Annotated in this window: 53 protein-coding genes and 6 pseudogenes (1 of these 59 only partly in view); 32 read left to right on the forward strand and 27 right to left on the reverse strand. The window is 57.8% G+C overall.

Translation table 11 applies throughout. The features are described from left to right. From ACFSNN_RS32010 to ACFSNN_RS32030, 5 genes are all read right to left on the reverse strand, one after another. Positions 1-879 carry the 5' portion of a 3'-5' exonuclease gene (locus tag ACFSNN_RS32010; RefSeq protein ID WP_134466156.1) on the reverse strand. Its footprint begins 597 nt before the window's first position, so only the first 879 of its 1,476 coding nucleotides appear in the window; the start codon lies at positions 877-879; its stop codon lies beyond the left edge, outside the window. Positions 880-1,039: 160 nt separating this feature from the next. Continuing rightward, complete coding sequence (locus ACFSNN_RS32015; RefSeq protein ID WP_134466157.1) at positions 1,040-1,507, reverse strand: hypothetical protein; 468 nt, start codon at positions 1,505-1,507, stop codon at positions 1,040-1,042. A gap of 72 nt (positions 1,508-1,579) precedes the next feature. Beyond that, positions 1,580-2,497, reverse strand: coding sequence for a tyrosine-type recombinase/integrase (locus ACFSNN_RS32020; protein WP_134466450.1), 918 nt, complete (start codon positions 2,495-2,497; stop codon positions 1,580-1,582). Between the two features lie 51 nt (positions 2,498-2,548). After that, positions 2,549-3,124 (reverse strand): nucleoside 2-deoxyribosyltransferase, encoded by a 576-nt coding sequence (locus tag ACFSNN_RS32025; RefSeq protein ID WP_134466158.1) that lies wholly within the window; start codon positions 3,122-3,124, stop codon positions 2,549-2,551. Beyond that, on the reverse strand, positions 3,121-3,405 hold the full coding sequence (locus ACFSNN_RS32030; protein WP_134466159.1) for an H-NS histone family protein: 285 nt from the start codon (positions 3,403-3,405) through the stop codon (positions 3,121-3,123). The genes ACFSNN_RS32025 and ACFSNN_RS32030 overlap by 4 nt, the downstream gene beginning before the upstream one ends. Before the next feature lie 115 nt (positions 3,406-3,520). On the opposite strand from ACFSNN_RS32030, the gene ACFSNN_RS32035 reads away from it, so the two are divergent. Beyond that, positions 3,521-3,970: an SET domain-containing protein gene (locus ACFSNN_RS32035; RefSeq protein WP_134466160.1), complete on the forward strand. Its 450-nt coding sequence runs from the start codon at positions 3,521-3,523 to the stop codon at positions 3,968-3,970. 90 nt (positions 3,971-4,060) lie between these two features. Here ACFSNN_RS32035 and ACFSNN_RS32040 read toward each other — a convergent pair. The 3 genes and pseudogenes from ACFSNN_RS32040 to ACFSNN_RS32050 form a co-directional block, all read right to left on the reverse strand. Then, positions 4,061-4,264, reverse strand: a pseudogene (locus tag ACFSNN_RS32040) (HNH endonuclease); the annotation flags it as partial. Between the two features lie 352 nt (positions 4,265-4,616). Then, positions 4,617-4,811 carry a YqaE/Pmp3 family membrane protein gene (locus ACFSNN_RS32045; protein ID WP_027780555.1) on the reverse strand — a complete coding sequence of 65 codons (195 nt, stop codon included), beginning with the start codon at positions 4,809-4,811 and terminating at the stop codon, positions 4,617-4,619. Between the two features lie 90 nt (positions 4,812-4,901). Then, positions 4,902-5,390 carry a hypothetical protein gene (locus ACFSNN_RS32050; protein WP_134466161.1) on the reverse strand — a complete coding sequence of 163 codons (489 nt, stop codon included), beginning with the start codon at positions 5,388-5,390 and terminating at the stop codon, positions 4,902-4,904. A 642-nt stretch (positions 5,391-6,032) separates the two neighbouring features. Here ACFSNN_RS32050 and ACFSNN_RS32055 point away from each other — a divergent pair. The 14 genes and pseudogenes from ACFSNN_RS32055 to ACFSNN_RS32120 all read left to right on the forward strand — a co-directional run bounded on the left by ACFSNN_RS32055 (position 6,033) and on the right by ACFSNN_RS32120 (position 18,439). Then, positions 6,033-6,326, forward strand: a complete 294-nt coding sequence (locus tag ACFSNN_RS32055) for a hypothetical protein (protein ID WP_134466162.1) — start codon at positions 6,033-6,035, stop codon at positions 6,324-6,326. A gap of 35 nt (positions 6,327-6,361) precedes the next feature. Continuing rightward, positions 6,362-7,256: pseudogene (locus ACFSNN_RS32060) on the forward strand (DUF72 domain-containing protein). Positions 7,257-7,766: 510 nt separating this feature from the next. Then, positions 7,767-8,465: a tyrosine-type recombinase/integrase gene (locus ACFSNN_RS32065; protein WP_134466163.1), complete on the forward strand. Its 699-nt coding sequence runs from the start codon at positions 7,767-7,769 to the stop codon at positions 8,463-8,465. Between the two features lie 243 nt (positions 8,466-8,708). After that, positions 8,709-9,605 (forward strand): HNH endonuclease, encoded by an 897-nt coding sequence (locus tag ACFSNN_RS32070; RefSeq protein ID WP_134466164.1) that lies wholly within the window; start codon positions 8,709-8,711, stop codon positions 9,603-9,605. Positions 9,606-9,828: 223 nt separating this feature from the next. Continuing rightward, positions 9,829-10,542 carry a hypothetical protein gene (locus ACFSNN_RS32075; protein WP_134466165.1) on the forward strand — a complete coding sequence of 238 codons (714 nt, stop codon included), beginning with the start codon at positions 9,829-9,831 and terminating at the stop codon, positions 10,540-10,542. Between the two features lie 63 nt (positions 10,543-10,605). Further along, entirely contained in the window at positions 10,606-11,175 is a 570-nt protein-coding gene (locus tag ACFSNN_RS32080) for a hypothetical protein (protein ID WP_134466166.1), read from the forward strand. A 2-nt stretch (positions 11,176-11,177) separates the two neighbouring features. Continuing rightward, on the forward strand, positions 11,178-12,653 hold the full coding sequence (gene gmtY / locus ACFSNN_RS32085) for a gamma-mobile-trio recombinase GmtY (RefSeq protein WP_134466167.1): 1,476 nt from the start codon (positions 11,178-11,180) through the stop codon (positions 12,651-12,653). After that, on the forward strand, positions 12,650-15,691 hold the full coding sequence (gmtZ, locus tag ACFSNN_RS32090; RefSeq protein WP_134466168.1) for a gamma-mobile-trio integrase GmtZ: 3,042 nt from the start codon (positions 12,650-12,652) through the stop codon (positions 15,689-15,691). Before gmtY ends, gmtZ begins: the two co-directional genes overlap by 4 nt. Before the next feature lie 2 nt (positions 15,692-15,693). Beyond that, the gene (gene gmtX / locus ACFSNN_RS32095; RefSeq protein WP_134466169.1) at positions 15,694-16,335 is read left to right on the forward strand and encodes a gamma-mobile-trio protein GmtX; all 642 of its coding nucleotides are present in this window, start codon (positions 15,694-15,696) and stop codon (positions 16,333-16,335) included. 320 nt (positions 16,336-16,655) lie between these two features. Continuing rightward, positions 16,656-16,907, forward strand: a complete 252-nt coding sequence (locus ACFSNN_RS32100; protein ID WP_134466170.1) for an AbrB/MazE/SpoVT family DNA-binding domain-containing protein — start codon at positions 16,656-16,658, stop codon at positions 16,905-16,907. Further along, entirely contained in the window at positions 16,901-17,251 is a 351-nt protein-coding gene (locus ACFSNN_RS32105; RefSeq protein WP_134466171.1) for a type II toxin-antitoxin system ChpB family toxin, read from the forward strand. The genes ACFSNN_RS32100 and ACFSNN_RS32105 overlap by 7 nt, the downstream gene beginning before the upstream one ends. A 39-nt stretch (positions 17,252-17,290) precedes the next feature. Further along, entirely contained in the window at positions 17,291-17,506 is a 216-nt protein-coding gene (locus tag ACFSNN_RS32110; protein ID WP_377689906.1) for a hypothetical protein, read from the forward strand. A gap of 218 nt (positions 17,507-17,724) precedes the next feature. Then, a complete protein-coding gene (locus ACFSNN_RS32115; protein ID WP_134466172.1) occupies positions 17,725-18,192 on the forward strand; it encodes a hypothetical protein in 468 nt (155 codons plus the stop codon). A gap of 31 nt (positions 18,193-18,223) precedes the next feature. Next, a complete protein-coding gene (locus tag ACFSNN_RS32120; RefSeq protein ID WP_134466173.1) occupies positions 18,224-18,439 on the forward strand; it encodes a hypothetical protein in 216 nt (71 codons plus the stop codon). Positions 18,440-18,670: 231 nt separating this feature from the next. Here the strand turns inward: ACFSNN_RS32120 and ACFSNN_RS32125 are convergent. Then, a protein-coding gene (locus ACFSNN_RS32125) for an IS6 family transposase (protein WP_134466174.1) occupies positions 18,671-19,392 on the reverse strand; the annotation gives its coding sequence in 2 pieces (ribosomal slippage) (positions 18,671-19,086 and positions 19,086-19,392; 723 coding nt in all). Positions 19,393-19,452: 60 nt separating this feature from the next. On the opposite strand from ACFSNN_RS32125, the pseudogene ACFSNN_RS32130 reads away from it, so the two are divergent. Both ACFSNN_RS32130 and ACFSNN_RS32135 read left to right on the forward strand, forming a co-directional pair. Further along, positions 19,453-19,950 (forward strand): annotated as a pseudogene (locus ACFSNN_RS32130) (SDR family oxidoreductase); the annotation flags it as partial. Between the two features lie 181 nt (positions 19,951-20,131). Continuing rightward, positions 20,132-20,251: pseudogene (locus tag ACFSNN_RS32135) on the forward strand (ATP-binding cassette domain-containing protein); the annotation flags it as partial. Between the two features lie 316 nt (positions 20,252-20,567). On the opposite strand, the gene ACFSNN_RS32140 reads toward ACFSNN_RS32135, so the two are convergent. Genes ACFSNN_RS32140 through ACFSNN_RS32150 form a run of 3 tightly spaced genes read right to left on the reverse strand, consistent with a single transcriptional unit; the run spans position 20,568 to position 23,003 of the window. Next, complete coding sequence (locus tag ACFSNN_RS32140; RefSeq protein WP_166799472.1) at positions 20,568-21,374, reverse strand: amino acid ABC transporter permease; 807 nt, start codon at positions 21,372-21,374, stop codon at positions 20,568-20,570. A 31-nt stretch (positions 21,375-21,405) separates the two neighbouring features. Continuing rightward, positions 21,406-22,155 (reverse strand): amino acid ABC transporter permease, encoded by a 750-nt coding sequence (locus ACFSNN_RS32145; RefSeq protein ID WP_134466176.1) that lies wholly within the window; start codon positions 22,153-22,155, stop codon positions 21,406-21,408. After that, positions 22,152-23,003 carry a transporter substrate-binding domain-containing protein gene (locus ACFSNN_RS32150; RefSeq protein ID WP_134466177.1) on the reverse strand — a complete coding sequence of 284 codons (852 nt, stop codon included), beginning with the start codon at positions 23,001-23,003 and terminating at the stop codon, positions 22,152-22,154. The genes ACFSNN_RS32145 and ACFSNN_RS32150 overlap by 4 nt, the downstream gene beginning before the upstream one ends. Positions 23,004-23,331: 328 nt before the next feature. Between ACFSNN_RS32150 and ACFSNN_RS32155 the strand changes: the two genes are divergently transcribed. The 6 genes from ACFSNN_RS32155 to ACFSNN_RS32180 all read left to right on the forward strand — a co-directional run bounded on the left by ACFSNN_RS32155 (position 23,332) and on the right by ACFSNN_RS32180 (position 30,169). Then, positions 23,332-24,591: an aminotransferase class I/II-fold pyridoxal phosphate-dependent enzyme gene (locus ACFSNN_RS32155; protein ID WP_134466178.1), complete on the forward strand. Its 1,260-nt coding sequence runs from the start codon at positions 23,332-23,334 to the stop codon at positions 24,589-24,591. Next, a complete protein-coding gene (locus ACFSNN_RS32160; protein ID WP_134466179.1) occupies positions 24,588-25,454 on the forward strand; it encodes an amino acid ABC transporter ATP-binding protein in 867 nt (288 codons plus the stop codon). Before ACFSNN_RS32155 ends, ACFSNN_RS32160 begins: the two co-directional genes overlap by 4 nt. Before the next feature lie 42 nt (positions 25,455-25,496). Then, complete coding sequence (locus ACFSNN_RS32165; RefSeq protein ID WP_134466180.1) at positions 25,497-26,132, forward strand: cysteine dioxygenase family protein; 636 nt, start codon at positions 25,497-25,499, stop codon at positions 26,130-26,132. Continuing rightward, on the forward strand, positions 26,132-27,325 hold the full coding sequence (metC, locus tag ACFSNN_RS32170; RefSeq protein ID WP_134466181.1) for a cystathionine beta-lyase: 1,194 nt from the start codon (positions 26,132-26,134) through the stop codon (positions 27,323-27,325). The genes ACFSNN_RS32165 and metC overlap by 1 nt, the downstream gene beginning before the upstream one ends. Before the next feature lie 84 nt (positions 27,326-27,409). After that, on the forward strand, positions 27,410-29,044 hold the full coding sequence (locus ACFSNN_RS32175; protein WP_134466182.1) for a rhodanese-like domain-containing protein: 1,635 nt from the start codon (positions 27,410-27,412) through the stop codon (positions 29,042-29,044). A 144-nt stretch (positions 29,045-29,188) separates the two neighbouring features. Then, positions 29,189-30,169 (forward strand): transporter substrate-binding domain-containing protein, encoded by a 981-nt coding sequence (locus tag ACFSNN_RS32180; protein ID WP_377765117.1) that lies wholly within the window; start codon positions 29,189-29,191, stop codon positions 30,167-30,169. A 747-nt stretch (positions 30,170-30,916) separates the two neighbouring features. Here ACFSNN_RS32180 and ACFSNN_RS32185 read toward each other — a convergent pair. Together ACFSNN_RS32185 and ACFSNN_RS32190 are read right to left on the reverse strand one after the other, a co-directional pair. Further along, a complete protein-coding gene (locus ACFSNN_RS32185) occupies positions 30,917-31,864 on the reverse strand; it encodes a retron St85 family RNA-directed DNA polymerase (RefSeq protein WP_134466183.1) in 948 nt (315 codons plus the stop codon). Further along, entirely contained in the window at positions 31,861-32,769 is a 909-nt protein-coding gene (locus tag ACFSNN_RS32190; RefSeq protein WP_134466184.1) for a retron St85 family effector protein, read from the reverse strand. The genes ACFSNN_RS32185 and ACFSNN_RS32190 overlap by 4 nt, the downstream gene beginning before the upstream one ends. An 861-nt stretch (positions 32,770-33,630) precedes the next feature. Here ACFSNN_RS32190 and ACFSNN_RS32195 point away from each other — a divergent pair. The 3 genes from ACFSNN_RS32195 (at position 33,631) to ACFSNN_RS32205 (ending at position 35,521) form a co-directional block, all read left to right on the forward strand. Continuing rightward, entirely contained in the window at positions 33,631-33,804 is a 174-nt protein-coding gene (locus ACFSNN_RS32195) for a hypothetical protein (protein WP_166799454.1), read from the forward strand. Then, complete coding sequence (locus tag ACFSNN_RS32200) at positions 33,805-34,386, forward strand: hypothetical protein (RefSeq protein ID WP_134466185.1); 582 nt, start codon at positions 33,805-33,807, stop codon at positions 34,384-34,386. Between the two features lie 346 nt (positions 34,387-34,732). After that, positions 34,733-35,521, forward strand: a complete 789-nt coding sequence (locus tag ACFSNN_RS32205; RefSeq protein ID WP_134466186.1) for a PD-(D/E)XK nuclease domain-containing protein — start codon at positions 34,733-34,735, stop codon at positions 35,519-35,521. A 281-nt stretch (positions 35,522-35,802) separates the two neighbouring features. On the opposite strand, the gene ACFSNN_RS32210 is transcribed toward ACFSNN_RS32205, so the two are convergent. The 12 genes and pseudogenes from ACFSNN_RS32210 to ACFSNN_RS32260 form a co-directional block, all read right to left on the reverse strand. Next, entirely contained in the window at positions 35,803-36,402 is a 600-nt protein-coding gene (locus tag ACFSNN_RS32210; RefSeq protein WP_134466187.1) for a recombinase family protein, read from the reverse strand. Between the two features lie 191 nt (positions 36,403-36,593). Beyond that, on the reverse strand, positions 36,594-38,051 hold the full coding sequence (locus tag ACFSNN_RS32215) for an alpha/beta hydrolase family protein (RefSeq protein WP_134466188.1): 1,458 nt from the start codon (positions 38,049-38,051) through the stop codon (positions 36,594-36,596). Continuing rightward, entirely contained in the window at positions 38,048-39,568 is a 1,521-nt protein-coding gene (locus ACFSNN_RS32220; RefSeq protein WP_244323240.1) for a TolC family protein, read from the reverse strand. The genes ACFSNN_RS32215 and ACFSNN_RS32220 overlap by 4 nt, the downstream gene beginning before the upstream one ends. Next, a complete protein-coding gene (locus ACFSNN_RS32225; protein WP_134466189.1) occupies positions 39,558-40,979 on the reverse strand; it encodes an HlyD family type I secretion periplasmic adaptor subunit in 1,422 nt (473 codons plus the stop codon). The genes ACFSNN_RS32220 and ACFSNN_RS32225 overlap by 11 nt, the downstream gene beginning before the upstream one ends. A gap of 29 nt (positions 40,980-41,008) precedes the next feature. Then, on the reverse strand, positions 41,009-43,138 hold the full coding sequence (locus tag ACFSNN_RS32230; RefSeq protein ID WP_134466190.1) for a type I secretion system permease/ATPase: 2,130 nt from the start codon (positions 43,136-43,138) through the stop codon (positions 41,009-41,011). A gap of 83 nt (positions 43,139-43,221) precedes the next feature. Beyond that, the gene (locus tag ACFSNN_RS32235) at positions 43,222-44,037 is read right to left on the reverse strand and encodes a sulfotransferase family protein (RefSeq protein ID WP_134466191.1); all 816 of its coding nucleotides are present in this window, start codon (positions 44,035-44,037) and stop codon (positions 43,222-43,224) included. Positions 44,038-44,067: 30 nt separating this feature from the next. Next, positions 44,068-48,408 carry a beta strand repeat-containing protein gene (locus ACFSNN_RS32240; RefSeq protein WP_134466192.1) on the reverse strand — a complete coding sequence of 1,447 codons (4,341 nt, stop codon included), beginning with the start codon at positions 48,406-48,408 and terminating at the stop codon, positions 44,068-44,070. Positions 48,409-48,445: 37 nt separating this feature from the next. Further along, positions 48,446-49,144, reverse strand: coding sequence for a hypothetical protein (locus ACFSNN_RS32245; RefSeq protein ID WP_134466193.1), 699 nt, complete (start codon positions 49,142-49,144; stop codon positions 48,446-48,448). Positions 49,145-49,704: 560 nt separating this feature from the next. Then, positions 49,705-49,941, reverse strand: a pseudogene (locus tag ACFSNN_RS32250) (IS256 family transposase); the annotation flags it as partial. Positions 49,942-50,370: 429 nt separating this feature from the next. Beyond that, positions 50,371-50,586: pseudogene (locus ACFSNN_RS41380) on the reverse strand (transposase); the annotation flags it as partial. Between the two features lie 56 nt (positions 50,587-50,642). Continuing rightward, positions 50,643-51,005, reverse strand: coding sequence for a hypothetical protein (locus ACFSNN_RS32255; RefSeq protein ID WP_134466194.1), 363 nt, complete (start codon positions 51,003-51,005; stop codon positions 50,643-50,645). Between the two features lie 55 nt (positions 51,006-51,060). Then, on the reverse strand, positions 51,061-51,756 hold the full coding sequence (locus tag ACFSNN_RS32260) for a hypothetical protein (protein ID WP_134466195.1): 696 nt from the start codon (positions 51,754-51,756) through the stop codon (positions 51,061-51,063). A 249-nt stretch (positions 51,757-52,005) separates the two neighbouring features. Here ACFSNN_RS32260 and ACFSNN_RS32265 point away from each other — a divergent pair, with 249 nt between their 5' ends. Next, positions 52,006-52,398, forward strand: a complete 393-nt coding sequence (locus tag ACFSNN_RS32265) for a helix-turn-helix domain-containing protein (protein ID WP_244323241.1) — start codon at positions 52,006-52,008, stop codon at positions 52,396-52,398. A gap of 49 nt (positions 52,399-52,447) precedes the next feature. Here the strand turns inward: ACFSNN_RS32265 and ACFSNN_RS32270 are convergent, their stop codons facing one another. Continuing rightward, entirely contained in the window at positions 52,448-53,071 is a 624-nt protein-coding gene (locus tag ACFSNN_RS32270; protein ID WP_134466196.1) for a hypothetical protein, read from the reverse strand. Positions 53,072-53,669: 598 nt separating this feature from the next. Here ACFSNN_RS32270 and ACFSNN_RS32275 point away from each other — a divergent pair. From ACFSNN_RS32275 to ACFSNN_RS32295, 5 genes are all read left to right on the forward strand, one after another. Beyond that, on the forward strand, positions 53,670-54,089 hold the full coding sequence (locus tag ACFSNN_RS32275; protein WP_134466198.1) for a hypothetical protein: 420 nt from the start codon (positions 53,670-53,672) through the stop codon (positions 54,087-54,089). Between the two features lie 479 nt (positions 54,090-54,568). Further along, on the forward strand, positions 54,569-54,760 hold the full coding sequence (locus ACFSNN_RS32280) for a hypothetical protein (protein ID WP_134466199.1): 192 nt from the start codon (positions 54,569-54,571) through the stop codon (positions 54,758-54,760). A gap of 113 nt (positions 54,761-54,873) precedes the next feature. Further along, positions 54,874-55,398, forward strand: coding sequence for a P-loop nucleotide/nucleoside kinase family protein (locus ACFSNN_RS32285; protein ID WP_134466200.1), 525 nt, complete (start codon positions 54,874-54,876; stop codon positions 55,396-55,398). Between the two features lie 69 nt (positions 55,399-55,467). Then, on the forward strand, positions 55,468-56,022 hold the full coding sequence (locus ACFSNN_RS32290; RefSeq protein WP_134466201.1) for a hypothetical protein: 555 nt from the start codon (positions 55,468-55,470) through the stop codon (positions 56,020-56,022). Between the two features lie 364 nt (positions 56,023-56,386). Next, on the forward strand, positions 56,387-56,665 hold the full coding sequence (locus ACFSNN_RS32295; protein ID WP_134466202.1) for a hypothetical protein: 279 nt from the start codon (positions 56,387-56,389) through the stop codon (positions 56,663-56,665). Positions 56,666-56,669 lie beyond the last annotated feature (4 nt).

The following is a 56,669-nucleotide window of genomic DNA, read 5'->3' on the forward strand; positions in this document are numbered from 1 at the left end:
GCCGCGAAGCGGTACCCGCTCGCCGAGGAGGTTCAGAACGCGTGAAGCAAGCGCGGCAAAGTGCGGTCCAAAGCGAAACGACTCGGTGAGCGCGCACTCCCTGGCCTTGATCAGATCCATCGCGTTGACCGCGCCGCGCCACTCGTAGATCTGCTGATACGGATCGCCCACGTAGATGACATGCGCGTGCTGCTGGCGACGCAGGACCGACAGCATCAGACCGTCGCTGTCCTGCGCTTCATCGAACAGGATGAAATCGGCGCCGATCTGCGGACGCGACCGCTCCCACGTCTTCAGATACGTGTCCGGGGTGATGGCGGTCTTTCCCTGCGGATCGATGCTCTCGTTCCAGTGTCGTACCACGAAGGGCAAAAGCATCGCGCGCAACTCGTCGGCCGACTGCTCGGTGATCATCTCGTCGACTGGAATGTGCCACGCCTCTGGCTCGTCCTGCGCAGACCGGCAAAAGCGTGCAGCGCCATCTGCAACGAGCCGGCCGACCTGAAAGGCGGATAACTCGACGTTTTTGCCAATAATCGTCGGAACGCGGACGGGGCCGAGCCCGTACCTGGCGGCGAGAAGGTGAGGCGGCTCCTTTGGGAGATTCAGCCGCGCGGTCAACGCCTCGTCGGTGGCCCGGAAGGCGACCGAATGGACTGTCTGGCACATGACGTTGTGCGGAAACTTCCGCTTTGCTTCGGCCGCAATGTCCCTATTGAAGGCGAGGTACTGGCCACGCTTCGTGCTGAACCGTTCGGCGATCATCCCGAGCGTCGAGGTCTTGCCGGCGCCGGCGTACGCTTTGACTTTTACCGTAGCGCCGGAGGCGACCGTCTCGAGCGTGTCGAGCTGTTCGTTCGTCGGCTTGATTGTTTTCATGCGCTCTCGAATGATGTGGGCAGCGAAGGGCTGTGATGCGGGTTGCGGGACACATGTACTCCAGGACATTCTGACCGGTCGCGCAGGTGCGCGCCCGGTCGAAAGACGGCGTAACAGCACCGCCTTTCGGGCTTGTGAACCGGCCGAGCGCGTCACACGCCTAGCGCAGCGCGTTAGCTATGTCGCGCGGCACGGCAACGGGCTCGGCGTGGCTGGTCTGTACGCGGGTTCGTCCGGCGACAGCCGATTCAGACCGGATCGCGACACGTTCCCGGAACAGACCGCGACCCGTTGTGACATGCGTCGCCTCGTATGGATTGCCACGCTTGATGTAGTCCCCAACGTCGAAATCGATTGGAAACAACGACGATTCTTCGCCGCTCTCGACGACGAGCCGGATAGCGTTCAACGGAACACCGCGCAGGTGAGTATCCAGAATGCGATTCAGGATCTGGTCCCGGACGATGGATGACTCCATCGGACCCTGGTACTCGGCCTTCGTCTCAAGCAGATGGACAATCGCCAGACGCTCAATTGTTGCGGTGAGCGCAATGCGGAACTGAATGGTGCAGGGCCTGCCCATTTCATCGGGATAGGCCATGTCCGTGAACGATGTCTTGTATGGCATGTAGCACTCCGAACGAACGTTGTGCCGGCACGGATGAACCGGCAAGACCAGCCTACGGAGTGGGAAGCGAAGTCAAGTCGTCTGGGCGCTGATGGTGTCGCGGATGCGGATAGCGGTGCGATGACTGGCCAGACCCAGCATTGCGCTCGTCTGTTCGTTGGTGCGGCCAGACAGCAGCTGACGACGCGCGAAGGTATTGCGCAACACGCGCGGGCTCATGTCCGGCGCGGCAAAGCCGATTGCGTCCAGTGCGTCACGGACGATCGCGCCCAGGAGTACATCGTTGATCGGCTTGTCGTCTGTGCGCGGCGCGGGGAAAAGAAGCGCGCCGTCGGGCGACGGATGAAGCCGTTGCCATGCCGCAAGCGCGGGCGTCGAGAAAGCGGGAAGGACCACAGTTCTCTCAAGGCGTGCGGCTCGTTTCGGAACGGACACCTGCGGCCTTATCCCCTCGATGACGATGTCGCGCCATCGCGCGCCGCACAGTTCGGCCGCAGTGAGGCCCGCGCCTAGCAGCAGAGCTACGACCGCGCGGTTGCGGCACAGGCGGCCATCGTCGCCGGCGTCGGGTTGGACATAGCTTTGCAGGGCGGTGTCTGCGTCGGTATCGAGAAAGAGCGGTTCGGGCTCGTCCTCGGGCCACGCGGCCGAGAGCGCGAAGGTTGCCGCTGGATTGCTGTGACGCAGGCCGACGTCGACCAGATGGCGACACAGACGGTCGATCAGCTTGACGTAACGCAGCCGGGTGGTCGTCCCTGGTGCACAACGGTTTTCGACGTCGTCAAAGAACGACTCAAGGTGCTCGGGCCCAAAGGTCGCGAGTGCCACGCCGCGGGTGACCAGATGGCGCAGGAACCGGTCGAACATCGCCCTGTGCTGCACGATGGAACGTTGGGAGAACCGACGGCGGTCCGCGCCGGCCGCGTCCGTCGTCTGCCAATGCAGGTAGGCGGTATGCGGCTCCGCTGTCCACAGATGCGATTCGTTCATGGCATTCAGCACCTTATATACTGAAATGGCGTCATCCCTACGGCTGGCGAATCATCCGCCACTCAGCCTGCAGGAGGAGGGGGCTCTTCTCCCACCCTCATAGGTGTCATAGGCGTCGGAGATTGCACGCAGGCACTCGGCAGGACCGCCCTGGACGATCTTTGCCGCGCACGCGAGCATCAGGTTAAGGGGAAGCCCGAAGTCCTCAACCAGATAGCCACGTTCGCAGACATCGCCGAGCTGTGTCGCGCTGCATGGCACGCGCTCGCGCAACGCGGCGAGATCCTCCCGATAAGCCCAGATGGGCTTCCCAAGCGCAGCCGCAAACCCGATTTCGAACGCGGTGCCGCTGTCAGGTTCGCCCGCGCCGCGAAAGTCTGCCACGTTGGCCATGACGATATCCGCGCGTCCGATCGCAGCGAGGTTGGAGCGATAGATCCACGCAGCTTTTTCCTGCGGTGGCAGGTCCTCCGGCGCCAGTGCATCGATCGGGTATTGGCCCTCGAATCCGGCGTCCGCGCACATGCGCTGAAGCGCGCGACCGTAGTCGATTGCATCGACGCGGAAAACGTCGAACCCTGCGAGATAGATTCGGGCCTTTGCAAGGCCGTACTGCGCACCGCTCATTCGGTGATGAGGAAGCGTTCGAGGTCCTGATCCTTGAGCCAGCGCGGTGCGCGGCCGCGCCCGCTCCACGTTTCGCCGGTCTCCGGATGGCGATACTTCGGCGCCACCGGCACGCCGGCGTCTCTGCGACGCTTCCCAAAGATGTCTTCCGGCGTGAAGCCGAACTCCGCGACGGCCTCGCGCACCCGGTCGAGCGCCGCACTGGCCTCTTTCTTATGCGCTTCGGCGATCAGCTTTTCCAACTGCTCCTTCTGCGCAAGCAGGTCCCTATAGCGTTCCATTCGTTGAATTTTCGTTGGTTATGATGGACGATTCTACCAGGCTCCAGCTGCCGTCAAGTTCGCAGCCGGGCCACACCAATGAGCGCACGCTCGACATTCACTGCAACAGGTACTGATGAAAAGAATTGCTGTCCGCCGCTCGGGCGTTCACGGTCGCGGCGTCTTTGCACTATGTCCCATCAGGGAGGGCGAACTCATCCTTGAGTATGCCGGCACCGTCATGAGCTGGAAGCAGGCTATAACCCGCAATCGTCGTTTCGGCATTGAGGGGCACACCTTCCTTTTCGGACTATCCGATGGGCGGGTCATCGACGGTTCACTTGGCGGCAACAGCGCGCGCTGGCTCAACCACGCGTGCGTTGCCAATTGCGAGGCCGTTGAGTCCGATGGAAGAGTACACATCTATGCGATCTCGGATATCAAGCCGGGCGAGGAGCTTTTCATCACCTATGGACTCTCGGTAGAGGGCCGCCTGTCGGCAGCCGTGCGCGCGCAATACGACTGCCGCTGCGGTCACCATCGATGTCGGGGGACGATGCTAGCCTCTACCAGACGCTCGACCTAGCGACGTCGGCGGATCCCACCCGTTGCTTACGTTTCTTCTTTCGCAGGCAACACGGTTCGGTCGTCAAGCGCCGCCACCGCCCATCCGGGCTTACCCGGCGCGGTCTGGTGGCGCCGCGCTTCTCGCGGCACGCAGACGTTCACGAAGCAGGACCTTCTCGACGACCGGCAGATTCGCGGCGAGCTCGTTGCATTTCTTGTGGGCCAGCGCCAGATTGGCGAGCCGCGACGAGCCTCCGTCTTTCTCGGATAGCAGGTGTTCAAGCGTGACGTTTTCATCTTCGAGCGCGGCACCACAGTAAAAGCAGTTACTGCCGTCCCGGGCGCGTAAGCGTCCTTAGACGCGATGACCGCTTCTTCTGACTGGGATTAGGGGCATCTGGTGCTCTTCGTGCAGACGATTGAACTCCGTTTCCCAGTGGCCGCGTGAGCCTGATCGTCATCGGTGTCATGTGGACCAGTTCGGCCGCACCCTTCCCGATTAGAGCCGTTGCACGTTCAAGCGAGCAACTCGACGCCGCCACGCCAGCTTGATCCAATACCGAAACCGTAGACATTCCTGCTTCCGTTTCTATACCAGGCGGGCTACGCCTGCCCATCGAAAATCACCTCGCGACCCGGCGCATGGGGGCCGCGAATGGCATCGGTCATCCGCGACTTCCCAGCGCGCGTTCGATCTTCCGGTCCGTTTTGTATTGGCTTAGCGCATAGACCGACCAGATCGCAGCCGGAATCCAGCCAATCAGTGTGATCTGCAGCAGAAGGCAGATGATTCCCGCAAAGGGGCGGCCGATAGTAAAGAACTGCAGCCACGGGAAAACGAGAGCAAGCAACAAACGCATTTTGATCCTTGCGTGGTTAGGGTAAAAACTTGCCAGCGACTCGCTGGCCATTGGGCGAACGCTCGCCATAAAGCGGACGTGGACCGCACGTCAGTCAGCTGAGCGGGCAGGGTTGTCGCGTATGCAACGGAAATACTGCGGGTCTTCTTCCTCGAGACGCTCCAGTCTTCCGGTGGCGGCAAGCACGGCCTGCAACGGCACCTGATGCAACATCCTGTCATACTCGTTGACGATCGCCGTCAGGGAGTCGCAAAGCGCGGCAGACACTGACCAAGGCTCCGTATCCTTGCCTTCTTCCAGTAAAAGAACAATGCGCCGGCCAGTGTCGCGAATCATGTCCAACGATAAGGCGCCTCGCCCTTCGGCCGTCAGCATCTCAGTGAGCAGGATCGCCGACTGCAGGTTGAGCAGTGCTGTTTCATCGCGGTGGCCTGAGCGGATCGCCTGAAGGCCAACGCGGATATGCAGGACTATGCGGTCTGCCTCGGCGCGTGCAAGCGGTGACTTCAGCAGTCGCTTCTTTGTGGCCTGTTCGGCGCTCGCGTTGGCCAGCTTCCTGCGCTTTTTCGATACGGGCATTGATGTGTTGCGTCTAAGACTTAAATGCTGTTTTCGCACGTGCCTAAGGCGGGCACCGGCGAAGCAAGCGTTGCGATCAGCGTGTAGCCCGGATATTGTCTCCGCGCAGTCCCGGAAAACATCGCCACGGCAGCGTCTCCGTCGGCGGCGGCAACGATGGCGTGGATCGGCTTGATGACGTCCGTCGTTCCGTCCTGTCGCAATACGCCTGAGACTATGAACCGTGCTGGCTGCCGGACATGCCAGCCGATTTGCGCGCCGCGTTCTCCCGCAGAGGCGGGCGCTGAGCCTTGCAGACTGACGACAGACACGAACGAAGAACGGTCAGGGCTTTAACTGCTGCGATTTTCAGATGCTTGCTCATGCTTCGAGATTGATTGCGGTCGTGTCGCATCATAAACTCCTCGATGGGTGTCATTCCATCGTACAGGCGCGAAGGGGTTGTCAGGTTCGCTCCTTCGATCACACCTAGACCGTTATGCGGTGTCAGGGGACGGATGGGGCTCACTGGTTATCGGCGCAACAGCAGAAAACTGAATCCCGTCGAGCGCGGGTGTGCCGGTATGGAAACTGCTGTGACCACAATGGTCGCACCGCAACGCGTGCGGTTCTGCCCGTGAACAGGCGAAGGGGAGGAGCCATATGACTCGTCACGATTTCGTACGCCAGCTTGCAATGATGCTCCGCGATCTGCCACAGGGCACAACTGCAGATCTGAGCGACTGCATGGTCGCGTATTGGAACGGCTATTCGGTGGTCTTCGCCTTCCTGTGTGAGCGGGGTACAGGCGCCGTCGACGAGGAGTTCGACATGGACGATTACGTCTGGGAAGATTGGCGACCGGCCTTTGAACGCTGGGTGGCGGACCCGGTATTCAGCAGCCGTCCGGAAGTGAAGCAGTGGCTGATGGATGCGCCGCCTATGCATAGCCGGTAGCCGAATGATCGCCCCGATTCTCAATGGAGACTGGCATGTCGATTCTGGTGGGCACCGCTTCCTGGACTGACAAGACGCTGATTGAGTCCGGCGCCTTTTACCCTCCCGGCTGCAATAGCGCGGAAGCTCGCCTTCGGTATTACGCAAGCGTGTTCCCCTGGTCGAAGTCGATTCCTCGTACTACGCGATGCCGAGCGCGAGCAACAGCGCCTTATGGGTCGAGCGCACACCGCCAGGGTTCGTCTTTGACGTGAAGGCCTTCCGGCTGTTCACCGGCCACCAGACCGAGCCGCGGTTCTTCCCGAAGGATTTACAGGCCCATCTGCCGGACACTGGCAAGAAGAACCTTTACTACAAGGACATCCCGCCAGCGGTGCTGGATGAATTGTGGACCCGCTTTTTTGAGGCGCTGCAGCCGCTACATACGGCCGGCGAGTTAGGCTCAGTGCTTTTCCAGTTTCCTCACTGGATCACCGCGGCACCGAAGGCGAGGGAGCACGTTGAACACTGTGCCGAGCGGATGCACCCGTTTCTGACGGCGTTTGAGTTCCGCAACGAAAGCGGGCTGGGCGAGAAGCACCGCGAATCGACTATGGCCATGGAGCGGGAGCGAGGCATCGTGCATGTCATCGTCGATGCGCCCGAGGGAGTGACCAAGCGCGCGCAGACGGTATGGGAGACGACCTCGCCTGAGCTGGCGATCATGCGTCTGCATGGCCGCAATGCGTCGACATGGAGTGGCGCCGAGTCCGCTGCCGAGCGGTTCAACTATGAATACAGTGATCAGGAATTGCGCGAGCTTGCGCCACCGATCGCACAGATCGCACGGCGTGCAGCGCGTACGCACGTCCTGTTCAACAACTGCTATCGCGACTCGCGCAGCGCACTGCGGCAACGATGACACGGCTGCTCAACGAGACAGAAGTGTGAGCCGACGGGAACGCTTCGGCTGACCTCGACCTGACATCCGGGCAAGGCTGGACAAAGCGTCAGCGATCCGGGGGCCAACGCTAGCCTTTTCCCGTGGAGACCCCATTGGGTGGTCGGCTGGGCGAGAACCACGAGGACTGGTCTTGCTCATCCCCGCCCCGTCCCGCGTCCGACGTTGTGTTCTGCCTGACGGGCCGCCCCGACGTCTAATCGACAGCCGGGAGCCCCATGCGGCGGTGGCCGCCACCAGTGGTCAGAAAAGACGCCGCTTCGGGGGTCTGATCGACCGTGTGCGGCGCGGCGGGCGCGGCTATCCTGATGCGGTCTCTCAGGTTCTGCCACGGCCCTCGGAATTGGGCAGAATCATTCAGCCGACCCTCTGCCGTCGGCTTTTTTTCGACTGCGAGGTTTTTCCGAGGAATCGAACAAACAAGCCGTGATACGCTTGAAAAAGACCCTCAATAAATCTCTCTCTGAATACGTCACTAACCGATCCCATTCAGAGGCCGCATGGCACAGGCTGCAGCACTTCGACCGGCTCAAATCCGGCATCTACTCGCCGTCACGTCTGCAACATCGCGCCATCCTGAGCGCGATTGTCTCGTTCTCCTGCTAGGCCTTACGTGCGGAATGCGCGTCGGCGAAATTGCTCAAATCGAAGTTCAAGACGTGCTGTTTCCCTCGGGCGCGATCCGTTCAGAGGTGAGTCTTCGGGCGGCGATCACGAAGGGTTGTCGACAGCGATGCGTCTATTTCACGCATCCGAAAACAGTTTCTGCGCTGGAGTGCTATCTGAACCATCGCATCGCACGCGGCATGGGAACCGAACTAAGCGCAGAGCGTTTTCGCGGACTCTCGCCGTCAACGTGCCTGGTCCTTGCTGGCAAGGGCCGCAAGTTTGCGATGAACACCAAGCGGCGCATCAATGAGGCCGGGGAACCGGTTGATTACTCTGCGTGCGACAGCCTTCAATCCCACGTGACAAAGCTCTACAGGGATGCGGGGATACGCGGTGGATCATCCCATTCTGGACGGCGCTCGTTTGCCAGTAACCTAGTTGAGCAAGGGCACGATATCGAGACTGTGCAGCAGCTTCTAGGTCATGCGGAACTTTATGCTAGTGAAGAAGCAATAATATTTGTTGCTGTCTGTGAGGGAATTCTGGGAAGAACTCCTTTTTTTGCGCTAGGCCAATTATGGATATGCTAGTGCATAGTGTAATATCGAATGCATGGTTGAATTGGCCATCTATCTCATTCGTAGGGCAACCGAAGGGCGTCAGTCTGACTTCGGGAACCGATGAGACCGAACCCGCCGTAGTGTGGGCAAACGGTGCAGAAGTGTGGGCAACAGATCTTTGTTGTCCACACGGTCGCTAGGCGATCTGCACGGTTTGTCCATGCGGAGGCGGTGACGCGACGATTGGAACAGGCACAAATGAGGAAAGAGATCATGTCCGACGCGACACAGCTTCCGGCGAACCGCGCCATCGTGCTGCGCAACGCCACATGTGCTTACTGCGGGCGTCTCTTCGGGGTAGACCAAAAAGAGTCGAAGGAACACGTCATCGGTCGACGCTTCGTTCCAAAGGGCACTCTCGCAGGTCAGTGGAATCTGATACTGAACGCTTGCAACGATTGCAATGGCGACAAGTCTGATCTGGAGGACGATATTTCCGTCATTTCCATGATGCCGGATCAGTTCGGGCAGTACGCAATCGATGACCAACGTCTGAAAGACGAGGTGCTTCGTAAGTCCACCAAGTCGCAAAGTCGGCGTACCGGAAAAAAAGTCGCCGATAGTCAAGAGCAGATCACGATTGGGCACGCTTTCGGGTCCGGCACTTTAGCCCTTAACTTTACGGCACCCGTGCAGGTGGAGCAAGCCCGTTTGTATCGACTAGCCCACTACCATTTTCGTGGCTTCTTTTACTGGCTCACGTATCAACGCGAATCCAATGTTGGTGGCTTCATTCGAGGCGGATTCTTCCCATTGAGCGCATGCCGCAGGACCGATTGGGGGGCGCCGCGCCTCCGTTGGTTCATGGATCTCGCTCGGGAATGGGACATCCGCCTGTGTGCGATAGGAGCAGACACCTTCTTCAAGGCTTTAGTCCGCCGTGACCCCAAGGGTACTGAGGTCTGGCTATGGGCGTTTGAGTGGAATCATTCAATACGGGTCGTGGGTTTTGCCGGAAATGAAGGCGCTGTACTATCGTTGCTTGCAAGGGCGCCCGATCAGGCGACTGCCGTGCTGTCCGAAACAGAGAAGGAAATGATTCGTTTTCGCCCCGAAGTATCACTTCCTGAGGATCAAGATGACCTGTTCGCGACGTTTGCTGATTGGTGAGCTTTAACTCATGAGAAAGGCGACGCATGAAAATTCATGCGAGCGTGGATCCGGCAGAACTGGTTCCCCTGATGGCGGTCGCGCAAGCTCTAGATTCCAATGTCACTCTTTGGCTCGCCCCCGATTGAAGTGCACATTGGGCGAAAGCATGGAAATTAGATATTTTGGAAAACTGTTTTTGCAAGGCACCCCCCGCTTGAGATTTGATTAGAGGACTGGATAGATGCGAAAAGGTCGTGAACCGCGAGTTAAGCGATCCAAGGCTGAAACGATTGATGCGCTTCGATCGCAACTCGGATTGTTATCGAAATCGTGCTGTGACTTTGATGAAGGTGATCGGGACGAGATAGTACGTATCGCACAGGCACTCCGCGTTATTCTCAATTCCAGCGGCCGCGATAGCGTATCTCTGGCTGCCCAGGTGGGTGCGACGCAGTGGAGATTTATCGATAGCTCGGCTCCGTTTCCTGAAACAAATCAGGCGACTTATTCTGGGCTGATGTACGTACAGATCGATTTCGGTGCGAAGCCACCGGCAATGCGACCACTCCCTGTGTTTGACAAACAGCCCAGAAGGCTCGTCCGCTTTGCGGACTGGTGGGCTGTTTCGCCCGTCATTTGTGACAATACGAGATCCAAATTTAATCGTCGACAACTAGTTTGCTGGATGGCAAATGAAGACGGTGGAAGCCATGTTGATCCAGGATTAACGGCTGCATATCACCATTTGTCGAGAGGTAACGCGTTAGGGTGGTCTCTTCAGATGCCCGGCGCGGAGCCGATACCGCTTATGGGCTCGATCGACGCGTCGATTCGTCAGATTGCCCATGAAGCTCTGCGAACATTCCAGCGGCGGCATCCTGAGCTCTTGCATGGTGTGCGCTACGAAATGTACAAGGAGACTGCTACGCAGCGGCCGGAGCCACCTGCGCCGTAGTCGTGGACCGCAAGATCAAGGTGTTGCATCTCTACGCTGGCCAAAACATCTCCGGGGGATCGCGTGTCGTACTATCCAACCTATTCTGAGCACCTGGTTGCCCTCGCACGAGCCTATGACCGCGCAGCTTTGGCCGTCCGCGCGTCGAACTGGCATCTCGCCAGTTTGCGTGATGACAGCGAATTCTTCTTCGCGGGCGACGACAGTCTGTCAGACTGGACTCGCGTGCGCATCGAACTGCTCGAAGACCAGTTACCAGCGATGGCGTCAGTCCTCAACTTGATGATCGTCGCTGAGAGTAAGCCGTGGTTCGATATCCCTGCCTCAAGCGCCGCAGAGGTATCCATGCCAGCGGAGATTGAAAAGCTTCTGGAAGACCTCGTGAAGGAGAGGTTTCATTACCAGGAAGACCTCAAGGACGACGCCGTCGCCAGCATGGCCGATTCCATGACCGATAACCATCTGATCCTGTTCGAGGGCGAAGGCTACCTGATTCCGCGCTCAATCCCGACGAGCTTCATCGAGATCTGGTGGCGGCGCTACTGGTACAGGTCCTATCCAGACGGCTATTACGAAATGGCTATGGTCGAAAATCCGGCCTACGGTTGGGATTGCTATGGCCACGAGCGGTAAGCATGGCGTTTCGGCGAGAAACGGCGCGCTTCCACACGGTCGTGCACACGCTCGTGCAGCGTGCCGGGCGACCGGACACCCGAATATATGTCCTGTATCTGCTGACTGGTAAAAGTGGTGCGCCTGAGGCCATGTTGCCTCTGGTCGAATTTGTTATCGAGCACGGCCGCACGCGGTCGCTCGCGTGGCAACGGGAACTGGCGCGAGCCGTCGGGCTACTGGTGGACTTCCTTCACGCAAATGCCGAGCATTTCCGCAACGAGCCTAGCCGGCCGCAAGTTTTGGCGGCATTCGCTGACGCCCTTGTGGGCGGGACGACTGACGCAGCCGGATCGGACCAGTCAGGACTGTATTGGGAGCCGCGATCGGTGTCACGCGCGACGACGCTCCTGAACGCGGTGACGGCCTTCTCTGATTGGCTTGTGAATCGCTACGCGACGACCGCCCTGAATCCGTGGCGTGCAGCGTCGGTCGCCGAACAGATCGCATACTGGCGGCGTTTTGAAAAGCGCCGCGCGCACTCGTTACTGCGCCATACGATGGATCGCGTAGATCATCTCGACGCGGCAAAACGGGCGAGAACGGTACCGATATTGCGCAAAGCAGTGCACGCGCATACTTCGGCACCCAAAGTCTTTCCGGACGCCTCCTTCGTGAACCTCATCACGGAAGGCTTCGCCGTTCCCGGCACAGACAGTGCGTTGCCGTGGTACGAGCGGGTCAACGTTCGCGATGCAATGATCACGATCCTGCTTCACGGAGGTGGTCTTCGGGAGTCAGAGCCGTTCCATTTGTTTGTGAGCGACGTCGCAATCGATCCCCTGTCCCCGAGTCGCGCACTCGTGAAGCTATTCCATCCTGAGCAAGGTGCTGCCCCGGACGATTTCCTTGACCCGATCTCTGGCAAGCGCCTGCAAGGCGATCGCGAAGCATACCTGCGCACGAAGTGGCGACTTGAGCCTCGCAACCTGGTGCATGGCCGGTTTCACGCGGGATGGAAAGATTTGCAGCTGACTGACCAGAGGGAAAAATACGCGTTGGTTCACTGGTTCCCGAGCTTCTGGGGTGAGGTCTTCCTGTTCCTGTTCCGCACCTACATCACCAAATTTCGCTCCCGGCATTACTCACACCCGTACCTGTTCGTCAGTCACAAAGATGCGGTCGCCGGTGATCCGTATACCGTTGACTCGTATCGGCAGGCGCATGCAAGAGCCGTAAATCGGATTGGGCTGCCAGTTGGCAAAGACTTCGGCACCACACCACACGGGCACCGACATGCGTTCGGGCAAAGTCTGGTGGCGGCAGGCGTAGATAAGCAGGTTGTCCAGCACGCACTGCACCACAAGTCCATCGAGTCCCAGGCCACCTACACCGTGTCGACACCTGAGGCCGTTGACAGCGCGCTCCGCGCGGCGGAGACGAAGTTGCGAGGATCTATTGCACTCGAACTAATTTCTTTAGGGCGGAAGGCTGAATGAACTTCAGGTCAACGTTTTGCCAGACCGATGAGTGCGACGACTGCGTGTCGCCGATCACCGGGCGGAAGCTGAAGATAAACCGTTCGACCACAAAGGTCCTTGTTGATCCGGCAAAGGTATCTGAGGTCCCCGCCATAGCGGCAGAGTGGATCGAGGCCGTTCGATCACCTGACGTGAAACTGAAATTCCCCCACAGGGAGATATCAGCGGCCATACGTGCGTTTTCTCGCATCGAGTCCGTGGACGATTTCGCGCAGAAGCTGGATACCCTGATGGACGTTGGGACCGCGTGCGAGAAAAGACCTGGGCAAAAGAATCACATCTATGGATGGCTACTTCGCCTGTGGTCGCATGGCGTTATAGCCATCCCGCGTGATTTCCCGTTCAAGACGAAAACGTCGCTCAACCCGAACGAATTCATGACGCGCGGGTTTCAATGGCTGGGCGACATCCAGAATGCTTACGGAGGGAAGAACCGAGCCTCAGTCGTCGCTACCCTATTTCGGGTGGCTGGCCGCACGCTCGGTGTGGTCGAGCCAGGCGACATTACTCCGGAGACCATTGCCCGGGTGGAAGGTGCCGAAGTGCGGCGAGCCTTGGCCTTCATGGTGTCGCCGCTGTTGCTTGTGCAACGAGACATCTACGGCGCGAAAGTCACACATTCCAGGCTTTCGTGGGGACTTGGCCGTGCCAAACGCAAGACCGGTATCGACCGGACCTTCGCGTGGGCCATACAGGACGATCCAACGCTGTCCGTCTGGCAAGGCACGTTCACTGACTGGCCGGGAGACCAGCGGCAAGGGCTAGCACTGCGCACGCATATGGCCGAACGGGCGTTACAGTACCTGGTCGATAACCCTCATCTTCCCCGGACTGTCGAGGCCTATTGCAGCCGAAAGACCCCGATAAATCCGTGGTGGGCCGAGTGGGCCGACAGCCAGGTCTGGGCGGTCAGCAGTCGCCGCAATTACACGAACTATCTTGCCGATTTTTTTGATTGGTACCTTACTACGGCACTAACCAGTGAGGATGATTTTGGGTGGCCGGTACTGAGCCCGGCGCACTACAACCCTATTACGCGCCTCAGTAGTCGGGCGCAGCAAGCGGAGACCCATCGAGAGGCACTGCCGCTCCGGTATTTGCACGAGCTGATGCGAATCATCGCTGACGATGACTATGCGTGGCCGAAGACGATCAGGGGAGACTACTTCATGTGGAAGGACCCCATGACCGGCGAGTTCTCCAGGCAATGGAATCCTGTGAGAGCGTACGCAATTCTCATCAAGCTCATGTTGCCGCTGCGAACTTATCAGGTTCGCATGCTCGACTCAGGTGAGGCGGATTCCGAGCGACTCACAGGCAAGGTCTGGACCTCGAACGGCGGGCCATTCACGCCCAAACGAGGTCGAAAAACAAGGGTGCGACGTGGATTTCTACGGAAATTCTCCGATTCTGTGATGGGGCGCGAGTTCACAGGATTTTTCATCAACACGAACAAGACTGCCGATGCAGGAAAGGACCAGAACGATCGCGGATACGAGATTCCGTGGCAGCACGACGACGTCATTCGAATTGCCGCGGAGTTGCGAGAGTGGCAAGAGAAGTTCAACCCGCTCATAGGCCCACTGCCGTGGCAGGCCATTCATGACAGGACCGTGCTGCGTTCGTACACGCCAGAGATGCTGAGAATGCGCGAACCGGCATGCTTCCTCTTTCGTGATCCCAGTTCGGTCTATCCGTCGGAGCCGGTTCTGGACTCGCGTCTTCAGGTTTTTTGGGCACAGCTGCTCAGAGAGCTTGAATCGCGGGTCCAGTCACGCGGCGATCGGCTCGCAAATGGCGAAGTTATCCGGTTCGTCACGCCACAGTCAGGGGCGAACTGTCGCGCGAACTACGATTTGCACACGCTCCGAGTCTCGCTCATTACCGCGTACGCTACTGAGGGTGGCGTCCCCATCCAGATTTTGTCCAAGTGTGTGGCTGGGCATGCGACGATCTTGATGACTCTGTATTACAACAAGCCGGGGCCAGCGCACGTCACCGAAGTCCTGGCCGAGGCTCAGCGAAAAATCCAGCAAGACGAGAGCACCAATTTTTTGCGCTTCTTGCAAAACGAAGAGGTGCGAACCGCGAGTCCTTTGGTGATCGCGAACGATGTGGCCGGGAAATCGGCGCTGGAGAGAAGCGCGCCCGGATCGTGGGTCGTTGGGGATATCGGCATTTGCCCGGTAGGCGGAAGTCTTTGCCACCAGGGCCGCCCTCGGAGCCCAAAGGGCGGGGACCGGCAGAATTATTCCCCGGTCCCGGGCGGTTCCAAAAACTGTGCACAGTGCCGATTTTTCATCACCGGCCCTGCGTTCTTGCCCGGACTTGTGGCCCGATTCAATGCGGCCGGAGTGTCGCTGACGACTACGGCAGAGCGATTGCGCCAGCACGAGGACCAGATTGTCCAGCTCGAAAGCGCAACGTTCGATGGACAGTCACAAGAGCATTCTGGGCAAATAGGTCTTGCCTATGAACGTCGCGATCGTGTCCTGGATGAAATCGATGCGATCGCCCATACGTGGCACGCACTCTATCGCTTGGTCGAACGGTGCAAAGCGGCAATGAACGCCGAAAACACGTCAGAGGACGGCAAGCTGGCCTTGGTGCTAAGCGGCGGAATTGCCGACCTCCGCGCAGCACTGGCCGAGTGCACGGAGTTCGAGCTTTACGATGCCGTCTGCCAGCGTGCAAATGTCTACCCGAACGAAAACGTGCTCGTTTCCAACCTTCGGCGAGGCCGCCTGCTCGATGCGCTGCTGTCGCGCAACGCACGGGCGGCGGTTTTCGCATCTTTATCGGAGACAGAGGCGCTGGCCGTGGGAAACCAGTTTGTCGAGTTGCTGATGGCGCGCGTTGGGCGGGCCGACACCAATGCGCTTATCGAAGGGCGTTTGCTGCTCGACGAGTTGGGGATGACTGACGACGTTGACCGGCTACTTCCGAAATCGGCTGCGACGCCAGCCCAGCTCCTCGAACTCAGAAAACGGGCTTAGCAATGGCAAAGACTGATCTGACTCAATTTCTTGAAGCCCTTTGCGAGGGCGTTCATCCCCGCACGGAAGCGTCGCTACGACTGATTTTCGCAATCTGTCGAGAACAGGAAGAGCGCGGCAGCGCCGACTACTCCGTTGCAACTATCGGTCGGCTGTCTGCGGAACGTGGCGGGCCGAGCGCGCCGGCCATCCGCAACAAGACCGGCGAGAAATACCGTGCCCTCATCTCGGCCTATGCCGAACAGGCCGGAGGACAGAAAAAGAAACGGGCTGTATGCAGGCCATCGGTGTCCGAGGAGCTGCTGGAGGGGATTGCCGATCCGGTTCTTCGCACCCGTATTAACCTGCTGCTCGCTGATCTCGAAGCAACGCGTGCGCAGTTGCTTGCGGCTCGGCATATCGCCGCGCAGAAGGCCGTTCTTGTGCTCAGTGATGGGACGCAGCCTCAGGAGCACGTAGCAACGGCGAATGAGCCACCGATTCTGACCACTCAGGAGCGGAAGGCGCTCGCAACCGCGATTTCCGATAAAACCCTAGACCACTGGGGTTGGACGATCGACAAGTCCGCTCGCGTCTTGACCGACAGCGGGCAGGTCCTGTTCGGCGTCGGGTTCGTGTCGGCTATCCGGAAGATCGTCGGATAGGTTTGTCGTCAAATATGAGAATAATATCTGCCGAACCTTGCTACGCTTGAATTGTGATACCGAGTACTTATAAAAACGGAACTGGAGCTTGTTCGGCCGTATCTGGCCGTGTCCGACAAAAAGCTACGACAGATGTTTTGCGAAGTGTTACGAGGGCCATTTGGCGCTTGCGAGGCATTGAGTTTCGGCGCGAAATGCCGTTAAACCGGGTAGCGATTTATGGGGCCGTCCCGCGAGCCGCGTGTAGACTCAATGTAGATACAAAACGCTTGCCTTTTTCATGGCACGTGTCTACAATGGATCTACATTTGGAGCGAGATATGGAACTCAAGATTCAGAAATGGGGCAACAGTGCCGCGGTCCGGCTGCCAACTGTGTTGCTGGAGCAAATTGGCGCGTCGGCGGGTAGCTCGCTGAACGCCGATGTGCGGCCCGATGGCGTGTTGCTTACGCCCGCTCGGCGCAAGTATTCGCTGGATGAACTGGTCGCGCAGTGCGACCAGAAGGCTCCGCAACCGGCTGATCTTGCTGCGTGGGTCGAAGCCAAGCCTGTGGGGCACGAAGCATGGTGAGGCGCGTCAAATTCGAGCGTGGCGATATCGTGCGAGTCAGCCTGAATCCGACGATGGGAAAGGAGCAGCAAGGGGATTTTCGGCCCGCGCTCGTTCTCTCGCCTGCTGCGTTCAACGCGCTCGGCGTGGCGCTCGTTGCGCCAATTACGCAGGGTGGAGAGTTCGCACGATATGCCGGATTTGCCGTGCCGCTCTCGGGTTCGGGCACTGAAACGCAGGGTGTGGCGCTTGTGAACATGGTTCGCACGCTCGATCTTGATGCGCGAGGTGCCCGCAAAGTCGAGCGCGCACCGGTCGAAGTTATCGAAGACGCGCTCGCGCGCCTGCAAACGATTTTGGAATAACGGGAAATTCGCCGCCGCGCGCGGCACTGGAAAACGGATATGGCAACGCCTGACGAAATGCTTTCTAAGCTGGTCGAATCGGTGCGGACCGCGCACGACGCATGGGAAGCCGACGAGGCTCTGAAATTCGCGTCGGGCTACGTGCGCGCTTTGGATGACTTTGCTCTTATCACGGCGGATCAAAGCGCAGCGACGCGGAAGTTGCTTCTCGATACTCGGCAAGCGTGGAGTGGCAAACCGCGTATTCACGCGTAGCGACCGGAAAATCAGGAAAACCATGTTTGCTGTTCTAAAACGGAAGCCAACGGCGCGATTCTGGGTGATCTCAACACTTGTCGTTGTAGGAGCGCTCGGCTGGCTTCTTCCGGCCTCGGCTATGACGAGCAAAGCCATGTTTGCCGTAGGGATCTTGGGCGCTTACCTCGCAGTCGATTCAGCAAAGAGAAGCCCCCAACAGGGAAGCTAGGAAAGCTATGCACGGCAAAAGAGATTTGGTCAGGACGTTCAAGCTACGTGGTTATGAGATTCCGGCCGCAAACGCGCGTGTGTTCCTGCACCTTGCTGGCATTTTGGTGGTTCCTCTTGCTTGGATCGGCGCGGCGTGGCTGTGGTCGCCTGAGAGTCCACATCGGCACCGTCTAGTGTTGTGGGCTTTGTGTTGGGCCTTCGTTTGGATGGTTTTCTTTTATGTACGCAATATCGCTGTGAGAGAGGAGGTACAGCAAGGGCTTCACGACCCGCTGTACGGCCCGCATCTTATGCGGATGCGCCAGAGGGAGTTCGATCAAAGCAAGGCGAGGAAGCAACTTAACGTGTTGTATGTCATAGCCTTCGCCGTCGTTGCGGCGATTGTTGGACTTCAGGCGATCGGGATTGACCCTCTGCCGCATCTTTCTAAACGGCCAGTTATGCGAATGTCACTGGAACACTCCGGCCGCTAGGCCGATGGATAGGAAAATGAGGTAAAAGCGTATGCCCGTCTGGCTTCAGGTGGTGCTCGGCCTTACAGCACCGATGATCGCTGCGGCTGGTGCATTTGTCGCTTTTCAGCAATGGCTCTTGGGTCGGCGCGGGCTGAAGCATGACCTGTTCGATAGGCGCTGGGCAGTATATGCGTCAACGAACGATGTCATCGCAGCACACTTGAGCGGCAAGGCTGACGAAGCCAGCGCTTGCCTGGAGAAATAGCTACGCAGTCGAATGGATGCCGCATTTCGTCTGCCCGAAGACACGAACGCCTTTCTGGCAAACGTTCTCGGAGAGGTCACGAAGTATAGGGACGCGCGCCGTACGCTGTCGAAAGCGACGACGGACGGACCGGACAGGGCTGCTGCTGAGAAAGAAGTTGCACGAGCGGAAGAGGGGTTGTGTCGCGATAAGAGAAGTGAGGCACGCGCGTTCCGGCATGAATAGGAATGCTTACATGATCAGCGAATAGAATTTCTCTGCCGCAATTTTGATATCGCGCTTGTCCTGCATTTGCCCTTTGCGAATCATGTGCATCAGCTCAATGCCAGACAGAATGATGCGAGCACACCGGAAACTCTTGAAGCCCATCATCGGCTTGACGATGCGTTTGACGGCTCGGTGATCCTGCTCGACGATATTGTTCAGATACTTGTTCTGCCGGATCCTGATCGGCGTCTCGCGCTCGGTGTTGAGCGTTTCGAGCGCGGCCAGATTGGCGCCACTCTTGTCCACGGTGACAGTTTCGGGCTCGCCGTTCTGAGCGATTGCCTTCTCGAAATACCGGCGCGCAGCAGCCTTGTCACGATGGGCGCGCAACAGGAAATCGACGGTGTTGCCTTCCTTGTCGACGGCCCGATACAAGTATTCCAGTGGCCTTTGACCTTGACATAGGTCTCGTCCATGCGCCAGCTCCTGCCGACCGGGCGCTTGATTCGGCGAAATGCCTTTTCGAACAAGGGGACGAGCTTGATGACCCACCGGTGAACGCTCGAGTGATCGAGCTCAATTCCCCGCTCGGCCATCATTTCCTCGAGGTTGCGTAGGCTCAATGAGTACGCCACATACCAGCGCACGCAAAGCAGGATCACGTCCAGTGGGTAATGCAACCGCTTCAGTACCTTGCCGACGCCATCAGGCAGCGTCTTGCGCGGTATTTTCTTTGTATCACCCATTGTGGTCGGCATCGGTGTCGGGCCACCGATTTTACTGCAGTAGCTTATTACGACACAGCCCTAGTGAATAACGCCGCGATCATAGCGCGGCAGTCCCGGCTCGAGGATCTCGGCTTCGAGCGAATGCAGCGTATCTTCGCCGTCAACTCGATCGGTCCGATTCTGTGCGCGCAGCAGGCCGTGAAGCGCATGTCCCACCGTCACAATGGGCAGGGCGGCGTGATCATCAACGTATCGTCGGCCTCGGCCCGGCTCGGCAGTCCCAACGAATACGTCGACTACGCGGCGTCGAAGGGCGCGCTGGAAACCTTCACGACCGGTTTCGCCAAGGAAGTCGCGCGCGAGGGAATTCGCGTCAACTGCATTCGCCCCGGGCACATCTACACCGAGATGCATGCGAGCGGCGGCGAGCCGGGACGGGTGGATCGCGTGAGGGACTCGATTCCCATGGGACGAGGCGGTCAGCCTGAAGAGGTTGCGCGAGCGATCCTCTGGCTGGCGAGCGCCGAGGCTTCCTTCATCACAGGTACGTTTCTTGATGTCACCGGCGGGAAGTGAGCGTTCTGCCACACGTAGGCGCTTTGATCGCTCGGTGTTGTCTCGCTTCCCGATAAACGTCGCTAAAGTCATTCCGAACACGGAAAAGTACTCGTTTGCGCTTTGGTATATCCATAGCGCAAACAGTTGGTTCCCCGTATGGCATCCACTCGATAACGTCGGCTGCTTTGTGAAGAGCATCTATCCACATCAGATGTCCGGCGGCCGGTTGCAGCGCGCAATGACCGCAAGGGCGCTGTGTGCGTCGCCACACGTGATCGTGTTCGACGAGCCGACCACCGCGCTCGACGCCGCGACCCGCGATCCTTATACAAAGCGGCTATTGAACGTCTCCATGCTGGCCCGCGAGCCCAACGCCGCGGTGCCTGATGTTCGGCCCGCGTTGGTGGTCGAGGCAACCTCGGCGCGTTATCGTGACGGCGCACAGGTGCTGAGCGATGTTTCGTTCTAAGTGCATGCGGATCGCACGCTCAAGCTCGAGCGCTGCGTTCGGTCCTGCATTACCCGCGTCGAGGTCGACTGAAAGACATGGAAACCAACGTTTCGCAAAAATCGTGAAACGGAGGCACAAATGAATTGGCGGCCTCAAATCTGAAGTGCAACACCACTACACCTCGTCAATGGGCGATCGGCCGCTTCTCCAGCCAACGTGTAATCTGCGAGATCGGATAACAGTAACCAAAGAAAATCACCAGTGTGGCGACATACGTGAGCACGGTAAAACTCGAACGAGCCACCGTGCTGCTCGCAATCTGGGCAGTGTCGATCAGATCGTGAATGCCGACGAGCGAAGACAGCGCCGTGCCCATCGTGATGATCGCGTAGACGTTCATCCACGGCGGCAGCATGCGCCGTACGCATTGCGGCAGCACGATATGCAGCAGGATTTGCGTACGTGAAAAGGCGAGGGACCTCGCGGCCTCCCACTGGGTGGTCGGGATGGAGGCCACCGCGCCGCGAAATACCTCCGCGATGTTCGCGCTCGCCGGCAACGCGAGGGCGAGCGTCACCTTGAGCCAGTCGGGGAATGGCAGGGTCGTGCCGAGTACGGTGAATTCGAATGGAAACACGTACGTGGTGAAGTAGATCAGCACCAGCCACGGCGCGTTGCGAAACGCCTGCACCCACAGTCTCGCGGCGCGCCCAACGAACGAGTGGGACAGCGCGAGTGCACCGATCAGAAGACCAATGATCGAGCCGATTGCAACGGCGCCCAGACTGATCAGCACATTCAATGCAAAGCCGTGCGCGAGAGCGGGCGTCCATTCGACGAACCGTGCAATGGTTTCACTGCGTGAGCCGGATTCGGGTGCGGCAGCCCACAGCAACGCGCCGACGATCAACACGCCAAGCGCTGCGGCTGCGCCCGATGTCAAGCCGCGTGTGAGGGAGTTGCCGCGCGCCGCGTCTTCGCGATTCGCCATGATTTCAGGCAACGTGGACGTGACGATTGTTTTAGGCGCCATAGCCGGGAATCCATAGACGGCGTTCGAGCCAGCGGCCCGCGAGGCTGACCAGCCAGGTCAGCAAGCCAAAGAACAGCAGGATCAGGATCATCAGCGCGAGCACGTTGTCCCGCTGCGTCCAGATCATGATCGACTGATAGGTAATGTCGCCGACCGCAATGGCCGACGCGAGCGCCGAGGCCTTCACCAGTTCGACAAAATTATTCACGAGCGCCGGCAACGCAGTGCGCAACGCAAGCGGAAACTCGATGCGCCAGAAGCGCGTGGCGCGGTCGAAGCCAAGCGATGCGGCCCCTTCGAGCGTTTGCGACGGCAGCGCATCGAAACCGGCCCGCAGCGCTTCCGCATGGAACGCGCCTTTATGCAGCGACAGCACCAGCACGACCCAGAAAAACGGCTTGAACGGATTATCGACATGGCTCTCGCGCAGCCATTGCGTGATCAGCATGTTCAGCACGAGAAACGCGCAGTACAACTGCACGAGCGTCGGCGTGTTGCGCGTGAGTTCGACGAACGCGCGCGCCGCGCCCGCGACCGAGCGGTTGCTGCCGCGCAGGGCGAGCAGCAGAAGAACGCCGGCGAGCGCGCTGCCGAGCATGGTGGATACGACGATCTCGATGCTCACCAGGATGCCCTGCAGAAACGGCACGCGCTCATAAGCGTCGAGCAGGAAGCGGAAGTCGAGCCCGGCATGCGCGGTGACGTCGATCAGCGCGCGAAATGTCGTCGTCACGCTCATTGCTCCGCAGGCAACTGACGATGCCACTCAGCCAGTGCGGGCGAAGCCGGCGTGAGCCCGTTCTTCGCTTCCTCGTCGATCAGCCAGCCGCTCTCGTGCCAGTCACGAACAATCGCATCGAGTTTAGCCGCCGTGTCCTTTTCGCCTTGCCGCACCCAGATCACGGACGGAGCGGGTTCGAGCTCCGGTTGAAGGGTCCGGTAATCGCGCCATTCCGGATCATGCTGCTGTAGCGGATAAAGCAGTGGTGCGGCGTCATGCACTGCCGCGACACAACTGCCGCCGCGTAAAGCGAGCAGCGATTGCGACGCGCCGGGGAAGGCGCGCGGAATCGCGCCGTATTTCTCCACGACCGGCCGGATGTAGCTGCTGCCCTGCGAGATGCACACCGGCTTGCCGCGCAGATCTTCCCATTTTGTAACGCCGCTCGATTTCGGCGTGATCGCCGTGCCGCCCACGCGATAGTAGGGCGTGGGCACGTGCTCGAGAATTTCGCCGCGTTGCGGGTTGTATTCCATGTTGGCGATCAGAATGTCGACCTTGCCCTGCTGCAGGAACTGCACGCGGGTCGAAGGTTGTACCGACACCAACTGGACTTTTACGCCCAGCCGTTTGCCGATGTCGTTCGCGAGATCCACGTTGATGCCGCGCGGCTGCTGGGTTTGCGGATCGAGCGAGCCGAACGGGCTGCCGCCGATCAGCACGCCGACGGCAATTTCGTGCCGGGAGTTGATCTTGTCCAGCGTCTGGTCGGCATGAGCCGCTGAGCTCACGGCTGCCGCGAGGGCGGCAGCGATCAGCGCCGGGCGTGCGAAGCGTTTGAGTCGTGCCGCTTTCAGTAATGTCATGAGCGATCGGATGAATGGTGTGAGGACGGGCGCGTAAGCTACAGCGAAGGCGCCATTGCAGCCGCATACACTAGAGCAAGATTGGCGCAAAACAAACGAAATGAATCTGCTAAGCAAAGCGCGCGGACGCTAAAGCATGGCTACGAGCGCTGCCGCGGGTTTTTTGCTGACATAGCAGACCACTAGATAAGGTTTCGCATATTCGTTGGTTCGCGAATGTCTTTTGTGTTCCTAAAATCATCTGCTGCTGGTTCGGTGGAACTGCGCCGGGATGCCCCGCTTGCACGCCGCCACTAACCACTCGCATTCACGACAGGACACCCAACGAATGACGAAACTGATTCTCTCCGAGCGCGCGGCGCGCATCGGCATCGCGCCCAACGCTGCGGCCAAGGCACGCGCGCAGGCGCTGGCCGCAAGCGGTCGAACGGTCGTCGAGCTGACCTCGGGTGAGCCGGATTTCGACACGCCGGACTGGATCAAGCAGGCCGCCATCGCCGCGCTGGCCGCCGGAGAAACGAAATACACCGCGCAGGCAGGCACGCTGGAGCTGCGCAACGCGATCAGCGACAAGCTGGCGCGCGAAAATGGCCTGACGTACCCCGCCGCGCAGATCATCGCGGGAAATGGCGGCAAGCATGTGATCTACAACGCCTTTGCCGCGACGCTTCGCAGCGGCGACGAAGTGATCGTTCCCGCGCCTTTCTGGCAATCGTTCCCCGCTATGGTCGCGATCAACGACGGCACGCCGGTGCAGATCGCGGGGCTGCGTGAAGACGGTTACAAGCTGACTCCCGCGCGTCTCGAGGCGGCGATCACGCCGCGCACGCGCTGGCTGATTCTGAATTCGCCGTCCAATCCGTCGGGCGCGGTGTATGGCGCGGATGAGTTGACCGGGCTTGCAGCCGTGCTGCGCCGTCATCCGCATGTCTGGATTCTGCTCGACGAAATTTACGAACACATTCGTTTCGACGACGGCTCGCGCGAACATTGGCTGACGCTTGCGCCCGATCTGGCGGATCGCACGCTGATCGTCAACGGCGGCTCCAAACCTTTCGCGATGACAGGCTGGCGTATTGGCTACGGCGCCGGTCCCGTCGAACTGATTCGCGCGATGACGATCGTCCAGTCTCAATCCACCTCGGCGCCTTCGTCGATTGGTCAGGCTGCGCTCGCCGCCGCGTTGCGAGGCGATCAGCGGTTTGTGCGCGAGTCGGTGCAAGCCTATCGCGAGCGGCGCGATCTGCTGCTCGACGCGTTGGCGGACATCAAAGGACTCAGGTGTATCGCGCCGCAAGGGGCATTTTTTGCCTTCGTCGATTGCAGTGCGCTGATCGGCTCGACAACCGCGAATGGCCGCCACATCCTCAGCGATACGGACTTCGTCGAATACCTGTTGTACGACCATGGTCTCGCGGTCGTCGACGGCACGTCGTTCGGCATGCCCGATCACTTCCGGCTTTCGTTTGTCGCTGAGCGCGGCGCTCTCGTGGAAGGCGCACGGCGTCTCGCGACGGCGGTCGTCGGACTCACGCGCCGCAACGCTGTCGCACGCGGTTCCGAAACACTATTCACGGAGGCGGTATGAACCGTATCGCACTGGAAGAACACGCGGTGCTCGCGGCGGTGCCGCCGGCCGCCGCCGATAGCGACGCGCCGCAAGCTGGCCGGCAGGGCGGCGGCGCTTTGCTTGCGCTGCGCGACGTGCATCTCTCCTACGGCAGCACGGCGGTGCTCAAAGGTATCGATCTGTCCGTTCAGCGCGGACAGGCCGTGTCGATCATCGGACCGTCCGGCTCGGGCAAGTCGACGATTCTTCGCTGTATCAACGGACTGATCGCGCCGCAAAGCGGCGACATTCACGTCGACGGAATCGACGTGCGCGCGCAGAAGACCGACGCCCAACGCATTGCGCTGCGCAAGCGCATCGGCTTCGTGTTCCAGCAGTACAACCTGTTTCCGCATCTGAACGTGCTCGAAAACCTGACCATCGCGCCAATGCGCGTGCTCGTGCGCAGCCGTGCCGAAGCCGAAAGCGACGCGCACGCACTGCTCGCCAAGGTGCGTCTCGCGGACAAAGCCCGTGCGTATCCGGGTGCATTGTCCGGCGGCCAGCAGCAACGCGTGGCGATAGCCCGCACGCTGGCAATGCGGCCCGATCTGATCCTGTTCGACGAAGTCACTTCGGCGCTCGATCCGGAAACGGTAGGCGAAGTGCTGAATGTGATCGGCGAACTCGCGGACGAAGGACAAACCTGCGTGCTGGTCACGCATGAAATGCGCTTTGCGGAGGACATTAGCGACGAGGTGTTCTTCACCGAAGGCGGCGTGATTGTCGAGCACGGCAGCGCCGCCGCGATTTTTGGCAACCCCGCCAACAACAGAACGCGGCTCTTCCTGCAACGCGCCCGCGGCGAGGACCGTGAAGTCCGTTCGCGGCGCCGCGTCTGACGACGCTCCATTCCCTGAACAATTCGCCCATTCCTCACGATCATGACAACCGCCACGACTCAAGAAATCCACAGCGACGTCTTCACTCAACGCAACGATGCCGTGCAGGCACTGCTCGCGGACGCCCGCCGCATCATCGGTGAAAAAGGCGTGACGCGCGAAGCGCTCAAGGCGCTGAGCGAGCGGCTGCTCGAACTCGCGACCCAGCGCTCGCTGTTCGATGCCGCCGACTTTCCCCCGCCGCAACCCGGCAGCGGCGACACGTCGACCCGCTACCGGCTCAATCCCGGTGAAGACGGTTTCGCGCTTTACCTGAACTCGCTTCTGCCGGGCAAGACGACGATCCCGCATAACCACGACACGTGGGCCGTGATCGCGGCCATCGACGGCGCGGAACTCAACCGCCTCTACCGGCGTCTCGACGACGGCCGCGACCCGGATCGCGCGCAGCTCGAACTGGCACAGGAGGTGGTGGTGCGCCCGGGCGTGCCGATTGCGTTTCTGCCTGACGACATCCACAGTATTCACGTTGGCGGCGCGGAGCCGACGCTGCATTTCCACTTGTACGGCCGGCCGCTCGAAACCTTGGCGGGGCGGCTTGGCTTCGAAACGGACACGGGTCTGGTGGTGCGTTACAACGCGACGCACATGCAACGCGGCACCCAGGCGGTAGGCTGATGTCGGCGCGCGACAATGACGGACTGCTGACGCGCGTTCTGCACGCGGGTTCGCCGCCGTTCGAAGACGGTGCCGCGCCGGTCAACGTGCCGGTGGTGCGCACCAGCACGGTTCGTTTCGAGCAGAATGCCGATCGGGTTGCGTTGCAGCAGCGCCGCGAAGCGGGTGAGGCCGTCAGCACGTATGGCCGGCATGGTATGGCGACGCATCGCGCGCTCGAAGCGGCGATCGGCGAACTCGAAGGTGCGAGCAGCGTGCTGCTCGCACCTTCGGGACTGTCCGCCGTTTCGCTGGTGTTCATCGCGTTGCTGTCGCCGGGCGATCACGTGCTGGTGCAGGACAGCGTCTACGGTCCGGTGCGCGAGCGCGTCGAACCGCTGCTCACGCGGCTCGGCGTGTCCTTCACCTATTTCAATGCGAGCGACGGCTTGCCCACCGCGTTGTTGCAGCCGACTACCAGGCTCATCTACGCGGAGTCGCCGTCGTCTTTTCTCTACGAGGTGATCGATCTGCCGGCGCTCGCCGCTTTCGCGCATGAGCACGGGGTGCTGCTCGCAGCGGATAACACGTCGGGCGCGGGACTGTTGTATCAGCCGCTGGCGCTGGGCGCCGATATTTCGCTGCAGGCGATCACCAAGTATCTCGGCGGCCATTCGGATCTGATGCAGGGCGCGGTGTCGACCGCCAACCCCGAGATCGGCCGCCGTTTGCTCGACACGCACGACGCGCTCGGTCTGAGCGTCGGCGCCGACGATGCCTATCTCGCGTTACGCGGCATTCGCTCGCTCGCGGTGCGGCTCGCGCAGCATGGCCGCAACGCACTGGAGGTCGCCAGCTATCTGCAAACGGAGAGTGACGTGGTCGCGCGCGTGTTCCATCCTGCGCTGCCCGACGATCCCGGTCACGCGTTGTGGAAGCGCGATTTCAAGGGCGCCAACGGACTCGTGTCTTTTGCGTTCAGGGGTGCACAAGCGGCGCAAGCGTACGCGTTCGTGGATGCGTTGCGGCTCTTCGGGATCGGCGCGTCATGGGGCGGCTATGAAAGCCTCGCGCTGGTCGCGCCGCCCTCGCGGATTCGCGAGCACAGCTATTGGCGCGGTTCCGATCCGATCGTGCGGCTGCATGTCGGCCTCGAAGATCCCGCCGATCTGATCGCCGATCTCGGCCAGGCATTTCGCCGCGTACTCAAGTGATGCACGCCTTCGCGCGATTGGCGCCGCATTTCCGCTTCATTTCCGCTTCATTTCCTCTTCATTCCCGTGGCGCTCTAAACCCTCATGGCAGACAATTTTCCGCTGATCCCCGCGACAACCGTGCGCGAATGGTTGAACGACGGGCACGAAATCGCGCTGTTCGATGTGCGCGAAGCCGGTGAATTCGGCGAAGCACACCCGTTCTTCGCAATCCCGTTGCCCTATAGTCGCCTGGAACTTGATGTCGAACGGCTCGCGTCGCGTCGTGGCGTGCGCATCGTCCTGCTTGACGATGGCGCACAGAATGAGGCGATAGCACGCCGTGCCGCACGTCGGCTCGAAGCGCTGGGCTATACGCGCGTGTCGATCCTCGCAGGCGGTACGCGCGGCTGGGAGGCGGCGGGCTATACACTGTTCAAAGGCGTGAACGTGCCGTCGAAAACGTTCGGCGAACTCGTCGAGCATGCGTATGGCACGCCGCACATCTCGGCAGCGGAACTGGCGAAACGGCAGGCCGAGGGCGCTCCGCTCGTTCTGCTCGACGGACGCACGGTCGAAGAGCATACCAGGATGACGATCCCCGGCGCCCTGGGCTGCCCGAATGGTGAGTTGGCGTACCGCTTCGGCGCGCTCGTGGCCGACTCGCGCACGCCGGTTGTGATTCACTGCGCGGGGCGCACGCGCAGCATCATTGGCGCACAACTGTTGCGCAGTTTTGGTGTGCCGAATCCCGTGGTGGCGCTGGAGAACGGCACGCAAGGCTGGGCGCTTGCCGGTTTGCAGCTCGAGCGCGGCAGTGTGCGCCGCTATCCGGATGAGGTCGACGCAAGCGTGGTCATCGACGCCCGTCGCCGCGCAGCGGAACTCTCCGAGCGCTTTGCGCTGGCGACACTTGATCGCGAGACCGCGCAGTCGTGGCTCGATGCATCGGATCGCACCACCTATCTGCTGGACGTGCGCAGCGCGACGGAATACGAACGCGATGGCGTGCCGGCCGCCGGGCACGCTCCTGGCGGTCAGTTGTTGCAGGCAACGGATCAGAGCATCGGCGTGCGCCGCGCCCGCGTGCTGCTGGTCGATCATGACGAGGTCCGTGCACCGGTGATAGCGAGCTGGCTCAAGCAACTGGGCATTGAAACCGCGCTGGTCGCGTCGCGCGATGCGGTGACTTTGCGACGCGTTGCATCAGAGCGTGCGGCTCCGCAGGCGTCGTCGTCCCGGGCGGCTTTGATCGACACGAATGCTCTGCGCGAACTGAGTGGCGTCACTGCACTGCATCTCATCGATCTGCGTTCCAGCGCCGCTTACCGCAAAGAACACGCGCGAGGCGCGCGTTGGTCGATCCGTCCGCGGCTCTTCGACACGCTTGCTGCGGCCACGCACGCCGACCCGATCGTGCTGTTCGCGGATTCGCCCGCGCTCGCCGCGCTGGCGGCGCTCGATCTGCAGGAGGCGGGTTTCACGTCGGTGTCGATTGCAGCGCGCGGCATTGCAAGCTGGACCGATGCGGGTCTTCCGCTCGACTCGTCGCCGGATAGTCCCGCGGACGGTGAACGCATCGACCATCTTTTCTTCGTGCATGACCGTCATGAAGGCAATCTCGACGCCGCCCGCGCGTATCTCGCGTGGGAAACGGGGCTGATCGCGCAGTGCGCGCCGGATGAACTCGACCACTTCCGCCTCGACGTGCAGACGTCCGACGCGGCCCTCTCTCACTGACAGCGTCCATTTATGTCATTCGGGTTTTTCAAACGAACGCGGCGCATTGGCGTGCTTCTTTCGATCGCGCTAGCCGGCGGTGCCTGGGTGAATGCCGCGTACGCCGACGCCACGCTCGATCGCATCAAAGCGCGTGGCACGCTGGTGGTCGGTGTAGTACTCGACGGCACATATGGCTCGCTCGATTCGGTGACGCGCAAACCAATCGGCTACAACGTTGAACTGGGCGAAAGCCTGGCAAGACACCTCGGTGTGAAGTTCGAGGCTATCGAAGTGACGCCGCCGAATCGCGTGCAATTTCTGCAGCAGGGCAAGGTGGACGCGCTGATCGCCAGCATGCAATACACGAAGGAGCGCGATGAAATTCTCAGCTACGTGCCGACGCCGTTCGAAGAAATCGGCGGCTCCGCGATGGTTCACAAGGGCTCCGGCATTCACGGCTGGAAAGACTTGCGCGACAAACCCGTGTGCGTTTCGCAGGGCAGCAACTACACGAAGCCGCTGATCGAGGAATACGGCGCGCAGGTCAAAGCGTTTAAAGGCATGCCCGAAGCGCTGCTCGCATTGCGCGGCGGCACCTGCGTCGCGTCGGTGCATGTGACGCCCGGCATTCAGGCGCGGCTTGCGAACACGTCGGGCGAATGGAAAGACTACGAGTCGCCGATGCCGACGCAACTGATTCCGTCGCCTTCGGTGATCTGGGTGCGCAAGGGGCAGGCGGAACCGCTTCCGCCAGATATAATCGATAAGCCATTGAATTTAAAAGCACTAAACGGCTTTTTTGTTTCACTCAAAACAAATCAACTATCAAAATATTTTTTGCACTCTGGCGTAACTTCTAGCGCCGCAGCCGTTTTGCGCATGATTCTTGGCTGTTGCTCAAGTGTTTTCACTGCATGTAATTCAGCGTGGCCGCCCCGGATCAAGTTAGCACGAACTGGACGCACCGCCACAGTCAGCGTCGTAGTCTGGTATCACATTACAGCCGGGAGCGAAAACCAGCAGGGGCCAACATTGCCGAATTCGTTAAGGTCAAATCCGAGATATCTGAAGTTCGTCGCGATTCCATCTTCCGCTGGCCGCTCTAGGTCCATGAACTGCAGGAAACCGCCGATATGGGCTTGAGCCAGTTGCACAGTGCCTCCAATGTCAGGCAAGCGCCCTTCCTTGATGACCTCACGGATCACGTCGCGAGGCGCTAGTTGGCGAAACGACGAGTCAGCAGGCCGTTTGGATCGCGTTAATTGAATGCGCTCGAGTATTTCTGCTTTGTGGTTCCCCATGAGGAACACTTGTTCGGGCGTAGTGAAGTCTATTTCATCGAGCGTCACTGATGGCACAGGACCGTCCGGGCTAGGTTCGGTCTCGGGTGAGAGGACGAAAACTCGGCGAGTGAGGTCTGCTCTGCAAAATCCAAAGATAGCAATTTCCACGCGAGCGGTAGCACCAGTTCTTGCCCCGTAAGCACGCGAGAATTCCAGTAGGAAGGTCCTCGCCAATTTTGCCACTTCTCTGATCGACACCTTGTCCCCACGGCTGCCTCTTAGGTTCGCGAGAATCGGAGTAAGGGCCGCGTACAGATTCACCGCAAACAAGCTGCTCCCGGCATAAGCGAGGCCAATCGTGTGCTGAAAAGCAATGGCTTTCGGTACGGCGGTGTGCTCCAAGCAAGTAATCGCGAGCGGAAAAATTTTCGGACTATGGCGAAGAAGCGGAAGCGGCTCGACCTCCGTCGAGCTTTCGCTTTGACTGCCGGAAATTCGAGAGTCCGAGCAGACCCATATCGGGTATGTTGGATAATTTTCCTGATACCAGATGGCGACTGTAGTCATGGCGTTTGTCGAAAGGCGACGAGCAAGATTCTGTCTGTCTTCAATCGCTAGTGGGTTGGCCTATGGAGCCGACACTTGTAAAACCGTGGCGGGCGCACAACGAATCAACAAAAGCGCGATCAATCGAATAGACGAACGCCAATTGTCCGCGCAAGCGAGCGACTTCTTCCCCCGCCAATAAACCTTGGACTAGTCGATGCATCGTGGCACGTAAGCGTCTTTTTTCCTCGCGGCCAATCGAAACAGTACCGTCGTTTGCAAGAACAAGTCCGACCAAAGTCCTTCGGCTCTTCGTAGATACGTTGACCGTCTTGCCTTCGTTCAGCGATAACCCAAGATAGTCGAGTTCTCCGAGCAGCCGACGAATCTCGGCCTCCACCGCGTCGAGCAAATGAGGAAACGAAGTCGACACCGCGATATCGTCTGCGTATCTTGTGTATTCTGCGCCGAGTAGCTCACAGAACTGAGCAAGCTTCTTGTCGAACTCCCACATCAGATAGTTCGATATATGAGGCGAACTAGGAGCGCCAATGGAGAGTTGAAGGTCGGTATGACGTCCAGCTTTTCTAAACAAGATTTGACAGAGCATCCACAGTTCTGGCTCCGTGTAGTTTGCGTCCAGTAAAAGCCGGTGCCGTAAGGCCGTCGCTTTGAGGCTCGGGAAAAAATCACGGAAATCGAGCTTGAGCAGGTACCTCGCGCGAGCATGGGGTAGAGCGTGCTCCTTGATTGAGCGCTGGGAACGGTAAGCGGTTGCAGCGTCATGAATTGGCAGCGATGACATTTCGTGCTTCACGATGAGGCGCTGCAAGAATTTCAGTTCCGCTGTCGGCTGAGAAATCAGTCGCTTCCCCCGGCCGTTTCTCTTCTCGATATAGTGATTCTTATAGCGATGCGGAGCAGTGGCGATGAGTACCCCCAGTTCTCGGGCAGAGAAAGGAGAAAGCGCAAGAAGCCGATCAAAAAGCGGTTCGTTAACAATGCTCATTGACGCCTCTCAAAGATCGAGTTGCGTCGCTGGTCGTGCAGAATAAATTCTTCCGCCGTAATCTTGAAACGGCTGCGATCGAAGTGAGGCTGTCCCACTTTTGCAGTGTACTTAACCCAAGGCGCAGCGCTTTTTTCTCGACGGACAGCGAACGGCTCCCTGCCTCGATGCTCTAGCTTTACCAAGCCCAAAAAATCAAGCAGCCTCATCGCACGCTCGATTTCGGATTCGCCCAGTCTTACACCGAAATGTCCCGCAGCCCGCCGGACGTCGTCGAGTTTGCTGACAAGCAACAAATCAACAAGGTCGGCGAGTAACAAAAGTCGATGCGTTGGGTTGTCTGTTCGGAATGCGGAGGTCCGTGGTTCAGTCGGCAACCAAGATGCTATTGAATCAGTGATACTTTCGAACTCAACTGCAGGCAGTTGTGTAGCGATAGTGCCGCCAATAACGCATCGGCAACCATGCTTTTCGACTCGTTTCAACGGCCCCAAGTTAAGGAATGATTCCCGCTGCGTGTCTACCAAATGATGCGACTGCACGACGACATGCAACCTTGGCAGAATCGACTCGTCAATTGCTAAGGCACCGAGTTCGGCGAGCGAGCCTGGCGACTCGGCGAACAGGATCGTCGCACGGGCCAAATAGCACGCGTCGCGCTCGAATTCCAGCAGATCGTCATAGCCCGAGAAGGCCCACCACCCGTTATGATTTTCTGGTCGATCAAGATCACTCAGCCACGACTGCTGCGCTGTCGATTGCAGAGTTTGCTTCCAGAACGCGTCCCGGAGGGAAGCCGGAGCCTCACCATGGCGTGAACATGGGCCACCAAAGACCCAAATTCGATTGGGGAGATTGATGACGTGACAAGCCCCCGGATCGACGATCTCTACGAAACGATCCAAGGGCTCACCAGACACGCTCAATTACCTTGAAGTTAGGCACGGATTTTGTGGCCGCTCGCCGGACGCGAAATTCGTGCCGTTGATGTCGCCCACCCAAACGCAGTCCTGCGAAACGCCGGACATTGATAGCTCTTAGCTACCCATCGCGTAATTGAGGTATCGATTCTAAATTGCCGAGGAAAATTTTGCCACTTATTAGCGAGCGGCAGCACACCGTACAGCAACTACGCGGACTCCTTCATCGCGCAAGCCTGCTTGACTGTCGCCGCACCTACGCCAAAACACCTCCACTGCGACGCGGATGCTCACGTCCGGTTGCGCTTTGATCGCCGCGCAGTCAGGCAAACGCGCGTGGACCTTTCCCTTGCTTTGGCGATCGTCATTCCACAACGCTGCCTCTCCGCCCGGTTTCGTCAGTCGACTTGGCCTTCCACTGCGGTAAACGCCAAGATCGCGTCTCGCGTCGCTTTCTCGACGGTCTTTTGCTCGCGCTGAACACAATGCCGCTGGGTGCGTAAGCGACGCGTGCGCGGAGTTCCACGAGTCGGCTCGCCATCAGTCGGCGGATTAAGCTTGCTGATGATCGGCAGTAAATCGTCCGGATTTTTAGACGATGGAAATCAACCGTCCGTTTTTCTACCGGGCAAGATCGGTGCTGTCTGGTGGTAATCAAATGCATGTACATGAGATGATTACCTTTCGAATTGACTTCCACGTTTGCTTACCATAAAGGGCGGGCGGGCATGCGGGTGCTTGCAAGAATTCGGTGCGCGCGTTTTCGCGGAAGTTGAGGTCCCCGATCCGCAGCTCCCTGATTTGCCGAAGACGATGGATTTGTGACAGGCCAGCCCCGGTGCGAACTTGTCGGCAATCGGCCGCTCGCTGAACCATAAGTCGATGCAGACGACGGCAATCTATGCGCGGCTTTGGATGGAGCCGGTTCGCAATTCGATGGAGACGGCCGCCACCGCGATGATGCAGGCGGCGGGATTGGCAGCAACCGACGAATCGGAATCTGAGGCCGAGGAGAAGTGAGTGCCGAACTCGACAGAAAAGTACTGGGAGCAGCAGTTTGAATTTTTGCGAGCGGAGGCTGTGGTTTGGGCTCTTGATGCTGATTCCTTGATACGCTCGTTCAACATTGTTGCGCAAGTCGCCGAAAACGATCTGGCCGACAAGGTACGTGGAATGACAGCGAATCCACCGCAGCCCATTACCTATGTTCCGGGGATCGGCCATAACGCACTCATGCTCGGCGCGCTCGCGGTCGAAGTATTGCTAAAAGGCATCGCCCTAACCGATCAAGCCGTGTCGGCGTCGATCAAAGCGAAGGATCGGGCGATCACGAGGCGACTCATGAGCCATAATCTTCGCGATATCGCACAACTAGCAGGCGTTCAGCTCACGGCACCAGAAACAGGGTTGTGCGAGCGACTGGAAACATTTCTCGTCTGGGCCGGGCGGTATTCCACCCCCAAGAGTCATACCGAGATGATGCCTCGACCTTTGGCGACGGGCGGCATTGCTCCTCCCAACATCTATTCAAGTACGGACTTTCAGGCGGTCCGGAATCTAACGAGCAGGCTGCGCTCGTTGTTGCCGTCAATTAGCGCGTGATTGCGCCTTCAACGTCAGTACCATGGTGCCGAGCAAGCAAGTCCGCGCCGATTCCAATACATTGCATTCCGCGAACCTAGTGACGGGACGTTGCACCCGTCCAGACTTGTTTCAGCGGCTTAGGCGGCGATTTGCGCAATTCCAAGCAAGGCACGGTACAACGATGATAGGCGCCCAGTGTCCGTATCCTAGCCCGCTTGCCGCTGGAAGCCGATTTGAAAGCTTTCAGTATTCGCGATAGGGTGTTTTGGGGGCGAAGCCGTTGTTGATGCGTATGCATCTTTGCAGTCGGCCGCCTTTTTACAGCTAAAACTGGAGGTAGGTTGTGGGCAGAGAGGAAATCCTATTGGCAGAATCAATCCGAAGGACGCTTGATGAAGCGCATCAAGCTGTCGTCAAGTTGGACGAGGCGCAGCAAAACGCAACGCTCGATACCATTGACGAAGACCGTGAGCAAGCAGACGCCCAAGAACTCTTATCGTACTACATCGAAAAGGCCTATCGAGACACCGGAATCTTGGGTGAGCGACTTGGACTTTCGCTATACGCCCGGGAGATAAACGCGGAGCGGCGCGCGAACTCAGACAAGTTCGCAGATAACGAGTACACAGATCACGACATTTTGCGGCATGCGCCTCATTTGGCTCGTGTGCGGGCACACTTCGAATCGCTGCGGTCAATGACAGATGCAGTATCGACGACAGCACACGATGTGTTAAAAACGATGCTGCTAAACACGGGAAAATTAATTCATCAACGCGAGCTTAAGCCCGAGTCGGAGACTGCGGTGAGGAACGCAATACTCGAATCCCTGCGACTCGCCTTTGACGACGTAAGAAAAGAGGTGCCAATACATAAGTCAATTAAAACGTACCGGGCTGACATTGGCGTCCCCGCACTACGGGCCTTGGTCGAATACAAGTATGTGACTTCCAAAAATGGGATGAAATCCTGTTTGGACGGCATCTATGCGGATATGAAAGGCTACGGCCAAGACGACGCGTGGCGCAACTTCTACGCGGTGTTCTATATGACCGGTCCCTTCTATCGGCAGGACGAGGTCGAAGAAGAGTTCGCGCTTGTGAATGCGGACGTCAATTGGACGCCGCTCCTTGTACAAGGGCCGGGATCGTGACAGTTGAAAAGCTTGTACGTTGGACCGCCCCGTTTCGTCTCCTGCCCTTGACGGATGGTCAAAAGGAACAGGTCCACGGCAAATCGCCATAAGTCCTTTTTCTTTTTTCCAGTCGCGATACCGGGGCGGCACCGGAAAATATTCCGAACGCTAGAGATTTGCACGGTACGGAACGCGACCCGCTCGCGCGTATGGACGGAAACGGAGATCAGCGCGACTCCGTCGATGATCGGGCGGGCGCTCATGCGCCGCGACTCGACTCAGACGGCAGCGAGCACCGGTTAGGACGGCATGTGCTCTGCACACGCCCGCTTTACCGTTGCCGTTCCCACACCGAACTTGTCAGCGGTCTCCCGTATGCTCGCACCGCTTTCAGCGCGCCATGCCTTGATGGCTGCGTAGTCGTGGGATCGCGCGCGCCCCTTGTATTTCCCTTCTGCCTTGGCGATCGCTACGCCGCGACGTTGCATCTCTGCTCGATTGCGGTAGTCCGCTTCCCCCTGTGCGGCCATGAATGCCAGCACGGCATCTCGGGTCGCTTTCTCGATGGGGTCTTTGGCTTTCCCGTCAAAAGCCATCCCGTTGAGTGTGCATTCGACGCGAACACCGAGGTCCATTAAGCGGCGCATCGTTCGGTGTAGTTCGTCATAGCGGCGGCTAATGCGGTCGAGCCAGCGCACGATGAGAACTCCGCCATGCCGTAGATCGTGCTCCGCTTTGCGCCACTGTTCCCGCTCGTCCGGCGCGACATGATAGCCACTGACACCCTCGTCTATGAAAACGTCCTTGTCCTGCACGCCGTGGGCTTTGGCGTCCTCGTACTGGCTCACGGAGGACTGGCCGTCAGTGGTGGAAATCCGACCGTAGTAGAGCTTGCGCATGATTTTAATGGATCATTAGGATATGTAGATCAATTATAGCATGGCTCAAATTGACGGTTGATCCTGTTGATCCAGGCGCCAGCACCCAAGACACTGGCTCGTTATGGTGTACCGAAATGATCCATGCTCCCAGCGCAAGGGGCCGGAGACAGTCCTAAGCCGGATAGAGAAAGACGAGCGGGTTTTGCCAGTCATTTCCCCGTCGCGTTGCCGCGTGACGCTCCCTGCGTCGCGTGCTCAGTTTCCGGCCAGACAATATCCCCATCAACTGCATATAGTCGGCAATTGCGGTGAACTCTGCTACATGCATTCAGTGCGTAGGCGACTGGATCAGCGCCGAGGGATGCTGCATCCCACCCGCCATCGGCTGCGATGGCAAAGGCCCGTGGTCTACGCATCGCGAGAAATTTCGCGTAGCCATCGCGACCCTGCGCGTTGAGATAGGGGACGGCGCCTTGATCGTCGATACCTGCAAAGTGGGTCGGAGGCGGTTCTGGGGTCGGTCGGACCCATACTACGTCGTTATCCACTGCGTAGAGCTGACAGTTGCGGGTGCGCTGCTCACATGCTTTAAGCGCCCGGGCGCGCGGATCGAATCCGCCCGAATAGGACGACGCGCCGTTCAGTCCTATTGCAAGCGCACGGGGCAACGGTTTCTTAAGAAACTGCTGATAATAAACAGCTCCCTGATCGCCAAGATAGGGCACTGCCGTTGCGTCCTCGATGTTCGCGTAGTGGCTCGGCGGCGGTGCCACGCTGGGCATGTATTCCGGATGAATTGGACGATTCGGCAGCCCGATCCTGCCGAGAAATGCATCCACCTTGGGTACCCAGATCGGCAGCGCCTCACCGGAGCCCAGCATATTGTGCGAATCGTTCCCGAAGCGTCCATAGGCGACCAGTTCCGCCTGACCGCCAGCAGCGGTGTAGTGCTCGTACATGCCGTGCCACGTGGCGGGGGGAAAGATACTGTCGTTATCACCAAAGAACCAGATGGAAGGAATCGCCGTGCGCGCACCGAGGTGTCCCGCTGCGTCAATCAGGCTCAAATCCGGACTGTCACAGTCGGACTCCTTCATGCCACCCGCAAAACTAATCAGCGCCTTGACATCAGGGACATGGAGCGCACCCAGCGCGAGCGTGTTCCACCCGCCGAAGCTTTGTCCAGCCACCACGATGCGCGAGCCGTCGATACCAGGCTGCTGCCTCATGTAATCGATGACGGCGCGGATGTCCCGGGCCGCATCCATGCCGGTCATCTCGTCATCGCAACCATACTTGCTTAGAACGCCTTTTGAGCCAGCATATCCTCGCATCATGGGCATCGCCACGGCGTAGCCTCGCGACAGAAAATAGTATGCTGAGAACGTGAGGTGATAACGCGGTTGCTGTGCGGGCGGTTCGCTCGATGTCGATCCATGATTCATCACGGCAAGTGGAAATGGACCTGGGCCGCTGGGCACGTAGACCGTCACCTGTAAGGTTACAGGCCGCTCGGGATCGCCAGGCACAGATAGCACGCTCTCGTTGAGCGATGCGTCAGGCGCCTTCAATGCATCCGACGCGTCATCCGCTCTCGCAATCCGGACGACGGTCGAAAATAGCAGCGAAAAAACGAGAAACAGGATTCTGTTTTTTATTAACGTCATTTCACTTCCTGTGACGATTCAATGTCCCACATACCAAGCTTGCCAAGTTTTGCCGCCAGTTGGAGACGAGCGGAGCGCCAGTCAGTAAGCCCCTGAATGCGCTGCCGTTTCGCTCCAGCGAGTGATGATTGCGCGTTGAGCAGTTCAAGGATGTTGCCAACGCCGACCTGGTATCGACTTTGAGCCGCAGCGTACGAGCGCCGCGCGACATCCAGCAGCATCGCGTCGTTCGTCAGATTTCGGGTTGCGGTCTGTAGTGCCTGGTAACTGTCCCAGACGTCTAGTCCGACCTGCTGCTGCACTTCATCGAGTGTGTCGCGTTGGAGCTCTGTCTGGGCTTCAGCCTGACGCACCTGGTACGTTCGCCCGAATCCTTCAAAAAACGGAATGGTGAGCTGAAATCCCAGGTACCACTCGTGACCGGTTGCGGGTAGCTGCGGAAATCCGACATCGAGAGTTGTCGGCTGATTGTTCCGGCTGTATTTAGCGACAAAGCTAAGACTAGGTAATCCCTCTGCCCGTGTCTGTTTCACTTTCGCCAGCGCCGCGTCAACCTGTGCCTCCGCAGCGAGTACGCTCGGATGCGATCGTTTTGCTTCCTGAATCAGATCGGCAACCGAGTTGTCGAAATCGCTACCTGGCGTCACACCATCGCCGACATCAGGCAACGTGATCGGCAGACTCGGGTCCAAGTCCATATCGACGGCGAGTGTGCCGAGCGCGGTTTGCCAGTCACCCTGCGCCTTGGTCCGGTTAACGACGGCTTCTGCCCACGACGTCTGTGCCTGCAGCTCGTCGGTGACCGGTGCAATTCCCTTTTCGACGCGCGCCGTTGCAGCCTTGAAACTATCACTTGCTGTGCGCTCAATCTCCTGGGCCGCGACAAAAGCCCCCTGAGTAGCCTGGGCGGCATAGTAATGCTTCGCAACGGTTGCGAAGGCGGTTTCAAGCGCAGCCTGCTGACTGGCCTCTGCCGCAACCAGCAACGCGGTCGCATTCGCCAGCGCTGCCTGACGACCACCGAAATCATAGAGCACCCAGCTCAAGGATACGCTGTCGGTTTTTAGTGCGCCGTTGCGATAGTTTGAGCTGTACTGGGGATACCCAGTTACGTTGGTGGCGGTATCGTCGCGGACGCCTTGCCAGGATGCTGTCACCGTCGGCAGGTAAGCCGCGCGACCTATGCCCACGCCCGCTGCCTGTATCTTGACCTGAGCCCACGCCTCGCGCGTTTTAGGGTTGTTGCACAAAGCACGTTCGACCGCGTCCTGTAGCGGAAGCGGGTCAGGCAGTGTGTCAAAAACACAGATACCCGCATGGCTGTCGTCAAGCATCGCCGAGGCAGCTGTTCGCGGTATCGACTTTCCGGTCAACAACGGGTCCATTCCCCAAGCAGGGCAGCAGCCACCAAACAGCACCCAGATCACCCCTAGGCAGACCATACTCAAGTACGAATATTGGCTCAGGGCAGATGCACGCGCCGTTTCGCGCTCATTCAGGCAATGTTTAACGCTCACGCATGCTCTCCTGGCCCGTTTGAATAACGGGGTCGAAGAAATAGTGCGCAACGCTTCTCTTGCCTGTCTTGATTTCGGCTGTTACGGCCATTCCAGGCGTCAGGTTTACCCACTGGTCGTTCGCGAGAATCCGGTTGGTTGGCAGTCGGATATGCGCGACGAACGTCAGACCGAGTTTCCTGTCCTGTACTGCGTCATTTGACACAGAGATAACTTTGCCGTTCAGATAACCGTAGCGCGTATACGGAAATGCTTCGATTTTGACGGTCGCATCCTGTCCTGCTTTCACAAACCCGATATCCTTGTTTTCGATGTTTGCCTCGACTTCGACCGCGTCGTCGGGCACGATTTCCATTAGCGCCTGTGCTGCTGTCGCGACACCTCCGACCGTATGAATAGCGAGTTGCTGCACGGTACCAGCCACCGGCGCGGTCAAACTCATCAGCTTCTGTCGGGTATCCGCCTTGGTTTCATCGTTGCGGCTCTGCTCAAGCTGCTGGGTTGCCTTGTCGAGCGCGTCCAGCTGGGTGCTGCGAAACTGGGACGTGATTGACGCGGTGTCTGAGCGCTGCTCGTTGACACCCTCAAGCAGTTCATGGGCATGACTCTGCTGGGCAGCGAGTTCATGTTCTTTCTCTAGCGCGGCCTGTTCCTTGTCCAGATACTCGGTCTGGGCCACATACTTGTCGGCGGCCAGTGACCGGTACTGATTCGCCTGTTGGCGGGCGAGCGGCGCTGTGGCTGCGAGCCTTGCGATTTCCTGGCGTGTCTCGTCCAGCTCTGCCTCGCGCTTGAGCAATTCTGCCTGCGCACTGTTCAGCTTGTCCTGATATTCACGATACAACCCATCAGCAAAGTGCTGGGCTTCCTGCTGCAGTGCTGGCGATGCCGCGTCGACAGTTGTCATCACTGGCGGCCGCCCCGTGCTCTGTGCAGTCAGCAATGTGCGCGCACGTTCTGCGGCGAGCGCTGCGTCTATTCGTGACGAACGTGCCTTGTCGGAGTCTGCAGCAGCCTGGGTCGGATCGAGCTCCATCAATAACTGACCAGGGTGTACGCGTTGGCCATCCTGTACGAGAATCCTGAGAACCACGCCGGTAATTGCTGGCTGGATCACCTTTACCCGCTCATCGGGCAGAAGCTTGCCTTTTGCAACCGCCACGATGTCGAGCTGGCCGAAAACTGCAATCAGGACAATCAGGATCGCCAGAATGACAATAATGCGCATTGACCACTGCGGGGCCGGATGCACGGGCGTTTCGACAAGTTCGAGATTGGCGGGCAGGAATGCCCGCTCATGTGAAAGGCGCGGTTGGGTATCAAGTTGATGTCTGACTGACCACGCGGCGTTGAACACAGCGCCGTAGCGTCGCAGCAGGTCACCCAGTGCCTGGGCTCTTATAAAATTCATATGGGGTTCTGCCGTATCGGACTATTGGATCAGCCGTTCTGAAGCGAGACCAGATGCGAGTAATAGCCGCCTAGCTCAAGCAGTTGCTCGTGAGCGCCTCGCTCGACAATCTTCCCCTTGTCCATCGCGACGATATGGTTGGCGTGTCGCACCGACGTGAGCCGGTGCGCGATGATGATCACAGTGCGCCCCTGACACATTGCCCGCATGTTGTTCTGGATGATTCGCTCTGTTTCGAAGTCGAGCGCGCTGGTCGCTTCATCAAAAATGAGAATGCGCGGGTTGGTTACCAATGCGCGCGCAATTGCAATGCGTTGCCGCTGGCCACCCGAGAGATTCGAGCCGTGCTCGCCTACCACCGAGTCGTAGCCTTCCGGCATTTCAGAAATGAAGTCGTGAGCACCCGCGAGTCGTGCCGCGTGGATGACCGCCTCCAGCGAAATCCCTGGATCGGAGACCGCGATGTTCTCGCGAATTGATCGGTTGAATAGCAGGTTCTCCTGCAGCACGACGCCGATCTGCCGCCGGAGCCACGCCGGGTCGGCCAACGCGAGGTCGATACCATCGATGCGTACGCGGCCCTGCTCCGGGATATACAGACGCTGGAGCAGTTTAGTCAGGGTGCTCTTGCCTGATCCGGAGCGGCCGACAATGCCGATGACTTCGCCCGCCCGAATGTCGAGCGAAACGTCATCCAGGATAGTTGGACCGTCAGGCCGGTAGCGGAACCGAATGTTCTGGAAGCGTATATCGCCCTTGACCGTCGGCAATGCCTGGCGACTCTGCGGCAATTCGGTACGGCTGTTGAGAATATCACCGAGCCGTCCCATTGAAATACCGATCTGCTGAAAATCCTGCCAGAGCTGGGCGAGACGCAGAACGGGTGCGGCGACCCGCTGGGACATCATGTTAAATGCGATGAGTTCGCCTACCGACAGCTTGCCGTCGATGACCAGCTTCGCGCCAAAATAGAGTGTGATGAGGGTAACGAGCTTGCCGACTAGCTGGATGAGTTGCTGACCGATGTTGCCCAATTCACTTACGCGAAATCCCGCCGCGACATAGGCAGCAAGCTGGTTGTCCCAGCGGCGGGTAAATTGCGGTTCGACAGCCATCGATTTGACGGTTTCGGCACCGGAGATTGTTTCAACAAGGAAGGACTGGTTGTCGGCACTTCGGGCAAACTTCTCGTTCAGGCGGCGGCGTAGTACCGGATTAAGCGTCATTGAGATGGCTGCATACACCGGCAGGGAAATGACCACGACAAGCGTCAACCAGACGCTGTACACACACATGACGGCCAGAAAGATGAAGGAGAAGAACAGGTCGATGACCGCGGTCAATGCCTGTCCGGTCAGAAAACTGCGGATATTCTCCAGTTCCCGCACACGTGCGACCGTATCGCCGACCCGACGTGCGCCGAAATAGGCAAGCGGCAGTGCAAGAAGGTGCCGGAAGAGCCGAGCTCCCAGTTCGACGTCAATGCGGTTTGCCGTGTGCGAGAAGATATAGTTGCGTAACCCGGTCAGCAATATCTCGAATATCGAACTGACTAAAAGCGCGATACACACAACGTTCAGCGTATTGAATGCCCGATTGACAAGGACCTTGTCCATGACCACCTGAAACATCAGCGGCGACACCAGACCGAATAGCTGCAGCACGGCGGAAACAAGCAGGACTTCGAGCAGCAACCGTCGATATTTGATGACTGCCGGGATGAACCAGGAAAAGTCGAACCGGGCGAGTTCGCCAGCGAGCGATGCACGGGAAGCGAAAAGCAGCATCTGGCCGCCACAACGAGCTATCGCTTCGTCGGGTGAACTCGTAGTTGTTGTACTTGCACCCGGGTGAAGTATCAGGGCCCGCTCTGAATTGCAGCCAGCTACGATAAAGTGCTGACCATCCAGATCGAGTGCCATTGCGGGAAACGGTGTGCGGGGCAGACGGTCTGCAGTTACCCGCACTTTGCGGGCCTTGATTCCCAGCAAACGCGCGGAAAGAGTGAGTTCTCTGTCAGTGAATGCAGCTGACTTTATACCGGCGGCGTGACGCAATTGCCCTGCGTCTGCCGCGATGCCGTGAAAGCGCGCGATTAGTACGAGTGCGGCGAGCCCCGGATCACTGTCCGGGATAGTTGGTTGTTCTGGATCAGACATACAAAAGTATATATTCCGTCAGGCCGTAATAAAGCGCAAAAGGATCAAACGCCGTGAGATGCGGGATTGCTGGTGGCGGCCCTTCAGACGATCCTGACGCCGCGCGTATTTAGTTCCGGTTTCGCCCAGAAGTTCGTTCCAGCGAATTTTGCAAAGATGTCCGGCGGAATACAGGGCTTGCGCTCCTGATATTCGACTTTGCTCCTGACCTTGTGTAACCCGGGCATGCCAAGCAGCGCGTCGTAGTCAGGCTGATCGTAGACTGCGTCATTGAAATCGTGAAGAAACCAAGGTTCGCCGAGCTGTTCGTAGAGCGTGCGCAGCGTCTTCTCCGGATCGCGGACAAGATGGTCGTAGGGCACCACGATCAGACGCTTCGCCTCATCACTGAACCACGCTTCGCGCAGAGTGCTCCACGGCAGCCCGATCAATCCGTTTTCCGAGTTCATCAGCGTTTCCACCCGCGAATACACAGATGTACCCGGCTGAAAATTGAACACCCGCGAAAGCTGGAGAGGGTTTTTTGCGAGCATCCGCTCGACACTATCAATGATCCATCCAATTTCGCGGACACAGCATATGATGCGTGATTGCGGGAACAACTCACCAAGCAGTGCTGCTCGTCCTGTCCAGGTCCGGTTCGTATCGAACACCACTTGATCCATATCTCCGCTGGCGTAGTACGAGTCAAACACGCCACGCAGCATGGTGGCACGTCTGGCATCGTCAAAAAAAACTCCAAACTCACCACCGCACATCTTTTTGTGAAGTGCCCCACACAGCGAGGCGACGGGGCTCGTCATAGCTGCAGAAAAACGTGGATTCTGGCGCAGGAGCGCGCATAGTAAGGTTGATCCCGAGCGCGGCAAGCCCGAAATCAGATGCAGACGGCTAACCATGCGGCTCCCTTTTAATCATTTTTCTTTTGATCAATTTGCGCTTGCGGCCAGAATCATATGCTGATGCAGGTCCTCGTGATTTTGGCTCGCATTTCCTGCGGCCTGCGGACTGAAGGACGCCATCCCGGCGATGAGTTGATGAAGCTGATGCTCGGCTGTGCCGCCTTTAGTCATGGCCGTTATAGGCTGCGGCGTCGAGCTTGTGCCCCCACTGATGCCATAGATTGACTGGATGCCTGCAACGTCAGTGCCGTCCAAGTTCTGATTATTTGACGTCAACTCGTAGTACATGATCGAGTTCTTGTCCGAATCGTCGGCAAGGCCCAACGCGTGTCCAATTTCATGCAGCAGCACCTGCGTCAATGTTGCGTCGGTCCCCGAGTAGGTCGGCTGTCCGCTAATTCCGGGCACCAACGCTTCCTGCTCCGGGTTTTCCAACTGAATGACAGCATCCGATATCTGTCCTCCGGTCGCCTGAACAGTTGTGTATCCCACCACACCCGTTGTGGAAGTATCGAGATCGCTGAAGCCGATTTGGATGTTGGCGTCAGAAGCGCTGACTGCTTCCTTGAAAGTTATGCCCGACGCCGCGGACCATGATGCAAATGCTTGCTCAACTTCGGCGTCATACTGGCTGCCTATGTCAGAGGCGAGACTCCAAGTAATCGTCTCGCCAACTGTCCACGAGTTGCCAGAAGCGACGACCTTGCCGGTGCCAAACGTGGGAGTTGCTGCGGCCATGGCTTGCGCCTGACGCAATCCTGATTCCGCCGCCGCCGCGCCAGCCCGATTACCCGTGCTTAGGTCGTATTGCGCAATCGAATTGATGTTGCCGCCAAGAGCAGCATTAATCACCGACTGCTTCCCTGCAAAACCGTAATAGCCACCGTACGAACCTGGGTCAGGGTCTCCATCACCGGGATCACCACTATCACCGCCGTCGCCATCGTCGCCACTTCCAGTATCACCGCTTCCGTCAATGGTAGCAACGTCCCCTGATCCACCACTAACGATTGCATCGTTACTGGCTGTAATAGTGTCTCCGGGCCCATAAATGCCGATCGTGTCGCCAGACCCGGTCACCGTGTCATCTGAGTCGCCGCCGAAGTTGACGGTTGAGTCGCTATTGCTAACTAAATGAACCACATCGCCGGTACCGCTAATGTTCTCAATTGAGTCGCCAGCGGCGTTCACCGTATCGGAATTACCGGTAATTTTAGTCGTATCACCGCCGCCGGAAAAATAAAACGTATCACCTGACGCAGTCACTGAGTCGCCGCTGCCGAGGACGCCAATTGTGTCACCTGCACCCTCGACGGTTCCTTGGGCATTCGCGTCAAAGTTCACGGTGGTGCCGCTGTTATTTACTAGGTCGACAGTTTCACCGATGCCGTTAAGCACCACGGCGCTATTCGATCCGTCATAAGCAACGGTGTCGTTATTTCCGTTTAGCCAGGCACTACTATCGTTACCGTTGGTAACCAGGTCACTGGAACCATTGACCGTGAACGTGTCCCCGGTCTGTCCGTAGATATCGCTGCCTGAGGTGTCAAGCGTTTCACCCGTTCCTGCAACATGGATCGAACTGCTCGGGCCGTCGTAGGCAACGGTGTCGTTGTTCCCGTTGAGCGATGTCGTGCTGTTTCCGCCGTTGGTGATCAGATCACTGGAACCATTCACCGTGAACGAGTCACCGGCCTGGCCGTAGATATCGCTGCTCGACGTATCAAGCGTTTCGCCTGTTCCTGCGATGGTAATTGAGCTATCCGGGCCGTCATAGGCAACGTTGTCGTTGTTCCCGTCGATGGAGACGCTACTGTTGCCACCGTTGGTAATCAGATCACTAGAACCATTGACCGTGAACGTGTCCCCGGTCTGTCCGTAGATATCGCTGCCTGAGGTGTCAAGCGTTTCACCCGTTCCGGCAACTTGGATCGAACTATTCGGGCCGTCGTAGGCAACGGTGTCGTTGTTCCCGTTGAGCGATGTCGTGCTGTTTCCGCCGTTGGTGATCAGATCACCGGAACCATTCACCGTGAACGAGTCACCGGCCTGGCCGTAGATATCGCTGCTCGACGTATCAAGCGTTTCGCCTGTTCCCGCGATGGTAATTGAGCTATCCGGGCCGTCATAGGCAACGTTGTCGTTGTTCCCGTCGATGGAGACGCTACTGTTGCCACCGTTGGTAATCAGATCACTAGAACCATTGACCGTGAACGTGTCCCCGGTCTGTCCGTAGATATCGCCACCTGAGGCATCAATGGTGTCGCCCTGGCCTAAGATACTTATTGAATCGTCGCTAGACCCAATAATCGTATCGTTCGAGCCGTCAATGGTTACGGAGCTGTCTGCTGTGAGTGTGATAGTGGCGTTGTTCAGGTCGATCACATCGCCCGAAGTCGCCGTAACGTTGTCGCTCGTACCCGTGATGCTCGCCTGGCTGTTGCTGGCGAGATCAATGGCGCTGCCAGATACATTTATTGAATCGCTCTGGCCGTTGATCGTAATAGTACTGCCCGTACCGGCGGTCGCCACGTCTCCGTTACCAATAAGCGAAACTCTATCGTTCGTTCCGGTCGTCACGGTATTGTCAGAGCCGGTCACGCTGGTCTGATCGCTGGAAGCCAGCGAGATAGTGCTATTCGATACGTTCGCTGTATCGCCAATGCCGGTCAGGTTGTACTGACCAGCGGTTGCATCCACCGTGACGTTGCTGCCCGAAACAGTCACATTGTCGCCCGCGTTACCAACCACGGTGCCACCGCCGTTCTCACTATTCACCGTCAGGCTGTTGTTGATCCCGAGATCAACTACGGTTGTGGCGTTGCCTAACAGCGCCGTAACATCCGTTGCGCCTGCCAAGTTCAGGGTATCGGCGTTTGTGCCCGTGCTTTCGAGTGTGAAAGTACTGCCGGAGGCGATGCCGTTAGCTGAAATGGTGTTGCTGCTACCACTTAGAGTTGCGTTTACGCCCGGGCCGGACACGGTCAGATCGTTGTTGGAACCATTGATCGTCGCCTGATCCCCCTGGTTGACATTAATTGTGTTACCAGATGTGGTAATAGTGTCATTGGTTCCGAGATCGACCGTATTACCAGTGCCGTTGACGGTTCCTCCCGAATTCGCCTCAAACGTCACCGTCGATGCAGCGCCAGTTGTTGTCAAGTTCACATCGTAGCCAGCACCGGTCAGTTGAAAGCTATCACCGGCTTGGGCGTTGATGACATGGCCGCCGTTCAAAATCGTCGTGTCGTAGTTTTCCCCGTTCACATTGATTACGTTAGCATTCGTAGTTAAAGTCATGCCTGAAACATTGATGTCAGCAGGGGTACTAACGTTGTCAACAGTATCGATCTCACTGGAACCATCACTAGAAAATTGCTGCGTTGACACGACTGCGCCGGTAGTGTCAGTCGTCGTCGCAGAATAACTGCCGTCCGCGTTGTGGATATAGGTAATGGTTGAAACTACGTTGCCAGACTGGTCAGTATATTGCGCCGAGCTAATCTGGGAATTTGAAAAGCTAAATTTTTCCTGCTCCCCCGATGAAAACGTTAGCGTGGACTCACTGAGTGCGCCCGTGTTGGGGTCGTAGTTGGTCGAGATATCTTTTATGTTGTCACTTGAGGCACCCTGAAGCCCGAAATTAAGCTGCAACGCGGTTGGATTGAAATAGTGATCCACTTGAATGGCATTTGCTGCATAGTATTGGGCAAACGTGTACATTCCGTTATTGCCATCCGGAAGTGCCGGAAAGTTTCCCATAATACCCGAAACAGATTCGACAAACATACCATAGTCATCGGCAGGTGCCACTCCATTCGCTTTGTCGCTTGCATATGCTGAGTCAAACGTTGCTTGAAGAACTCCATTTGCGTTGTTAGGGCCGTCTCCATTGAGATTTATTTTAGTCCCAGTCGCGCTCTGAATCTCTTGCTGCACGACATAGTTGTTTGCTGCTGACTCTTGTTCGCCCTTTACTCCGGCGATAGCGGCAAGCTGGGAATAGCTCGGGTCGTTCGGTGAAAGCGATAGCGATTGATACAAGGCTTGATCATTCGAGTAGTTTTCAAAATGCCCTAGTTCGTAGCTCAGATCCGTGATCAGATTGTTATTGGTGTCTGTATAATTGGAAACCCGCGCCGATCCAAAATCGATCTGAAGCTGTCCCGACGAATTTGGGACTGTCTGCAAGACATCGGGTTGGGCAGGATTCAGGCTAAACGGCAGCGCCTTGCCTTGACCGATTGCCGCCTGATAATTGTTTAATTCCTGAACGAGAGTCGGGCTTGAATTTATTAGAGCCAAAGTGGCCGAAGACGGCGCTCCAATAGATTGCCACATGCTTTCGCTGCCAGTTATTGCCGTCATCGTCGCACCTAGTTATGATTGTTTAATTGCTAAAAAACTAAAAATATTCCGGCGCAAAGTCGTTTTGATCAAGAACAATGGTATTTGCGCAGATTTTCCCAGTGCGAGTTGACTCAATGCGCAATACGATATGATCATTCACGTCGCCGGTACGATACCTGACACTAAAACCTCCTCTTGATTCCGAATAGTAAGCATCTTTAAAATGTCTTTTTATGTCTGAATCCGTAATGCAAACATTATTTACATTTATATTTATGCTTAACGACGCAGAAACATGTGCTGGATTCTCATTGTTGACTACGTATGGATTGAAGCATTTTGATGTTGCAGGAAACGGCTGAGATGCAAAATAGGCTGGCTCCTTTTCATAGCGGTAGCGTCGGCCCTTCCAGATTTTTGTATTTGTGTAGGACTGCAGCGCACAAGCATATATCATGTCTCCCCGTCCAGTTTCTGATTCGCCTCCTGCGAGTCGAACATCAAGAATTTTCGAAACATTAATATTGTCGTCGAGGTGAGCATGCGTCAAAAGCAGCGCTATTTTCGTCAAAATCATATCGGAATCCGACGCTATTAATTTATTTTCGCTAGGCGCGTCACCAGGCGCGCTTGTATTTAAATGCGACGCGGAAACCGTGCAGCCTGCGATCAACAATACAATAGGGATGCCGGGCCACATTTTTTTTGAACTTGCAAGTGAAAAGATTGAATTTTCAGCGTAGCCTCCGGCCATTGTCTTTGCCTTATAAAAAAGTCCGATCGCGCTTGCACGTAGCGAAGTCATAGCTGAAAGAGGTCACAGCGTACCTATGGTTTTGGATTTACTGCCCACACAACTTTGTCGACGGATTGAAGTTTAAGTATGGTTGCATACCTTAGGCTTTTGCGTCGAATGCGTGCACTAGCAACCAGTGCGCATATTTTGAGATGGGTGACGTAAATTTCTGCCTCTCTCGAGTGTGGAACAAGACCCCGTAGCTCCAAAGAAAGCAAATGCACGTGGTTTTTGAACGGCCCACAAATTTGAATGGCTTAAAGGAAAATACAGCCCCAATGAAAGGCTTTTGGGTATATAAGAGTATGTCATTTGTAATCGTTAATATTCGTAAATTCAATTTATCAGACGACGTTAGGCTCGACAAGGCTTCAATCGGTTGTTCGGACGCTTTACGTTACAAAATATTTCAGAAAGTTAATTGTATAAATTCTATATGCATAACGCGCAGCGCCTAATTAAAAGAGGGACGAGATAAGATCAAGAGTGGCGTACGGGCAGCTTGATGGTCGACGATGTCAGGCGGCGAGTTTCTGCTGACCCGGTTGATCGTCTTGCACCGGTTCACCGTCCTTGAAGGCAATGCCTTCCAACAACAGCTTGACCTGTTTGGGACCATTGATGCGACGCTACGTATTCTCGGCCTCCTCGATCAGCTTGAATGCTAGACCCAGGAATGTCGGTCGCGACACGCAGTAGTGCGTGTGCGTGGTCTCGTGGCGTACGGTCGCAAACCTCGACTCGATCGCGTTGGTAACCGGCATGATATAGCCGGTGCCTCACGGTCCCGCGCCGCGCGGTTCTGGCGTATGGTGTGACCATCCGGGACAAGGGGCGCCGGAGAGCACTTCGGGTGGGCAGGCCGTTCTTATACGCTGAGCCGCGAGCTCGTGTTAGTAGTTGGCCGCCCCTGCGACCCGCCCGGTTGCGCTGCGAGCGCGAATCCTAGTTGTCGTGCTGTCCCACCGGCTCCCAACAGTCATCTGAATGGGAGACGATCATATGAATCGTAGGGTTGGATGTTTCGCGCTCAGTGGCCGAGATCGCGTATCTCGAGGACGGTGTGCTGCAGGCCGAGCGCACCTATCAACGGTTGATCTCAAGATGGAAACAGGCGCGACCCAAGCGACAGGAGGCACCACTACTGTGGCCACGAGCAGGGACTTGATAAAAAGATCGTGCGGGGACTTGTCGATTTCATCCGTCGTGCGCAGATGCTGCCAGTGTTCCGCCGGGAAATCGTATAAGGCAAGCAGGTTCTACCGGTCCTTCTTCAGTATTTCAGTCGCCTTTGGATATTTCGCCGCATGGACCGGCACGAAACGATCGAACGCGGCGTATGCGTCAACGCGCGTTGCGGCCGTCCAGATCGCCTGAAGGTCTGCTCTTGCGCGCCTCTGTGCGACTGTCACCCGGCCACTTGCGGCCGGGGACATCGGAATCTCCGTCAACAGAATCAGGCCATCCATCCGACGAGGGTGCTACCGCCTACCACAGCGCCGATAAGAAGTCCGAAGAACTGCGGTCCGATGCTCCAGAAAATCCTCGCCCCGAGTACTCCCTGAAACCCTCCGCTGGTGATTATGAAATCAGGCTTCATTGCCCGACGAAGTGCATCTCCGATCCGGACACCTGCGATGCCCAGGAACGTGCCTATGACCCATGCAAAGACGAACTTGACGCCCATATGATTGACGTGCGGCGGTAAATACACTGCCGTTGTTATGAGCGACACGAATAGTGCGGCGGCAGTCCAGAATACTGTTCCAATGCGGCTTCTTTTGATTGAACCGCTGACCTGCTTACTGGTGACTTCCATCGTCGTTTTCCTTTTTGATTGATATTGAACTGGTACTTCGTCGGGCGCGGCAAAATCAGTTGAATTTCTGCGTCCTCGCCTGAGCCGTCTCGATTGCCCTGACGTAGAAAGTGTTATCCGGGTACACACCGGCTTCCCAGCCACTGTCGTCCCGATAACGGAGATACGCACTGAACATCGGGTTGTCCTGCGCTGGGTCCATCCGCGGGATGCCGTAGGCGCTCATGAAAGCCTGAACGAAATCAGAAGATGGCATGCGTCCGAACGTCAGGCTGCTCAGCGCACTGTAAAACTTGAATTCCGAAAGATGTCCCGCCTCAAATCTGAAAGTACCCTGAAGCGGTTGCGCGGTCCCGTCGCAGACAAGCTGTGTCGCCTCCGGGCTGATCGTGCAAGGTGTGCCGGGCGGTAGCATCGCAGTGAGCGCCGCATGGACCTGTTCTGGCGTTTGCCCGAGTGCGATGCCCTTGATGTGGGGGCCGTGCGTCGCCGGGTCCGACTGTGATGGCGCGGAAGCGGCGGCAGTGCTGTCACCATTCTCATCTCTCTCATCCGCTTCGTCGGCAGGGGTAGTGACCGGAGCCGAAGCCGATGTGGCAACTGAAGCCGATACCGCCGGTGCGGAGGCTGCGGGCGTCGCTGCGCTGGCGTCCGAAGACGGATGCTGCGAACACGCGGCAAGCATCGGCAGGAGCCACATACCTAAAAATCTGACAGACGTTGGTTTAAGCAAGCTGATCTTGTTTTTCATTTTCAGATTCTCTTTAAAGAGTAGTCACTTGATGGTGCGGACATAAACTGGCGCGACGCGGCGTGAGCCGTTATGGCGCGTACCACATGGGTCGAAAAGGCGTAACCGGGTAGGGGTGAGTCATTCGCTGGTCACGTCATGCTGCTGGAGACGAAATATACGTCATAACGCATATTATGAGTGTGAATGCCCTTCTAGGCGATGTGCTGAAAACAGACACTTCATCGTCAAGTAAAGAGGGTTTTGGGTTTGAGCAACGTAGAACAATTGGCCCGCTCGGTCGGCGCAGCGATAGCCGCGCGCCGGAAGTTCCTCAAGATGACGCAGGCGACGCTCTCCGAATTGATCGACATTGAGCAGTCATCCTTGTCGCGGATCGAGCGTGGAAGCCTCGTCCCGAGTCTTGAGCGTCTCGCTGGCATCGCCGAGCAGCTGGAGTGCCGACTCGTGGACTTCTTCAGTGTGGGCGGGACGAGCTCGCTTGATCGGGCTGTACGAATCCATGAGAAGCTTTCTCGTCTATCACCTGCCCAACAGGAAGTGTTTGAAAGACTTGTCGACGATGCTTTCGCGTTGGTAGATACGCTCCAACATCGACACCCGTCTCGCACGATCACGCGCTCGACCAAAAAAGGGGCGTGACGGCAGACCGTTCTGACGGTTGCAGGGCTATGCCTACGACTCTGAACGTCTACGGCGGCTTCAGGTCTGGTCGCTTCGATCCCGTCAGCCGCAGGGACACACAAGTGGTCAGCGAAACTCGGTCTTTGTCCTGTGCCGTGACATACAGACTGCTGCGCTTGCGTTTCGCGTCCGGTGAAAACTCAAGTCGGGCGTTATGCGGTCCGATACCGGGGTGTGTTTCCGACGAGTCGGTGATGAGGATCGCCGAGGGCTCGAACCGCCGACCGGCCAGCCTCCCTGAAACGCCACTTGCGAGCACTGCATGATGGTGCCGGGGACGATTGAGCAGCGCAAAGCTCATGATCACCGGGTGACCGTCCTGCAACGCCGCGAGGGTAAAATCCAGCACCCGGTAGTGAGTGCCCGCGAAATGCGTAATCTTCAGCCCGAAATCCAGTGCGTCCAGCCGCCCGGCAAGCTCTGCAAGGCTCAGTCCGTCTGCGTATGCATCTTTCATCTGCTGCCAAAAGCGTTTGCCATTGCGCTCGCATCGGTGGCCCGATATCTGTCCGGGGTTGTTGATGATGCCGAGCACGGACAGCGCTGCCGCCGCCGAGTGGGTGGCGCATCCACCGGAAATTTCACCCTGTGACACATATAGCTCGGAGCGGTTGGACAAGAGTTTTTGCACGATCACGAGGTTCCTTAATATTCATCAGGGCACAAAATTGTCGTGGTTGAGCGGTCCGCCCCAGAAATTAACCACAACTTCTCCTCTCTGGCCCCAACGACGTACGCGGAGAGAATTCGCGTGCAATTGGCAAGGGCGTTGTCGTTGGCTCTTTTGTCTGCATCACAAACGACTCCCCAGTCCCCGCGCTGATGGCGCCGAAGCAGTGAAAAGACATTCGTTTCGGTATGGGACATGACTTCAATTGCCCCGGGAGTGACCATAATGCGTCCAAGGGGGAACAACGGGCGAGGCAGGGCAGCGTGATTCATAGATAGGTATCCTTAACATAAGAGGCGAGCGTCATCATTCGGATGATCATCCGGCCGTGTCACAGGTTTCAATGGTGGCGAAAAGTGAAGCGCGAGGCTTGCTACGGGTGCGCTGCAGGCAAACGGTGGAGAAACCGGATTTCGCGAGGCAACGACAAGGCAGAGGCGATAAAAACGTGCTTTTTGATGAAATTCGACACAAAAAGCGATCAAACGGCCATTCGGCACTGAAAATGTAACACAAATCGCTAGAGATTGACAAAAGAGCGAGATCGATTGATCTCGAATTGGTAAATTTTGCCGGTTCAGTGGGGTCAGCCGCACGGCGATCTATCCAGAGCGGTGGAAATCGTCTTCCGGCCCGTTTTCCGGCCCGCCAGCGGCTTGGAATCCCGTGGTCAGGGATCAGGGAGGGGGAACGCCGTGCGGGGCACTATGGCCCGTTTTCGAAGATAAAGGAATTGCAAGAAATGGTGCGTCGCACCAAACGCGACTTCGGCCCGTCCCAGCACAAAAAAATGGGGCATTTTCCTGTTTTTTTGAGCAAATTCCCTGTTTCAGGCGTTCTGCAGTCCGAAACCTATCGCACGTTCACGAAAACCTGGATTGACCTGCATTTTTCGGTTTATCTGCTCGATTTTGCCTCTGTTTCGCCTTGGGAATCGATCCTAAAGTTGCTGTTGTCTCCTGCCTCCCAGGCTATGTAGACCACGGCGCGTTTGTTTCCGTGCACCGTGCAATCTGGTTGCTCCGAATGTTGCTCGCTAAGCGGCGACACTCACGTTGCGTCGCCGTTCGCCCGCCAAGCCTGCTCGGGATATTTTGCAAAGCGGCGGCATTGCTCAAACGTAGCTTGCACGATGAACCGGTGGTCGCCGATCGTGCTGATGATGAGGCGGCGGCACGTGTCGGCAGCGGCGAACCAGATGGCCGCGATACCAGATGCGTTTGCAGACAACACGCGGATGCGCTTCGACCGCACTCGGAGAAAACGATGCAGCTGCGGCCAAAGAGATAAACAATACCAACGTCATATATTTCTGCACGACAACTCCTCCATTCACGGAGGTGCGATTCTACCCGGCGGCATGAATGTGTTCTGAGGCGCGGATGCGATAATGGTCGCCGGGGCGGGACGCCATTGCCCCGAAACCCGATAGCTGCAGAGACCAGAGGCGAGACACCCATGGAATACCGCGTTTCCTATGAGCATAGCCTCGCAAGCGCGCCGAATGATTTCATCGTTCAGGTACCGTCGCAGTTAGTCACCGACGTACCCGTGACGGTGCCACGTGCCCTGCTACCCGAATTCCTCGTCGATCTTATCCGGCAGCGCTCGCCGCAGATCGGTCGAATCCGTAACCTGCGCGTTCTTTAGGGAGACCTAGGCGCAGCCAAAGCGGACCAGATACGGCCACGACCGGTCACTCAGGGTCTCCTCCGGAATCTGCGACGATTAGGCGGAAACCGCTATACAGGGAGCATATCGGGATGTTGATCGCCTTCGGGGGCCTACCGGGAACCGGAAAGACAACGGTAGCGCAAACACTCGCACGCAGGCTCGCCGCAGTTTATCTGCGTATCGACACTTTGGAACAGGCATTCATCGCGTCCGGGGACGGGCAAGCGGATATTGGAGCTGCCGGGTACCTGGCCGCATATGCAGTTGCGGGTGATAACTTACGACTTGGGTCGACCGTCGTCGCAGACTCGGTCAATTCGCTGCACATTACGCGTAGCGCCTGGAGAAACGTCGCGTCCGACGCAGGTGTACAGATTTTCGAGGTCGAGTTGCTTTGTTCGGACGCTGCGATGCACCGGGAGAGGATCGAGGGGCGAAAGGCCGATATCCCTGATCTTCAGTTGCCGACATGGAAGAGCGTGCTCGAACGTCAATACGAACCATGGGAATCCGTGCACCTCGTCGTCGACACCGCAAAGCTTTCGGTCGAGCAGGCCGTTGAAGCAATCATGCAGCGCCTTTTACCGGCACCTCCAGAGAATCGAACGTTGTAGCGTGCGACACGCCGAGCATGCTGATCGCATGGGGCGACGTCCGGCCAAAGGCGGGTGTTCGACAAGACTATGAAGTTCGTCGACAATCAGAGCGCCACGCCACTGCCTATCTATACAGGTGCCATGTTTCCCTCCGATCAACCGCCATCGAATAGCGCCATTGCTACGCCCCGCAAAAATGCGCGTCGTGCTATAGCCCTCTTGACCGTCGTGTGCTTGTTGGCGGTGCTCATCACATGGACTGCTATTAGACTGACAGACGAACGCGATTACCTTCGGTACGCGACACCGAGAGAAGAAAGTCTGGTACATGCGACAGGACAAATCACGCTTGTTTCGAATCACATTCCGTATCTTGAGATTCGGCTAGACGACGGTCGAGATGTGCTGGCGACGTTCCTTGTGTTCCCTCAGCAGGGAGGACACGGCATCTATGTGACGAATACAGGCGCCTTCGATGCGAGAAAACTGCCTTCGCTGGCGCGTTGCGGACACGCCGAATTCGAGTTTTACCCCATGCATGGCACCATGATTAGCTACTGGATTTATGGATTGCGATGCAACGGTACTGAGTTGCTGAGTTATCAAGATACGATGAGCTATCTCACACGTCGGAAGCCATAGAAGGGAGCGCCACAACCCGTCGCATCGGACGACTGACGGCCAAGAACAGTAGCTGGATTTCGGTAGCCAGATCGTCAAAAACTGACGTTAAAGCTAACCACGTAGGCATCGTCCGGTACGGGCATCGGCCGCGTCGGGCAGTAGTCGGCCAAGAAGTGTTATTTGCTTCTAGGCTTAACAAACCCTCTGCGTGCATGGTCTATACCCTGAACGGCAGCGCTCTGCTCTTCTCAATTCAACACGACTCGTGACAGCGCTGTGGATGGGCTTCGGTCTGCGCAGTGCGCTCTGTATTTCACGCAAGCTGCGTGTCGAAGTTTACCCGCAATAATTGCGTGTCAATGCGAGAACCAAGGACGCAGAGATGAAAACCGCAAGTATTAACGCGAATCCCTTCGATCCCGAGACGACGTTAGTGGTGCTCCCAGTCTTCATTCCATATGCGCGCACAAGCGACCACACAGATAAGAGCAGCATGCCAGCTAACGCAGTTGCGCCCAACATCGCTAGAACGGCGATAGATCGGCCGGATAACTGGCGGATATCTAACCGGCAAAGGCCAACCGAAATAATGGCCAAGAAAACGGCCGCGCCGATTGTTGATCCCCAAAAAATGAGCTTTGCTTTCAAGTGTGTCACCTAGCAAT

It is taken from the genome of Paraburkholderia dipogonis, assembly GCF_042680985.1.
GTDB lineage: Bacteria > Pseudomonadota > Gammaproteobacteria > Burkholderiales > Burkholderiaceae > Paraburkholderia > Paraburkholderia phytofirmans.

What these genes read in the sequence shown, in the direction of transcription:
- ACFSNN_RS32015 (WP_134466157.1), bottom strand. Translation starts at nt 1,507, where the DNA reads ATGCCATACAAGACATCGTTCACGGACATGGCCTATCCCGATGAAATG.
- ACFSNN_RS32020 (WP_134466450.1), bottom strand. Translation starts at nt 2,497, where the DNA reads ATGAACGAATCGCATCTGTGGACAGCGGAGCCGCATACCGCCTACCTG.
- ACFSNN_RS32025 (WP_134466158.1), bottom strand. Translation starts at nt 3,124, where the DNA reads ATGAGCGGTGCGCAGTACGGCCTTGCAAAGGCCCGAATCTATCTCGCA.
- ACFSNN_RS32030 (WP_134466159.1), bottom strand. Translation starts at nt 3,405, where the DNA reads ATGGAACGCTATAGGGACCTGCTTGCGCAGAAGGAGCAGTTGGAAAAG.
- ACFSNN_RS32035 (WP_134466160.1), top strand. Translation starts at nt 3,521, where the DNA reads ATGAAAAGAATTGCTGTCCGCCGCTCGGGCGTTCACGGTCGCGGCGTC.
- ACFSNN_RS32045 (WP_027780555.1), bottom strand. Translation starts at nt 4,811, where the DNA reads ATGCGTTTGTTGCTTGCTCTCGTTTTCCCGTGGCTGCAGTTCTTTACT.
- ACFSNN_RS32050 (WP_134466161.1), bottom strand. Translation starts at nt 5,390, where the DNA reads ATGCCCGTATCGAAAAAGCGCAGGAAGCTGGCCAACGCGAGCGCCGAA.
- ACFSNN_RS32055 (WP_134466162.1), top strand. Translation starts at nt 6,033, where the DNA reads ATGACTCGTCACGATTTCGTACGCCAGCTTGCAATGATGCTCCGCGAT.
- ACFSNN_RS32065 (WP_134466163.1), top strand. Translation starts at nt 7,767, where the DNA reads ATGGCACAGGCTGCAGCACTTCGACCGGCTCAAATCCGGCATCTACTC.
- ACFSNN_RS32070 (WP_134466164.1), top strand. Translation starts at nt 8,709, where the DNA reads ATGTCCGACGCGACACAGCTTCCGGCGAACCGCGCCATCGTGCTGCGC.
- ACFSNN_RS32075 (WP_134466165.1), top strand. Translation starts at nt 9,829, where the DNA reads ATGCGAAAAGGTCGTGAACCGCGAGTTAAGCGATCCAAGGCTGAAACG.
- gmtY (WP_134466167.1), top strand. Translation starts at nt 11,178, where the DNA reads ATGGCGTTTCGGCGAGAAACGGCGCGCTTCCACACGGTCGTGCACACG.
- gmtZ (WP_134466168.1), top strand. Translation starts at nt 12,650, where the DNA reads ATGAACTTCAGGTCAACGTTTTGCCAGACCGATGAGTGCGACGACTGC.
- gmtX (WP_134466169.1), top strand. Translation starts at nt 15,694, where the DNA reads ATGGCAAAGACTGATCTGACTCAATTTCTTGAAGCCCTTTGCGAGGGC.
- ACFSNN_RS32100 (WP_134466170.1), top strand. Translation starts at nt 16,656, where the DNA reads ATGGAACTCAAGATTCAGAAATGGGGCAACAGTGCCGCGGTCCGGCTG.
- ACFSNN_RS32105 (WP_134466171.1), top strand. Translation starts at nt 16,901, where the DNA reads ATGGTGAGGCGCGTCAAATTCGAGCGTGGCGATATCGTGCGAGTCAGC.
- ACFSNN_RS32110 (WP_377689906.1), top strand. Translation starts at nt 17,291, where the DNA reads ATGGCAACGCCTGACGAAATGCTTTCTAAGCTGGTCGAATCGGTGCGG.
- ACFSNN_RS32115 (WP_134466172.1), top strand. Translation starts at nt 17,725, where the DNA reads ATGCACGGCAAAAGAGATTTGGTCAGGACGTTCAAGCTACGTGGTTAT.
- ACFSNN_RS32120 (WP_134466173.1), top strand. Translation starts at nt 18,224, where the DNA reads ATGCCCGTCTGGCTTCAGGTGGTGCTCGGCCTTACAGCACCGATGATC.
- ACFSNN_RS32140 (WP_166799472.1), bottom strand. Translation starts at nt 21,374, where the DNA reads ATGGCGAATCGCGAAGACGCGGCGCGCGGCAACTCCCTCACACGCGGC.
- ACFSNN_RS32145 (WP_134466176.1), bottom strand. Translation starts at nt 22,155, where the DNA reads ATGAGCGTGACGACGACATTTCGCGCGCTGATCGACGTCACCGCGCAT.
- ACFSNN_RS32150 (WP_134466177.1), bottom strand. Translation starts at nt 23,003, where the DNA reads ATGACATTACTGAAAGCGGCACGACTCAAACGCTTCGCACGCCCGGCG.
- ACFSNN_RS32155 (WP_134466178.1), top strand. Translation starts at nt 23,332, where the DNA reads ATGACGAAACTGATTCTCTCCGAGCGCGCGGCGCGCATCGGCATCGCG.
- ACFSNN_RS32160 (WP_134466179.1), top strand. Translation starts at nt 24,588, where the DNA reads ATGAACCGTATCGCACTGGAAGAACACGCGGTGCTCGCGGCGGTGCCG.
- ACFSNN_RS32165 (WP_134466180.1), top strand. Translation starts at nt 25,497, where the DNA reads ATGACAACCGCCACGACTCAAGAAATCCACAGCGACGTCTTCACTCAA.
- metC (WP_134466181.1), top strand. Translation starts at nt 26,132, where the DNA reads ATGTCGGCGCGCGACAATGACGGACTGCTGACGCGCGTTCTGCACGCG.
- ACFSNN_RS32175 (WP_134466182.1), top strand. Translation starts at nt 27,410, where the DNA reads ATGGCAGACAATTTTCCGCTGATCCCCGCGACAACCGTGCGCGAATGG.
- ACFSNN_RS32185 (WP_134466183.1), bottom strand. Translation starts at nt 31,864, where the DNA reads ATGAGCATTGTTAACGAACCGCTTTTTGATCGGCTTCTTGCGCTTTCT.
- ACFSNN_RS32210 (WP_134466187.1), bottom strand. Translation starts at nt 36,402, where the DNA reads ATGCGCAAGCTCTACTACGGTCGGATTTCCACCACTGACGGCCAGTCC.
- ACFSNN_RS32215 (WP_134466188.1), bottom strand. Translation starts at nt 38,051, where the DNA reads ATGACGTTAATAAAAAACAGAATCCTGTTTCTCGTTTTTTCGCTGCTA.
- ACFSNN_RS32225 (WP_134466189.1), bottom strand. Translation starts at nt 40,979, where the DNA reads ATGAATTTTATAAGAGCCCAGGCACTGGGTGACCTGCTGCGACGCTAC.
- ACFSNN_RS32230 (WP_134466190.1), bottom strand. Translation starts at nt 43,138, where the DNA reads ATGTCTGATCCAGAACAACCAACTATCCCGGACAGTGATCCGGGGCTC.
- ACFSNN_RS32235 (WP_134466191.1), bottom strand. Translation starts at nt 44,037, where the DNA reads ATGGTTAGCCGTCTGCATCTGATTTCGGGCTTGCCGCGCTCGGGATCA.
- ACFSNN_RS32240 (WP_134466192.1), bottom strand. Translation starts at nt 48,408, where the DNA reads ATGACGGCAATAACTGGCAGCGAAAGCATGTGGCAATCTATTGGAGCG.
- ACFSNN_RS32245 (WP_134466193.1), bottom strand. Translation starts at nt 49,144, where the DNA reads ATGGCCGGAGGCTACGCTGAAAATTCAATCTTTTCACTTGCAAGTTCA.
- ACFSNN_RS32255 (WP_134466194.1), bottom strand. Translation starts at nt 51,005, where the DNA reads ATGGAAGTCACCAGTAAGCAGGTCAGCGGTTCAATCAAAAGAAGCCGC.
- ACFSNN_RS32260 (WP_134466195.1), bottom strand. Translation starts at nt 51,756, where the DNA reads ATGAAAAACAAGATCAGCTTGCTTAAACCAACGTCTGTCAGATTTTTA.
- ACFSNN_RS32280 (WP_134466199.1), top strand. Translation starts at nt 54,569, where the DNA reads ATGGAATACCGCGTTTCCTATGAGCATAGCCTCGCAAGCGCGCCGAAT.
- ACFSNN_RS32285 (WP_134466200.1), top strand. Translation starts at nt 54,874, where the DNA reads ATGTTGATCGCCTTCGGGGGCCTACCGGGAACCGGAAAGACAACGGTA.
- ACFSNN_RS32290 (WP_134466201.1), top strand. Translation starts at nt 55,468, where the DNA reads ATGAAGTTCGTCGACAATCAGAGCGCCACGCCACTGCCTATCTATACA.
- ACFSNN_RS32295 (WP_134466202.1), top strand. Translation starts at nt 56,387, where the DNA reads ATGAAAACCGCAAGTATTAACGCGAATCCCTTCGATCCCGAGACGACG.